This window comes from Hominiventricola sp., from assembly GCF_057604405.1.
The window spans coordinates 57,672-115,342 of the sequence record NZ_DBLYVB010000002.1 but is presented as its reverse complement, the minus strand read 5'-3'; the positions used below and the strand labels follow the sequence as shown (position 1 = coordinate 115,342).

54 protein-coding genes, 1 tRNA gene and 2 pseudogenes (2 of these 57 cut by a window edge) are annotated in these 57,671 nt (G+C 46.3%); 7 read left to right on the top strand and 50 right to left on the bottom strand.

Annotated features, from left to right (window positions below):
* Together ACZMB2_RS02650 and ACZMB2_RS02645 are read right to left on the bottom strand one after the other, a co-directional pair.
* A protein-coding gene (locus tag ACZMB2_RS02650; RefSeq protein WP_487595381.1) for a hypothetical protein crosses the window boundary here: on the bottom strand, positions 1-359 show its 5' portion. 190 nt of this gene lie to the left of the window's left edge; the window shows 359 of its 549 coding nt (coding positions 1-359); its start codon is at positions 357-359; its stop codon lies beyond the left edge, outside the window.
* Positions 360-408: 49 nt separating this feature from the next.
* Positions 409-1,167: an N-formylglutamate amidohydrolase gene (locus ACZMB2_RS02645; RefSeq protein ID WP_487595380.1), complete on the bottom strand. Its 759-nt coding sequence runs from the start codon at positions 1,165-1,167 to the stop codon at positions 409-411.
* Positions 1,168-1,352: 185 nt separating this feature from the next.
* On the opposite strand from ACZMB2_RS02645, the gene ACZMB2_RS02640 reads away from it, so the two are divergent.
* Entirely contained in the window at positions 1,353-1,535 is a 183-nt protein-coding gene (locus ACZMB2_RS02640) for a hypothetical protein (protein WP_118769784.1), read from the top strand.
* 131 nt (positions 1,536-1,666) lie between these two features.
* Positions 1,667-3,811 (top strand): peptidase domain-containing ABC transporter, encoded by a 2,145-nt coding sequence (locus tag ACZMB2_RS02635; RefSeq protein ID WP_487595379.1) that lies wholly within the window; start codon positions 1,667-1,669, stop codon positions 3,809-3,811.
* Here the strand turns inward: ACZMB2_RS02635 and ACZMB2_RS02630 are convergent.
* The 23 genes from ACZMB2_RS02630 to ACZMB2_RS02520 form a co-directional block, all read right to left on the bottom strand.
* A complete protein-coding gene (locus tag ACZMB2_RS02630; RefSeq protein WP_487595378.1) occupies positions 3,790-4,911 on the bottom strand; it encodes a nitrogenase component 1 in 1,122 nt (373 codons plus the stop codon). The genes ACZMB2_RS02635 and ACZMB2_RS02630 overlap by 22 nt on opposite strands.
* Positions 4,908-6,233 (bottom strand): nitrogenase component 1, encoded by a 1,326-nt coding sequence (locus tag ACZMB2_RS02625; RefSeq protein ID WP_487595377.1) that lies wholly within the window; start codon positions 6,231-6,233, stop codon positions 4,908-4,910. The genes ACZMB2_RS02630 and ACZMB2_RS02625 overlap by 4 nt, the downstream gene beginning before the upstream one ends.
* Positions 6,230-6,505, bottom strand: coding sequence for a TM1266 family iron-only hydrogenase system putative regulator (locus ACZMB2_RS02620; RefSeq protein WP_118769781.1), 276 nt, complete (start codon positions 6,503-6,505; stop codon positions 6,230-6,232). Before ACZMB2_RS02620 ends, ACZMB2_RS02625 begins: the two co-directional genes overlap by 4 nt.
* A 17-nt stretch (positions 6,506-6,522) precedes the next feature.
* The gene (hypE, locus tag ACZMB2_RS02615) at positions 6,523-7,530 is read right to left on the bottom strand and encodes a hydrogenase expression/formation protein HypE (RefSeq protein ID WP_487595376.1); all 1,008 of its coding nucleotides are present in this window, start codon (positions 7,528-7,530) and stop codon (positions 6,523-6,525) included.
* A gap of 59 nt (positions 7,531-7,589) precedes the next feature.
* Complete coding sequence (gene hypD / locus ACZMB2_RS02610) at positions 7,590-8,618, bottom strand: hydrogenase formation protein HypD (RefSeq protein WP_487595375.1); 1,029 nt, start codon at positions 8,616-8,618, stop codon at positions 7,590-7,592.
* Positions 8,615-8,827, bottom strand: coding sequence for a HypC/HybG/HupF family hydrogenase formation chaperone (locus ACZMB2_RS02605; RefSeq protein ID WP_487595374.1), 213 nt, complete (start codon positions 8,825-8,827; stop codon positions 8,615-8,617). Before ACZMB2_RS02605 ends, hypD begins: the two co-directional genes overlap by 4 nt.
* 2 nt (positions 8,828-8,829) lie before the next feature.
* Complete coding sequence (hypF, locus tag ACZMB2_RS02600; RefSeq protein WP_487595373.1) at positions 8,830-11,157, bottom strand: carbamoyltransferase HypF; 2,328 nt, start codon at positions 11,155-11,157, stop codon at positions 8,830-8,832.
* Between the two features lie 35 nt (positions 11,158-11,192).
* On the bottom strand, positions 11,193-12,239 hold the full coding sequence (locus tag ACZMB2_RS02595) for a nitrogenase component 1 (protein ID WP_487595372.1): 1,047 nt from the start codon (positions 12,237-12,239) through the stop codon (positions 11,193-11,195).
* Positions 12,240-12,243: 4 nt separating this feature from the next.
* Positions 12,244-13,524 carry a nitrogenase component 1 gene (locus ACZMB2_RS02590; RefSeq protein WP_487595371.1) on the bottom strand — a complete coding sequence of 427 codons (1,281 nt, stop codon included), beginning with the start codon at positions 13,522-13,524 and terminating at the stop codon, positions 12,244-12,246.
* Positions 13,521-14,282: a nucleotide-binding protein gene (locus tag ACZMB2_RS02585; RefSeq protein WP_118769774.1), complete on the bottom strand. Its 762-nt coding sequence runs from the start codon at positions 14,280-14,282 to the stop codon at positions 13,521-13,523. The genes ACZMB2_RS02590 and ACZMB2_RS02585 overlap by 4 nt, the downstream gene beginning before the upstream one ends.
* A gap of 322 nt (positions 14,283-14,604) precedes the next feature.
* The gene (gene ppdK / locus ACZMB2_RS02580) at positions 14,605-17,235 is read right to left on the bottom strand and encodes a pyruvate, phosphate dikinase (protein ID WP_487595370.1); all 2,631 of its coding nucleotides are present in this window, start codon (positions 17,233-17,235) and stop codon (positions 14,605-14,607) included.
* A gap of 289 nt (positions 17,236-17,524) precedes the next feature.
* Positions 17,525-19,186, bottom strand: a complete 1,662-nt coding sequence (locus ACZMB2_RS02575) for a diphosphate--fructose-6-phosphate 1-phosphotransferase (RefSeq protein ID WP_487595369.1) — start codon at positions 19,184-19,186, stop codon at positions 17,525-17,527.
* Between the two features lie 79 nt (positions 19,187-19,265).
* Positions 19,266-20,663: a glycine--tRNA ligase gene (locus ACZMB2_RS02570; protein WP_487595368.1), complete on the bottom strand. Its 1,398-nt coding sequence runs from the start codon at positions 20,661-20,663 to the stop codon at positions 19,266-19,268.
* 17 nt (positions 20,664-20,680) lie between these two features.
* On the bottom strand, positions 20,681-21,268 hold the full coding sequence (locus ACZMB2_RS02565; RefSeq protein ID WP_487595367.1) for a hypothetical protein: 588 nt from the start codon (positions 21,266-21,268) through the stop codon (positions 20,681-20,683).
* Between the two features lie 54 nt (positions 21,269-21,322).
* Positions 21,323-21,985, bottom strand: a complete 663-nt coding sequence (recO, locus tag ACZMB2_RS02560; protein ID WP_487595366.1) for a DNA repair protein RecO — start codon at positions 21,983-21,985, stop codon at positions 21,323-21,325.
* Complete coding sequence (locus ACZMB2_RS02555) at positions 21,921-22,082, bottom strand: hypothetical protein (protein WP_487595365.1); 162 nt, start codon at positions 22,080-22,082, stop codon at positions 21,921-21,923. The genes recO and ACZMB2_RS02555 overlap by 65 nt, the downstream gene beginning before the upstream one ends.
* 64 nt (positions 22,083-22,146) lie before the next feature.
* Positions 22,147-23,052 carry a GTPase Era gene (gene era, locus ACZMB2_RS02550; RefSeq protein WP_487595364.1) on the bottom strand — a complete coding sequence of 302 codons (906 nt, stop codon included), beginning with the start codon at positions 23,050-23,052 and terminating at the stop codon, positions 22,147-22,149.
* 32 nt (positions 23,053-23,084) lie between these two features.
* Positions 23,085-25,988 (bottom strand): insulinase family protein, encoded by a 2,904-nt coding sequence (locus ACZMB2_RS02545; protein ID WP_487595465.1) that lies wholly within the window; start codon positions 25,986-25,988, stop codon positions 23,085-23,087.
* A gap of 94 nt (positions 25,989-26,082) precedes the next feature.
* Positions 26,083-26,340, bottom strand: a complete 258-nt coding sequence (locus tag ACZMB2_RS02540) for an HPr family phosphocarrier protein (protein ID WP_487595363.1) — start codon at positions 26,338-26,340, stop codon at positions 26,083-26,085.
* A gap of 56 nt (positions 26,341-26,396) precedes the next feature.
* Positions 26,397-28,013, bottom strand: a complete 1,617-nt coding sequence (gene ptsP, locus ACZMB2_RS02535; RefSeq protein WP_487595362.1) for a phosphoenolpyruvate--protein phosphotransferase — start codon at positions 28,011-28,013, stop codon at positions 26,397-26,399.
* 24 nt (positions 28,014-28,037) lie between these two features.
* Positions 28,038-28,385, bottom strand: coding sequence for a DNA-directed RNA polymerase subunit omega (rpoZ, locus tag ACZMB2_RS02530; protein WP_487595361.1), 348 nt, complete (start codon positions 28,383-28,385; stop codon positions 28,038-28,040).
* A gap of 2 nt (positions 28,386-28,387) precedes the next feature.
* Positions 28,388-29,020 (bottom strand): guanylate kinase, encoded by a 633-nt coding sequence (gene gmk / locus ACZMB2_RS02525; RefSeq protein ID WP_487595360.1) that lies wholly within the window; start codon positions 29,018-29,020, stop codon positions 28,388-28,390.
* Positions 29,021-29,068: 48 nt separating this feature from the next.
* Positions 29,069-29,947 (bottom strand): YicC/YloC family endoribonuclease, encoded by an 879-nt coding sequence (locus ACZMB2_RS02520; RefSeq protein ID WP_487595359.1) that lies wholly within the window; start codon positions 29,945-29,947, stop codon positions 29,069-29,071.
* Between the two features lie 115 nt (positions 29,948-30,062).
* Between ACZMB2_RS02520 and ACZMB2_RS02515 the strand changes: the two genes are divergently transcribed.
* Positions 30,063-31,802, top strand: coding sequence for an Rqc2 family fibronectin-binding protein (locus tag ACZMB2_RS02515; RefSeq protein ID WP_487595358.1), 1,740 nt, complete (start codon positions 30,063-30,065; stop codon positions 31,800-31,802).
* 72 nt (positions 31,803-31,874) lie between these two features.
* Here ACZMB2_RS02515 and ACZMB2_RS02510 read toward each other — a convergent pair whose 3' ends face one another.
* The 7 genes and pseudogenes from ACZMB2_RS02510 to rsxC form a co-directional block, all read right to left on the bottom strand.
* Entirely contained in the window at positions 31,875-32,906 is a 1,032-nt protein-coding gene (locus ACZMB2_RS02510) for an FAD:protein FMN transferase (RefSeq protein WP_487595357.1), read from the bottom strand.
* 3 nt (positions 32,907-32,909) lie between these two features.
* Positions 32,910-33,698, bottom strand: coding sequence for an RnfABCDGE type electron transport complex subunit B (locus tag ACZMB2_RS02505; RefSeq protein ID WP_487595356.1), 789 nt, complete (start codon positions 33,696-33,698; stop codon positions 32,910-32,912).
* 15 nt (positions 33,699-33,713) lie between these two features.
* On the bottom strand, positions 33,714-34,286 hold the full coding sequence (locus tag ACZMB2_RS02500) for an electron transport complex protein RnfA (protein WP_487595355.1): 573 nt from the start codon (positions 34,284-34,286) through the stop codon (positions 33,714-33,716).
* Complete coding sequence (gene rsxE / locus ACZMB2_RS02495; protein WP_487595354.1) at positions 34,283-34,960, bottom strand: electron transport complex subunit RsxE; 678 nt, start codon at positions 34,958-34,960, stop codon at positions 34,283-34,285. The genes ACZMB2_RS02500 and rsxE overlap by 4 nt, the downstream gene beginning before the upstream one ends.
* Before the next feature lie 12 nt (positions 34,961-34,972).
* Entirely contained in the window at positions 34,973-35,572 is a 600-nt protein-coding gene (locus ACZMB2_RS02490) for an RnfABCDGE type electron transport complex subunit G (protein WP_487595464.1), read from the bottom strand.
* Positions 35,573-35,611: 39 nt separating this feature from the next.
* Positions 35,612-36,520, bottom strand: a pseudogene (locus ACZMB2_RS02485) (RnfABCDGE type electron transport complex subunit D); the annotation flags it as partial.
* A gap of 15 nt (positions 36,521-36,535) precedes the next feature.
* Positions 36,536-37,870 (bottom strand): electron transport complex subunit RsxC, encoded by a 1,335-nt coding sequence (gene rsxC, locus ACZMB2_RS02480; RefSeq protein WP_487595353.1) that lies wholly within the window; start codon positions 37,868-37,870, stop codon positions 36,536-36,538.
* 384 nt (positions 37,871-38,254) lie between these two features.
* On the opposite strand from rsxC, the gene ACZMB2_RS02475 reads away from it, so the two are divergent.
* Positions 38,255-38,342, top strand: a tRNA-Ser gene (locus tag ACZMB2_RS02475).
* Between the two features lie 37 nt (positions 38,343-38,379).
* Here ACZMB2_RS02475 and ACZMB2_RS02470 read toward each other — a convergent pair.
* A complete protein-coding gene (locus tag ACZMB2_RS02470; RefSeq protein WP_487595352.1) occupies positions 38,380-38,628 on the bottom strand; it encodes a kinase in 249 nt (82 codons plus the stop codon).
* Between the two features lie 17 nt (positions 38,629-38,645).
* A complete protein-coding gene (locus ACZMB2_RS02465) occupies positions 38,646-39,188 on the bottom strand; it encodes a nitroreductase family protein (RefSeq protein WP_487595351.1) in 543 nt (180 codons plus the stop codon).
* A 109-nt stretch (positions 39,189-39,297) separates the two neighbouring features.
* On the opposite strand from ACZMB2_RS02465, the gene ACZMB2_RS02460 reads away from it, so the two are divergent.
* Positions 39,298-39,957, top strand: coding sequence for an epoxyqueuosine reductase QueH (locus ACZMB2_RS02460; protein ID WP_487595350.1), 660 nt, complete (start codon positions 39,298-39,300; stop codon positions 39,955-39,957).
* Here ACZMB2_RS02460 and ACZMB2_RS02455 read toward each other — a convergent pair.
* The 5 genes and pseudogenes from ACZMB2_RS02455 to mgtE form a co-directional block, all read right to left on the bottom strand.
* Positions 39,954-40,148, bottom strand: a pseudogene (locus tag ACZMB2_RS02455) (VOC family protein); the annotation flags it as partial. The gene ACZMB2_RS02460 and the pseudogene ACZMB2_RS02455 sit on opposite strands and share 4 nt — an antisense overlap.
* A gap of 11 nt (positions 40,149-40,159) precedes the next feature.
* A complete protein-coding gene (locus ACZMB2_RS02450; RefSeq protein WP_487595349.1) occupies positions 40,160-41,065 on the bottom strand; it encodes an RluA family pseudouridine synthase in 906 nt (301 codons plus the stop codon).
* 1 nt (position 41,066) lies between these two features.
* The gene (locus ACZMB2_RS02445) at positions 41,067-41,564 is read right to left on the bottom strand and encodes a flavin reductase family protein (protein ID WP_487595348.1); all 498 of its coding nucleotides are present in this window, start codon (positions 41,562-41,564) and stop codon (positions 41,067-41,069) included.
* A gap of 17 nt (positions 41,565-41,581) precedes the next feature.
* Positions 41,582-42,586 carry a tryptophan--tRNA ligase gene (trpS, locus tag ACZMB2_RS02440; RefSeq protein ID WP_487595347.1) on the bottom strand — a complete coding sequence of 335 codons (1,005 nt, stop codon included), beginning with the start codon at positions 42,584-42,586 and terminating at the stop codon, positions 41,582-41,584.
* A gap of 20 nt (positions 42,587-42,606) precedes the next feature.
* Positions 42,607-43,956, bottom strand: a complete 1,350-nt coding sequence (gene mgtE / locus ACZMB2_RS02435; protein ID WP_487595463.1) for a magnesium transporter — start codon at positions 43,954-43,956, stop codon at positions 42,607-42,609.
* A 106-nt stretch (positions 43,957-44,062) separates the two neighbouring features.
* Here mgtE and ACZMB2_RS02430 point away from each other — a divergent pair, with 106 nt between their 5' ends.
* Positions 44,063-44,542: an S-ribosylhomocysteine lyase gene (locus tag ACZMB2_RS02430; RefSeq protein ID WP_487595346.1), complete on the top strand. Its 480-nt coding sequence runs from the start codon at positions 44,063-44,065 to the stop codon at positions 44,540-44,542.
* Positions 44,543-44,617: 75 nt separating this feature from the next.
* On the opposite strand, the gene ACZMB2_RS02425 is transcribed toward ACZMB2_RS02430, so the two are convergent.
* The 7 genes from ACZMB2_RS02425 to ACZMB2_RS02395 all read right to left on the bottom strand — a co-directional run bounded on the left by ACZMB2_RS02425 (position 44,618) and on the right by ACZMB2_RS02395 (position 51,470).
* Complete coding sequence (locus tag ACZMB2_RS02425; RefSeq protein WP_487595345.1) at positions 44,618-45,556, bottom strand: transketolase family protein; 939 nt, start codon at positions 45,554-45,556, stop codon at positions 44,618-44,620.
* A complete protein-coding gene (locus tag ACZMB2_RS02420) occupies positions 45,544-46,383 on the bottom strand; it encodes a transketolase (protein WP_487595344.1) in 840 nt (279 codons plus the stop codon). The genes ACZMB2_RS02425 and ACZMB2_RS02420 overlap by 13 nt, the downstream gene beginning before the upstream one ends.
* Before the next feature lie 126 nt (positions 46,384-46,509).
* Complete coding sequence (locus ACZMB2_RS02415; RefSeq protein ID WP_487595462.1) at positions 46,510-47,319, bottom strand: MBL fold metallo-hydrolase; 810 nt, start codon at positions 47,317-47,319, stop codon at positions 46,510-46,512.
* Positions 47,320-47,494: 175 nt separating this feature from the next.
* The gene (locus ACZMB2_RS02410) at positions 47,495-48,631 is read right to left on the bottom strand and encodes a glycerate kinase family protein (protein WP_487595343.1); all 1,137 of its coding nucleotides are present in this window, start codon (positions 48,629-48,631) and stop codon (positions 47,495-47,497) included.
* Entirely contained in the window at positions 48,631-49,596 is a 966-nt protein-coding gene (locus ACZMB2_RS02405; RefSeq protein ID WP_487595342.1) for a D-2-hydroxyacid dehydrogenase, read from the bottom strand. Before ACZMB2_RS02405 ends, ACZMB2_RS02410 begins: the two co-directional genes overlap by 1 nt.
* A gap of 132 nt (positions 49,597-49,728) precedes the next feature.
* Complete coding sequence (locus ACZMB2_RS02400; RefSeq protein ID WP_487595341.1) at positions 49,729-50,301, bottom strand: YdcF family protein; 573 nt, start codon at positions 50,299-50,301, stop codon at positions 49,729-49,731.
* Positions 50,298-51,470: an aminotransferase class I/II-fold pyridoxal phosphate-dependent enzyme gene (locus ACZMB2_RS02395; RefSeq protein WP_487595340.1), complete on the bottom strand. Its 1,173-nt coding sequence runs from the start codon at positions 51,468-51,470 to the stop codon at positions 50,298-50,300. Before ACZMB2_RS02395 ends, ACZMB2_RS02400 begins: the two co-directional genes overlap by 4 nt.
* A gap of 146 nt (positions 51,471-51,616) precedes the next feature.
* On the opposite strand from ACZMB2_RS02395, the gene ACZMB2_RS02390 reads away from it, so the two are divergent.
* On the top strand, positions 51,617-51,967 hold the full coding sequence (locus tag ACZMB2_RS02390) for a DUF1292 domain-containing protein (protein WP_487595339.1): 351 nt from the start codon (positions 51,617-51,619) through the stop codon (positions 51,965-51,967).
* 64 nt (positions 51,968-52,031) lie between these two features.
* Here ACZMB2_RS02390 and ACZMB2_RS02385 read toward each other — a convergent pair whose 3' ends face one another.
* The 4 genes from ACZMB2_RS02385 to gltX form a co-directional block, all read right to left on the bottom strand.
* Positions 52,032-53,783 (bottom strand): Na/Pi cotransporter family protein, encoded by a 1,752-nt coding sequence (locus ACZMB2_RS02385; RefSeq protein WP_487595338.1) that lies wholly within the window; start codon positions 53,781-53,783, stop codon positions 52,032-52,034.
* Positions 53,784-53,941: 158 nt separating this feature from the next.
* Complete coding sequence (locus tag ACZMB2_RS02380; RefSeq protein WP_487595337.1) at positions 53,942-54,592, bottom strand: YigZ family protein; 651 nt, start codon at positions 54,590-54,592, stop codon at positions 53,942-53,944.
* On the bottom strand, positions 54,576-56,435 hold the full coding sequence (locus ACZMB2_RS02375) for an ATP-dependent helicase (RefSeq protein WP_487595336.1): 1,860 nt from the start codon (positions 56,433-56,435) through the stop codon (positions 54,576-54,578). The genes ACZMB2_RS02380 and ACZMB2_RS02375 overlap by 17 nt, the downstream gene beginning before the upstream one ends.
* Before the next feature lie 12 nt (positions 56,436-56,447).
* Positions 56,448-57,671: the 3' portion of a glutamate--tRNA ligase gene (gltX, locus tag ACZMB2_RS02370; RefSeq protein WP_487595335.1), read on the bottom strand. 228 nt of this gene lie beyond the right edge of the window; 1,224 of the gene's 1,452 nt are visible here — the last part of the coding sequence; its start codon lies beyond the right edge, outside the window; the stop codon is at positions 56,448-56,450.

Here is a 57,671-nt window from a genome sequence, read left to right as displayed (position 1 = left end):
TCGAGTTTCAGATTCAGATTTTGTACTACATAGCGATCCCATATAGGTTTTTCTGGAAATATAGATGCAAGCATTTTGCTGGAAAAGGATGGTTCAATATTCCCTGTCGTCTCATATAAATATGTAATAATATTTGAAAATGTCGGTATTTCAGATTTTACTCGTTCAAAATACTCATAATATATGTTTCTCCAGGCTTCATTTCTCCTGATTAGATAAAAACCATTGAATGATTTCTGAAAATCCGAATCCTTAGATACATCTGTTTTCTTCACTCGATCCATAATATATTGGTATTTATCAAGTCCCAGACTCGCAGCCAGCCGATTCTGGAATACTTGATTTACATCAAAATTCATGTTCATTATCTGTTTCACCTTTTATCTTCCGAGTCCTTCGTCAGTACACTTACCTTATACATTTTCTTAAGCTTTCAAATACTCTGCCCATCCTTTCACGGGCGTCTTCGTAAAACTCTCTCTGAATTGCCGGAAGTTCTTCTTTCCCAAACTCCCGCTTCTCAATATAGGCACCATACCAGAGTTCGATCTGCAACGCCTCATACCCAAGTCCCTGCCGTCCATAATGCCTGGTAATATAACCGCCTGCATATTCCTGATTGCATTTTACCGAAAATCCCTGATCTGAACATAACTGCTCCATCTTCTTTAAAAATTCATCCGAACAGCTTGTTCCAAAACAGCTTCCCAATAAAATATCTGCTCCAAAATTCAGACCAAAACTATGTAAATCCAGCAAATACACCTTTGAAAAATGCTTCTTCTTTTCCGTCAGAAGCTGTTCCAGCCGCTGATGGTATGGCAGATAAAAGTTATCTATACGTTCTTGCATTTCCTTCTCATCCGGCAGTACCTCATACATCTCATCATCCTGGGTGGTATGGGTGTAGATAAGATTCGTCTTATAAGAATCGCCTTCTCTGATCCTGTCCCTGTTCACATCAATCACATACCGATTCACCGGGTTTATCAGGACTGTATATTGCTGTTCCCGCAGAAAATCATAAAAGTCCGGCAAATACCAGTCACTGTTTGGCAGAACTAGATCTTTCTTCAGTTTTGCTTTCATCTCCGGTGGAATCCAGATACCGCTATGCGGAATGCTGATGACTACAGGATGTTTATGTATGAATTCGTTATATATCATTGTCCGATGCTCCTCAAAGTATCCTCTATTTGAAAAAACTGCCACAGTAAATAAAATTTACAAGAATCTCACTTCTCTTTTACACCTTCCTGCTAGTGCATTTTACATGACTATATCATAATGTATTTGACGATCCAAAAGAACTACAGTTCACAAATTTCATTTATCAAAGGAGATCACAGATTATGAATACTTTTAAAGTTATGACCCAGAGTGAAATGGAAACTGTTAACGGCGGAATGTTTTTTCTCCCCAGATTATTTGCAAAAATGATGATCTATTTTATAAAAGATACTGGTAATCACGGTCGTTGTACTCCGAACAATCCCAGATACGAATACAACGATGCAACCCGCGTAGGACGGTAGTCTTTCATAAACTGCTGAAATAGCTTTTATCATTTATATCCGGATCGTCGAGAAATATAAAAATAAAAGACCAGCCCAATCTGTTTGACGCTGGTCTTTTTATTTCATAACAAATACAGGAGCGCAAAGCTATGACCCTTCACAAACAACACTATTTATGTATAAAGCAACACGATACCACTGACTGCGGTCCTGCATGTCTGGCAATCATTGCAAAACAATATGGTCTTGATCTCTCTCTGGCTAAAATCCGCTCACTGGCAGGTACTGACAGACAGGGCACTTCTCTGTTCAGTCTTGCAAAAACTGCTGAAAAACTGGGATTCAAAGCAACCGGTGTCAAAGGGGATAAAGAGGCTTTTCTGGCAGGATTTCCAACACCTGCCATTGCTCATGTAGTGGTCGATGACAATTTGCTCCATTACATCGTTGTCGAAGAAGTTAATGAACAAAAAATTATCGTTTCCGATCCTGCAAAAGGAATCATTACTTATACGCCAGAAGATTTTTTCAATATCTGGACGGGCGCCCTGCTTCTTCTTCAACCAGATAAACAGTTTCAGAAAGGTCATTTTTCTACTTCTCCCATCCAATTTTTTCTCCAGTTAGTAAGGGAACAGAAAAAGACTCTCATCCCCATATTTTTTCTGTCGTTACTGGTCACCGGCTCCGGTATAATTGGCGCTTTTTATTATCAGTATATTATAGATATCGCTGTCCACAGTAATGCTCTGCAAAAACTCAATGCTTTTACAGCTGGAATCATTTTTCTCTATCTTCTCATGCAGGGGATTTCTTTTATTCGCGGACAATTAATTATTCATTTGAGCAATCACCTGGATACCGCACTCGTATTGAAAAGCTATATCCATGCGACTAATCTTCCTATGAATTTTTTTGAATATAGAAAAACCGGGGAAATCATTTCCCGGTTTACAGATGCTGCTCTGGCAAGAGATGCCATTTCTCAGGGTGCGATTACCATTCTGATTGATCTGGTTATGGCAATTATCGGTGGAATCATGTTATATATGGAAAGCCCTGTTCTGCTCGGTATCGCATCTGTTCTGCTGATTCTCTATGCTGTAATTGCTTTCTCTTTTGCACGCCCTCTGAAAAAGCACAATGAAAAAATTATGAATGATAATTCTCTTTTTAATGCACATGTCATCGAATCCATCAATGGAGAAGAAACACTGAAAACACTCCATGCAGAATCTGATTTCGGAAAAAAAGGCACAGATTTGTTCGAAAAACTTCTATCCAGTGTTCTTCGTGGAAATACCATTTCCAATGCACAGACTACATTGACCGATACAACCGCATTCATTGGCGAAGTACTGATTCTGTGGGCAGGCACTGTTATGACAATTACAGGTACCATGACTATAGGAAAACTTATGACTTTTGTAGCATTGCTTACTTATTTTCTGACTCCTATTCAAAATATCATTAACTTCCAGCCACAGCTGCAGACTGCTTTTGTTTCCATTGAACGGCTTTTGGATATACTGGAATTGACACCGGAACCGTCTGCAGAGGAACAGAAACTTTCTGTTTCTGGAAAAGATATTGAGTTCTCAAATGTTGATTTTCGCTACGGTTCACATCAGCTTATTCTTCACAATATCAATCTGCATATCACATCCGGTGAAAAAATTGCGATTGTGGGTGAAAGCGGATGTGGAAAAACTACGCTTGTCAAACTTCTTCTACGGCTTTTTGACTTTGAAAGCGGCAATATTCGGATCGGTGAACACGATCTTCGCTCTCTTTCCGCACAGTCTCTTCGCAGCCAGATCGCTTATGTATCTCAAAACATTGTTTTCTTCAGTGGCAGTATCCGTGAAAATCTGGAAATGGGAATCGGGAAAATACAGGAAAAGGAACTTGATCAAATCTGTGAATTGTGCAGTATCAAATCCTTTATTGATTCTCTTCCTCTCCGCTATGATTCGTCTGTCGGTGAAAATGGAGATTCCCTCTCCGGCGGTCAGAAGCAGCGGCTTGCCATTGCCCGCGCACTGCTTCGACATCCTTCTGTCCTGATTCTTGATGAAGCAACCAGCCATCTGGATTCTATTGCCGAATCTGCCATTCAGAAAATGTTGAACGGACTGCCTGCCTCCATGACTGTCATTGTAATCGCCCATCGACTGAATACCATTAAAAACTGCGATCGAATTGTCGTAATGAATCACGGCACCATTGCAGAACAAGGAACACATCAGGAATTGTTAGAGCGAAAAGGAATCTACTGGAGATTATGGAAATAGATTCTTCCCGAAAATGCCACATGCGGAAGTTCATAAAAAGTGCTGTCTTTTGGGCAGATCGGACGATACAGCGGATCCGCCACAATGATTTTGGCACTTTTCAGTGCCTCTTCCATTGCTTCTTCTCCGAGCACCACTGCATCTTTCTGTCCAAGCAAAGTATCACATTCTTTTAACGGGCACAGAACACGGGCCGCACGTCCATATTGTTTTTCGATTCCTGCTGCCAGTGAGCCCATGGTGACTGGCTCTCCAATCAGCGCAATCTCCGCCTCCTGCTGCATGCGGTTCTGCAAATATACCGTCACAGAATCGGTCTTCTGCGTAACTGTATGTTCCAGTGCACGGGAAATGTCTTCCGCTAACCATTGATTCGGCGTTCCGATCACATATGGCATGTGATATTTTTCCCAAAGAACCTTCGCTGCACGCAGTCCCACTGCGGATACCACCAGATTGATATCCGCTTCTCCTGACGTCTGCAGCGTCTTAAGGTCATCTCCCATGGCCCAAGTAGACTGCACATTCCAACCATATGCCTTCAGATTTTCTTTTAATTCCTCTACCTTTTCCTGTGGTCCGAAATCCAACGGTGTCACACCCAGGAGATTGACCCTGCGCATAGAAACATCTCGTTTCTTCTGCCAATCCGGTGTTTTGACAAACCGACTGGCGATTTTTTCCAGCGCGATTCCAGCCCCATATATGTAATCATGCATCCCGTTGGTGGGTACAAAAAACGTCGGGATTCCGGTTTTCTTTTCTATGATCCGTGCAATGGCTGGAAAGTCTGTCCCATTCAAAAATGGAATCGGCGAACCTGCCAGTGCAATAAATGCCGGATGCAGTTCACTGGCAGTATACGTAATATCATTGATAAATTTCCGGTCATTTCCCATAACCGCATCGATCTCTGTGAGTCCTGAGATAAAGATCAGACTGTCCTGATCATACCAGCGGAGCTCATCATGGGTATTATAGGTGGAGTTGCATCCGGAAGGATCGTGCATCACGGTCATTCCACCCAGCTCATACAATGCGGAACAGACGCCGGACACATCTGCCGTATAGACCGGAATGATTCGATATGATTGTCTCATAGGCAGCACTCGCACCCCCATCCCTTTTGTATTACAAGTCTTTCCGTATCCTTTTCATTACGGTAAGCATCCATCATCAGCTCTGCCGTTCTCCGGATTCCGTCAAATCCATACAGTCCCTCTCCCTGCACCAGATTCACAAAATGCCGGCTGCGGCTGAAATATGCTGCCTTTTGTCCGATGGCAAGCACTTTCTCCTCTCCGCCTCTTGGCAGCACCCGCATCTTTACCTGAATCGTTGCAATCAGTTCCAGTTCCGGCGCATGCTCCTGAAGCCAGAGAAAATCCTCTTTTTCTTCCGGGCTGATGCCGTCCAGATAAATGGCTTTCACACAGAAACCATGTGTCAGAAGCAGTTTTGCCAGCCCCAGTGGTCTTGGATGATAGAGATAATCCAGGACAATCGGCATCTCCCCCATCAGATTCTTTGTCTCTGCAAGCTTTTCCTCACAGGCCGCACGCTCATGTGCCAGTTCCTCTTCCGTTAATTCCGGCAATCCGAGCATATCCGTCAGCTGCTTTAACTGGTTCTCGATCTCTTCATAGGAAAAACTGCCCGGCAGATAGAGGTGCTCACGTCCCAGACGTTTTGCCTGTGCCTCCATTCCATATTTTCCGGCCGGATAGCAGTTAAGAAACAACCGCCCCCTGCTCATTTCCAGCAGTTCCTGCCAGGTATTGCAGGCAGGCAGTTCCCGTACCCTGTACCCATATCGTTTTAACAAACGCTTGATATCGCTGCTCTCATCCAGGACAAAATCACTGCCCAATACCGAGACGGTTTTCTCATCCGCTTCACAGACCGGAAGGGGATCGTACATGGCTTTTCGAAGCTTCTGATCCGGAGTCAGACTGTGCTTCTGCATAATCGGGTCCATGTAGCAGCGGATAAAACAGATATCCGGGAAACGCTCTTCTAATTTCCTGTAAATATATTTCAGATTACTTCCAAGGAAATGATGAAGGCAAACCGTAAAAAGCAAAACAGCTTTCGGATGATCTCCCCTCTTGTTCAGCACATCGGTTACGCCCTCGATGGTCAGCTCCTCCAGATTGCTGTACAAAAGATCCTTTTCTTCCACGATTACATAGGAAAAACGGTCTGCCGCATTCATTTCCGCAGCCGTCAGTACAACACCCCGCATACAGTTCTCTGCACAGACATAGATTTGTATCGTCTCAGGAACCTGCATTCCCGTATGTACAATATTCCAGTTACCGTGTACCGGAGAATTATATTCCAGCTTTGACGCAAAGGGTTTCGGAAAGGATGCATCCTCCATCTTTATCACAGCGTCTTTTTTTTCTGTCTCCCTGATCAATCGCCTGCTCCTCCTTCTGCCGGAGTAATCACATTGGAATATGCTGTTTTGGCAGATACTCCTTTCAAACGTCCGATTTTTCCGGAGAGTGCACTGATCTTATCCTGCGGTGCATCGATGGCAATGCTGATGATGCTGATCCCTTTCGCACGATAGGGAATACCCATCCTGCCGATAATATACTGACGCGCTTCATGAAGCAGCGTGTTTAATTCTTCAATCGCATCATCCTGTTCTACAATAATAGAAATAAGTGCCACTCTGGTGTCCATGCTCCCATTCCTCCTGTTTAACAGATTCTTGGCAAAAGCTCCCCACCCGGCTGCGGAAGCAGTGTCTGTGTGCCGATCTCAGTCTCCATAACCACTTTTCCCGGTTCCTCTGCGACCACCTCGCCAATGATCGCTGCCTCTGCAGAATAGGGACATTTTCTCAGTGTTTCCACAATTCCTTCAGCTTCTTCCTTCGGTGCCATAATGACAAGCCTTCCCTCACATGCCAGATATAAAGGCTCCAAGCCAAGCATCCCGCAGACCCCCTTTACTTCCGGCTGCACCGGAACAGCTTTTGCATCCAGATGAATTCCCACGTTGCTCTGCCCTGCAATTTCATACAGAACCGTTCCTACGCCGCCTCTGGTGGCATCACGGATCACATGCAGATTATGTGTGGTGTCCATGACTGCCTTTACCGTTCCCCACAGAGGTGCACAGTCACTGGTCACATCGGCATCAATTCCAAAATCTTCCCGTTCTAACAGAATCGTACATCCGTGCCGTCCGATATCACCGGTCACAATGATGGCATCTCCCGGCTTTGCCAGTGCTCCGCCAACGGTGACTCCTTCTTCAATCTCGCCCATTCCGGTCGTGGTGATGAATACGCCGTCTACCTGACCTTTTCCTGCAACCTTCGTATCTCCCGATACAATATGTACACCTGCTTCTTTTGCCGTTTTCTCCATAGCGGCAGCGATTTCCTCCAGTTTTTCCATGGGGAATCCTTCTTCAATGACAAAGGCGCAGGTAAGATACAATGGTTTTGCCCCCATACAGGCAAGGTCGTTGACCGTTCCGCAAATGGACAGTTTGCCGATATTTCCTCCCGGGAAAAATGCCGGGGATACGATGAAGCCATCTGTCGACACCGCCATCTTGCCTGCCGGCGGAATCAGAACCGCTGCATCATCTGCCGTCAGATCATGATTTGCAAAATGTGCCTTAAATACCTGATCAATCAACTCGGATGTCTGTCTTCCACCGGCACCATGTGCCATCGTTACTGTTTTATTTTCCATGATGTTTTCCTTCTCTCTTTAAATGCTGGTAACTAACTATTCAGAGCTAACATTCGCAACTATGAATACTGATAGTATGCGGAACAGGCTCCCTCGCCCGATACCATACAGGCTCCCACCGGGTGCTGCGGTGTACAGACTTTTCCGAACACTTTACAATCGGACGGTTTGCATTTTCCCTGCAGTACATCACCACAGCGGCAGGCCGGATTGGGTTTTCCTTCTATTATCGGCACCTGATATTTGATCCGTGCATCAAACTCCTGCCACTCCTGCCTTAACTTCATGCCGGATGCAGGAATCATACCAAGGCCTCTCCATTCACTGTCACAGGCCTCCATCATCTCATCTACAAGAACCTGTGCCTCCCTGCTGCCTTCCTGTGTCACCACACGGGGATAACAGTTGACAAAAAACGGTTTTCCTTCCTGAAATTTTACCAGTGCAACCGCCAGTGCCGTCATCAGTTCTTTTGCGGTAAATCCCGCCACAACACCGCTGACCCCTTCTTCTGCCAAAGCTTCACACAGATGTGTTCCCGTAATCGCATTCACATGTCCCGGATATAAAAAGACATCTGCGCTGCCCTTTAATGCCTCATAAGCCTGGGGCATGGTTTTATTAGCCGTCAATATGGAATAATTAGAAAGTCCATCTTCTTTTGCTGATTTCACGGAAAGACATCCTGCAGGCGTCGTTGTCTCGAATCCTACAGACAAAAATGTCACCTGCTCCTCCGGATGTTCTCTTGCATATTTTTCAGCATCTGCCGGAGAATACACGATACGAATCTTCGCTCCCTGTTCCCGTGCGCCCGCAAGGCTCATCTTTGTTCCAGGGACACGCACCAGATCACCAAAAGTACAGACAGTAACTCCTTTTTCCAAAGCCAGATAAATCGCTTCGTCAATAAAACTGACCGGAGTCACACAAACCGGACATCCCGGTCCTGAAATCAGTTCCACCTGCTCCGGCAGCAATTTACGGATTCCCAGACGGAAAATCTCATGGGTATGTGTGCCGCACACTTCCATGATCCGCACATGAGGGCCATCATAAGTCTCTATCATCTCTCTGGCTGTTTTCATGATAAAAATTCCTCCATGAGCTGTTCTGTCTCGCTGTCATCCTCCTCTGTGATTTTCGCGATTGCCACACCCGCATGAACCATCACATAATCTCCCGGTTCCAGATCTTCCAGAAGTTGGGCGGAAACCTCTCTTTTTGCACCGCCTGCATCAATGACTGCCGTGCCATTACTAATTTTTACTACTTTTGCTGATAAACCTACACACATTTTTATACTCTCCCATTCTGTAATTGCTGTAACCCGTAGGCTGCCTGTCCGATGGCAATTCCTCCGTCATTTGGCGGAACCATCCGATGACGCAGCACTTCAAATCCTTCTTCCATAAGCCGCTCCTCTGTCAGACGAAGCAGCAGCCGATTCTGAAAGACACCGCCACTTAAAGCAACCTTCTGTCTGCCGCTTACATTACGTGCCTCCACACAGGCTGCTGTGATCTGCTCTGCCAGTGTCTGATGGAACAGATATGCCAGTCTCCCACTGTCTGCTCCCTGAAGCTTTGCTTCCGTGATCTGCTGTACCAGCGTTTGGGTATTCAGAATCAAACGTCCGTCCTCTTTATACAGCAGGTGATCCTGATTTCCTTTTTGTTTCTGCAGATTATACTGCTCATATGCTTCTGCTGCAAACTCCAGTGCCATCGATGCCTCACCTTCAAAACTGGACTGACGTCTGAACCCTAAGATAGCACTGACTGCATCAAAAAGCCGTCCCACACTGGTGGACACCACCGCATTTAATTTCCGGTCCGCCATGGTAAACTGTACCTTGCTCTCCTGCTCACTGCAAAGACCAAGCTTTTCCATCATTTTCCATGCCTGCTCACGGTCTTTGGTATATCCATAAATCATGGATACTGCAACCCGCCAGCCTTCCTTTGCCGAAATGTCGCCGCCGATCTGTAAAAATGGAGTAATGCTTCCAAATCTTGTAAAATTCTCATAATCTGCCAGCAGGATTTCTCCACCCCAGATCGTTCCATCCGTTCCATATCCGGTGCCGTCAAAAGCCACTCCGATAACCGGTTCCTGGCAGTCATTTTCTGTCATACAGGATAAAATATGCGCATAATGATGCTGCACCTTCAGCACCGGGTAACCAAGCTCTTCCGCCACCACAGTAGAATTGTATTTTGGATGGAGGTCACAGACTACGGCCTGTGGCGTTACTTCCAATAACGTCTGAAACCGGTGAATGGTTTCCTGCAGTGCTTTTACTGTTCTTACATCTTCCAGGTCGCCCACATAGGGAGAGGGATAAAACCGGCTGTCTACGCCGATACAGAAGGTATTTTTCAGTTCTCCTCCAACAGCAAGCACCTGCCCTTTCCAGTCCGCCGACATCATGAAGGGCAGCGGCGCATATCCCCTGGAACGCCGGATCATATATGGTTCATTTTTATAAAAATCCATCACCGTATCATCTGCCCGGATTCTGATTTTCCGATTGTGGGACAGCATGGCATCACACAAATGAGACAGTTCCGCAACCGCCTCTGCATCCTCACGGCAGATGGGCGCTCCGGATGTATTTCCACTGGTCATGACTAAAATGTCCGGCATTTCGATTCCGTCATCATACTGGAAAATCAATAACTGCACCGGTGCATACGGAAGCATCACACCAACCTTTGGATTCCCCGGTGCAATAGAGGGTGCCAGTCTGCCGCCGGTTTCTTTGTCCAACAGCAGAATCGGTTTCTGATGTCCGGTGAGAATCGCTTCCTGCTCCGGTGTCACAATACATTCCCGTTTTACCACCGCTTCATCCTTTGCCATAACTGCAAAAGGCTTGGCCGGACGTCTTTTCAATGTCCGCAGGCGCTGAACCGCTTCTTCATTCGTCGCATCGCAGCACAGATGAAAACCACCGATTCCTTTGATTGCTACAATCTTGCCATCACTGATCATCCGCCGCGTACAAGTAATGGCGTCCCGTCCCCGTTCGGGTCGGCCGATCAGATAGACTTTCGGTCCACATTCATTACAGCACACAGGCTGGGCGTCATAACGCCTCGTCTTCTCATCATCATACTCTTTTGCACAGTCCGGGCACATGGGAAATTCCTTCATACTTGTCCGTTCCCGGTCATAGGGCAGGGCATCCAGAATCGTCAGCCGCGGACCACAGCAGGTACAGTTGATAAACGGATGCAGATACCGCCGGTCTTTCGGATTGTACATTTCTTCCTTACATTCCTCGCAGATGGCAATATCTGGCGAAACAAAGATCTCCCCTTTGGTCTTTTCACTTTCAATAATGTCGAAGGTCTCAAAATGGGTCTCTGTCTCTGCAGTAACATCCTCTGTATTAATTTTTAAAATAGCCGCACGTTTTGGCGGATGTACTTCCAGGGCCTTCAGAAATCCTTCGATCTGCTCTTTTTCACCCTGGGTATATATTTCCACATAGGGGCCTTTATTACAGACCGTTCCGCGAATTCCACTGGCGGCTGCATGGCGGCTTACCGTCGGCCGAAATCCAACCCCCTGAACGATGCCATAAACCCGGATACGCCAGGTCAGTTCCTTCTTTTGCATACTCTTCTCCCATCGCAGGATCCCTGATGATTCTGTTATTCTGCTCCTGCAAGACGACCCGACACGGCAAAATGTACGGTGTCCACAAAAGTTCCGCCAAATTTTGGTGTCATCCGCTCCATACAGCGATCCGCATAAATCACATCGAAATCTCCGTCTTCTACCAGCTTTATATAATCCTCTTCATCCCGCAGGTGAAGATCTCCTTCCTTACGAAGTTCCGGCTTTACCATAAACCAGCTTGCTACCGTTACCTGGGCATCCGGTGCTTTCTTTAAGATTTCTTCACGGATCGCAGAACCAATCACCTGCTGCTGTACGATCAGTACTCTTTTTCCGGAATAATCCATCTCAGAAATCAGTTCCTCCACCAGAGGATAACCAACCTCGTAGGGAGTTCCATAAGTGCGTTCCAGATATTTCGCCGCCTCCAAAGCCGCCGGAGATACCACGATATGTTTCTCCACATTGGGAACCTTCTTCACAGCCTCCAGTCCGTCTCCCATTCCATAACAGACCGCTGTTTTTCCTTCTGCTGCAAAGCGTTCCCGGATACGGTCCGCCGCACGCAGGTCACTGATATCCTGCGGTGTCATGCCAAGAATCCCGATTCGTCCAGGAATCACTTCTTCTTTTTCACCTGCAAATACGAAAAACAGTTCCAGCCATGCTTTTTCTTCGCCTTTGTCATACAGTTCCATGCCGTCCGTATCCACGGTCATGATCGGCAGATTCACTTTTTTCTCCGTCATGCGCTTTAATGCATGGTAATCCGTTCCGATAACTGCCGGAACCGGTGTCCCGATAATAGCTGCAAACTTCGCATCCAGCTTTGTGGCTGCATCTGCAAGTTTTTCTACCAGGCGGTCATCCCGTCCAAGAATTGCATCCATATCACGGAGTCCTGCACTGAACAGGGCACTTTTACTTTCAAACCACCGGGGTTCATCAAATCCGCAGATATTTCCGGTGCAGCCACCGGCATCGCAAATCACGATAATTCCACCAAATTCATAGAACACAGACACTGCTCCGGATTGATCCGGTGCAAAAGGTGTCAGATATTTTCTCAGTCCTCTCATTGTATTACACCTCCGCCAATGCCTCAAACAGTCTGCGCACTCCTGCATAGCCAAAGGGCTGCCGTTCCTCGTTCCAACGCACGTTGGGACATCCCTTATGGTAATATCCGGCATCTTTTCCAATGGTCAGGTTGACACCGGACTGGCTTCCGTCATAATACAACATCGTTGGTTCCAGGTTGGAGAAGACTTTTGTCTCCGGGCTTAAAACTGCCAGCTGTTTCACATAGATAAAATTTTCACCGGATAAGGTTCCATAAATCTCCGGCACACGGAATCCATACCGTGCCAGTGCCAGCGCCAGTTCAAAGGGATCTCCATTCATCCATTCTCCGACAGCAAAAGATGCATCCGGATGCGTTTCCCGGAATTTTGTGATTGCCGCTTCCGCTTCTTTGCGCGGTGCTTCATCATCAAATTCCACACCCAGTGCCGCCCCAAAGGCACGATACTGGCTGGCAATTTTATCAATCTGATAAAGTCTTCTCAGCTCAATATACGGAATTTTCAACCGATCATGAAAATCCTCTGCTGCAAAACGTGCTTCCGGGTGCAGTACCAGATTAAAATTTGCTTCCGCCATAGTCTGATATTCTGCGTAATCGCTGCATCTGGAAATCTCATGAATCGTTTTCACTCCCGCACCGTGAAGTAACTCATACAACTCACAGTCATCCACCAGCGGCGAAAAATATCCCAGTAAATTTACTACATTTCCTTTTTTCTTCTTCGGCTCCAGCAGGGAATAAATGGACTGCCGAACATGCACCATGGGAGGCTTTCTGCCTTCTCTGGTCAATGCATACATATAACAGGGCTTCACCGGAATTCCTGCATATTCCTCTGCCTTATGACAGACTCGTTCCATATCCGTGCCGAGCAGCGCATCCACACAGGTAATACAGATCATTACAACAGACGGCTTCTTCTCAAGCCCTTCGCAGATCTCTGCCACCGCCTTTGGAATCTTTTTCAAATGTCTTCCCGTTACAATATCCGTCTCATCCATCAACAGGTAATAAAACCGGTCATGATACGCCCCCATGGAGCTGAGAACCGAAGTATTGCGTCCGCAGCATCCCGGAGATACAATCAGCATAATCGAATCCGGCACCGCCAGGCCTGCGCGCTTCACACCGAATCCTTCTGCTCCCGGAGAGTTAAAAGCCAGCGTCGCCGGGGAGCTGTAGATCAGATGGGTATGGGAAATCAGCTGTTTGGGAATATTCTCTTTTCCAAGTTCATTCAGCTCTTTTACCCTACAAAAATAGGCTTCCTGTTTCATGCATATTCCTCTTCTTTCCACAACAATGCAGCCAGATCAAGGAAACATTTGCTGATGTCCGAAGTCGGATCTCCCTCGATCACAGTCTTTCCCTGTTCCTCCCAGTGGATAATTTCATCACTTCTTGGCACTTCGCCCACGATCGGCACTCCGATCTTTTCTGAAAATGCCTGTACCTTTTCCTTCTCATTCTCCACATTTCTATGATTTAACACAATGCCAAATACTCGGGCATAGCTGCGGTCTTCGAAGTTTCTGACTGCGCTGGAAATATTGTTAGCCGCATACAGCGCCATTTTCTCCCCGGAGGTAACGATCAGAACCTTATCCGCATATCCCTCACGAATGGGTGCTGCAAATCCGCCGCATACCACATCACCCAGGACATCATACAAGACCACATCTGGTTTATAATGCTCAAACAGTTCCATATCTTCGAGAAGCTGAAACGTCGCAATAATTCCACGTCCCGCACAGCCAAGTCCAGGTGTTGGTCCTCCGGTCTCAATGCAGAGGATTCCTCCATAACCCTCCTTTGAAATCTGTGACAGCTCATCCGGCTCTTCATCCTCTTCCCTCATATAATTCATCACCGGACGAAGAGGCTCTCCCCCAAGTAAATTGATGGTAGAATCCGCTTTCGGATCACATCCGATCTGAATGACACGTTTTCCCATATTGGCAAATGCCGCCGCCAGATTCGAAGTTACTGTAGATTTTCCAATCCCGCCCTTTCCATATACTGCTACCTTTAACATGTTTCCCTCCTGTTATTTCGTATTGAAAACGAAGTTTTCTACGCAAAAAAACCACTTTCCCGGCAGTTTGTCAGGAAAATGGTTCAGTAAAGTCATATATCGTAACTATTCCTGCTCGGATTATCCTTGCCATCAGAGTTTTCTCACAATTCATTACTGTTATGTCTTTTTCACCAAATATTTGACAGATGGATGAATCAGATACAGTAATCTTTTTCATTATTTTATCATCCGGCATACAAATTAGTCAACACGAACTGTATAGTAAAAAACCGGGGAGCTCATGGCTCCCCGGTTCTCATCTCATTTTCACAAGATTATCTTATTTGTTTTTCTGTGCAATAGCTGCCTGTGCTGCAGCAAGGCGAGCGATCGGCACACGGAACGGTGAGCAGGAAACGTAGTCCAGACCCAGCTTGTTGCAGAACTCTACGGAAGACGGATCTCCACCGTGCTCTCCACAGATACCGCAATGCAGTGTCGGGCGAACTTTCTTACCTTTCTCAATTGCCATCTCCATCAGCTGACCAACACCGGTCTGATCCAGTCTTGCGAACGGGTCATTCTCGATGATCTTAGCGTCGAAGTATGCATCCAGGAATTTGCCTGCGTCATCACGGGAGAAGCCGTAGGTCATCTGGGTCAGGTCGTTGGTACCGAAGCAGAAGAACTCAGCCTCTTCAGCGATCTGATCAGCGGTAAGAGCAGCTCTCGGAACCTCGATCATAGTACCTACTTCGTATTCCATCTCTACACCAGCTGCTTTGATCTCTGCATCTGCAGTCTCAACAACAATATTCTTTACATATTTCAGCTCTTTGATCTCTCCTACCAACGGAATCATGATCTCCGGAACGATCTTCCAATCCGGATGTTTCTTGGATACGTTGATAGCTGCACGGATAACAGCTGCGGTCTGCATCTTGGCAATTTCCGGATAGGTAACTGCAAGACGGCATCCTCTGTGTCCAAGCATCGGGTTGAACTCATGGAGAGAATCAATGATAGCTTTGATATCCTCTACGGTCTTGCCCTTTGCATCAGCAAGTTTTTTAATATCCTCTTCCTCAGTCGGAACGAACTCATGCAGAGGCGGATCCAGGAAACGGATAGTAACCGGTTCTCCTTCCATAGCCTCATATAACTGCTCGAAGTCACCCTGCTGCAGCGGAAGAATCTTGGACAGTGCCTCTTCTCTCTCTTCTACAGTATCAGAGCAGATCATCTCACGGAATGCATCGATTCTGTCGCCCTCGAAGAACATATGCTCGGTACGGCAGAGACCAATACCTTCTGCACCCAGCTCACGAGCTTTCTTGGCATCTGCAGGCGTATCTGCATTGGTTCTTACTTTCATGGTTCTGAATTCATCAGCCCACTCCATGATACGATCGAAGTCACCAGCGATCTTAGCGTCTACAGTCGGAATTGCTCCGTCATAGATGCATCCGGTGGAACCGTCAAAGGAGATTACATCTCCCTCATGGTACTCTTTACCTGCCAGAGTGAATTTCTTATTTGCTTCATCCATAATGATATCGCCGCATCCGGATACACAGCATGCGCCCATACCACGTGCAACTACTGCTGCATGGCTGGTCATACCACCACGAACGGTCAGGATGCCCTGGGATACTTTCATACCAGTAATGTCTTCCGGAGAGGTCTCCAGACGAACCAGAACCACTTTCTCGCCTCTTGCTGCCCAGTTCTCTGCATCTTCTGCGGTGAAGACGATCTTACCACAAGCTGCTCCAGGAGCTGCTCCCAGTGCTTTTGCAATCGGGGTAGCTGCTTTCAGTGCTGCGGTATCGAAGGTTGGATGAAGAAGAGCGTCAAGGTTACGCGGCTCGATCATAGCCACTGCTTCTTCCGGTGTTCTCATACCCTCATCTACCAGATCACAAGCAATCTTCAGAGCTGCTTTTGCAGTTCTCTTACCGTTACGGGTCTGCAGCATGTACAGCTTCTTATTCTCAACAGTGAACTCCATATCCTGCATATCGCGGTAATGGGTCTCCAGAGTCTTACATACTTCCTCAAACTGAGCGAATGCCTCCGGGAACTCTTCTGCCATCTTAGCGATCGGCATCGGAGTACGAACGCCTGCAACAACGTCCTCTCCCTGTGCATTGATCAGGAACTCACCCATCAGCTTCTTCTCGCCGGTAGCCGGATCACGGGTGAAGGCAACACCAGTACCACAGTCATCACCCATGTTACCAAATGCCATCATCTGTACGTTTACAGCGGTACCCCAGGAATAGGGGATATCATTGTCACGACGATATACGTTTGCACGAGGATTGTCCCAAGAACGGAATACAGCTTTGATTGCTCCCATCAGCTGCTCCTTCGGCTCAGACGGGAAATCCTCACCGATTTTTTCCTTATATTCTGCCTTAAACTGCTCTGCCAGAGTCTTTAAGTCATCTGCAGTCAGCTCAACGTCAAAGGTAACACCCTTCTCGGCTTTCATCTTATCGATGAGCTCCTCGAAATATTTCTTGCCAACTTCCATTACTACATCAGAGTACATCTGAATAAATCTTCTGTAGCAGTCCCATGCCCAACGCGGATTGCCGGATTTCTTTGCAAGAACTTCTACTACCGTCTCATTCAGTCCCAGGTTCAGGATGGTATCCATCATACCCGGCATGGAAGCACGTGCTCCGGAACGTACGGATACGAGCAGCGGATTCTCTGCATCTCCGAATTTCTTTCCAGTAATCTCTTCCATCTTACCAATATACTCATTAATCTGTCCCTGAATTTCTTCGTTGATCTCGCGGCCGTCCTCATAATACTGAGTGCAGGCTTCCGTTGTAATCGTAAATCCCTGCGGAACCGGAAGTCCAATATTTGTCATCTCTGCCAGGTTAGCTCCTTTGCCTCCTAACAGATTTCTCATGCTGGCGTCTCCTTCTTTAAAAAGATAAACCCACTTTGCCATTACATGCCCTCCTAAAAATAGAAAATAAAAGAATAAAAGCGCAACTCCACCACCGAGTTCTTCTTTGCGCACACAAATATCATAACATATCCCTGTCAAAAGTCAACTATCATTGTGCGATTTTCACAGATTTGTGAAAGTTTTTTTCAAAATACAATGAAATATATTTTCAGAGCAATGCAGAATATACAAAAAGACAATTCCAGAAAGCTTTTCAAAAAAACAAAATGTACTATATGAAAAAAGAGCCGCCGCACTTTCGTGCAGCAGCCCTTTTCAAGAATCGTAATTATTTACCCTGCTCCAGAGCAAGAGTTCTGGTAGTGAGGTCACAAACCTCAGTCGGTCCATAGTACTGGATTGCACCCGGGAAGGTGTACTCCGTCTCTACAGCCCACTCATCTCTGTGTGCCTCGAAGTATTTGAACGGCTTTCCGTCAAGCTCAACAAGTGCTTTCTTGATAACAGGTTTGTCCTCACCATGTCTTCTCTCGATGTTCATCATCTTGGTGATCGGCATACCGCCTGCAACCCACTCTTCTGCCGGATTGGACAGATTGGAAACTTTGGAAAGATATCCGTTGAATCCGTACTGGATCAGCATGAATGCATTGTATCCAAGAGAATAGCAGTAATCAGCATCAAAGTTGGACGGGAATGCGCATCTTCCTTCATATCCGAAGAAATGAGTCTGAGTTGCATATTTTCCGGTATAAGTTCCTGCTGCTTTTCTTGCTTTCAGCTTATCTCCTACCAAAGCCGCAAACAGTTTCTCGGACTCGATGAGGGATACCTGTACGTTTCCGTGGGGATCTCTCTCCAAGAACAGCTGCTGCTGAATTGCCTGCGGAAGGATTGCAAATACAGCCATAGCCTCTTTGGAAAGTCCTTTCTCGATGAATGCGTATTTCTCAGCCCAGCTCTCCAGTGCGTTGAATGCATCTGCCTTGCTGCCTGCAAGAAGTTCGTTGATCTCGTTGATCAGTGCGGAGAACTCCGGAACGAACTCAACAACACCCTCCGGAATAACAACTACACCGAAGTTGTTGCCATTAGCTGCTCTCTTCTCTACTGCATCGGCGATGTAATCAGCGATTTCAGACAGAGACTGTTTTTTAGCCTTTACTTCCTCAGAAATGAGGCAGATGTTCGGCTGGCACTCCAGAGCGCACTCCAGAGCTACATGAGAAGCAGAACGTCCCATCACTTTTACAAAGTGCCAGTATTTTTTAGCGGAGTTACAATCTCTCTCGATGTTTCCGATGAGCTCACTGTAAGTCTTGGTTGCGGTATCGAAACCGAAGGAGATCTCAATATCCTCGTTCTTCAGGTCGCCGTCGATGGTCTTCGGGCAACCGATTACCTGTACGCCGGTCTTATGTGCTGCCATGTACTCAGCAAGTACACAAGCGTTGGTGTTGGAATCGTCTCCACCAATGATAACGATAGCAGTGATGCCATGTTTTTTGCAAACCTCTGTTGCAATCTGAAACTGCTCTTCGGTCTCCAGTTTGGTTCTTCCGGAACCGATGATATCGAATCCACCGGTATTTCTGTACTGGTTGATGTACTCATCATCAAATACGATGAAATTGTCCTCGATCAGTCCGCTGGGGCCGCCCTTGAAACCGATCAGAACGTTCTCTTTATTCGTAGCTTTCAGTGCATCGTACAGACCGCTTACAACGTTGTGTCCGCCCGGTGCCTGTCCGCCGGAAAGGATAACACCTACTACCTGCTTTTTAGCAACAGAAGTATTCTCTCCTTTTTCAAAAGTAACTTCCGGCTCACCATAGGTGTTCGGGAACAGTTCAGCGATCTTCTCCTGATCTGCTGCACTTGTAGTAGCCTCGCCTTTTTTAACAGCGATCTCGGAAATTCCATGTCTGAGCATTCCTGGAAGCTTCGGAACATACTCATATCTTGCTTTCTGAAGTGGTGAAAGATTCATAATAGTTACTCCTTTGTCATAGATTTCTCAACTAATAAACTACCATTATCAGGTAATTTCGTCAACCTTTGGTTTTAAATTAAAACTCAAATTTTTTCTCAAAATAAGCGTCCAGATCAGCGATTGCCACACGCTCCTGCTCCATGGTATCACGATCTCTGACAGTTACACAGCCATCAGTCTCGGACTCAAAATCGTAAGTTACACAGAACGGAGTTCCAATCTCGTCAAGACGACGATATCTCTTACCGATGTTTCCTCTGTCATCGAACTCGCAGTTATATTTTTTGCAAAGCTCCGTATATACCTTTTCAGCGCCCTCGTTCAGTTTCTTGGACAGCGGAAGCACACCGATCTTCACCGGAGCCAGTGCCGGATGGAAATGAAGAACCGTTCTCATATCCGGTTTTTCCTCTGTTCCGATGTTTTCCTCATCATAAGCTGCACACAGGAATGCCAGAACCACACGGTCAGCTCCCAGTGACGGCTCAATTACATACGGAATGTATTTTTCCTTGCTCTCATCATCAAAATAAGTCATATCCTGTCCGGATACGTTCTGATGCTGGGTCAGATCATAATCAGTACGGTCTGCGATTCCCCACAGCTCGCCCCATCCAAAGGGGAACAGATACTCGATATCCGTGGTTCCTTTACTATAGAAGCAAAGCTCCTCAGGAGAATGGTCACGGAGACGCATCTCATCCTCTTTGATACCAAGGGAAAGGAGCCAGTCACGGCAGAATGCCCTCCAGTACTGGAACCAATCAAGGTCAGTACCAGGTTTGCAGAAGAATTCCAGCTCCATCTGCTCGAACTCACGGGTACGGAAAGTAAAGTTACCCGGTGTGATCTCGTTACGGAAAGATTTACCGATCTGTCCGATACCAAACGGAATTTTCTTTCTGGAAGTTCTCTGTACATTCTTGAAGTTTACGAAAATACCCTGTGCAGTCTCCGGACGAAGATATACAGTATTTTTTGCATCCTCAGTAACACCCTGGAAAGTCTTGAACATCAGGTTGAACTGACGGATATCGGTAAAATCTTTCTTACCGCATTTCGGACAGCAGATATCATGTTCGTCGATATATGCTTTCATCTCTTCCTGAGACCATCCGTCTACGCCACCCTCGTGCTCGATTTTGTGCTCATCCATATAATCCTCGATCAGCTTATCTGCACGAAAACGTTCTTTACAGCTCTTACAGTCCATCAGCGGATCTGAGAAGCCGCCCAGATGTCCGGATGCAACCCAGGTCTGCGGGTTCATCAGGATCGCACAGTCAACACCTACATTGTAGGGATTCTCCTGAACGAATTTTTTCCACCATGCTTTTTTTACATTGTTTTTCAGCTCAACACCAAGGTTACCATAATCCCAGGTATTAGCCAGGCCGCCGTAGATTTCACTTCCTGGATATACAAATCCGCGGTTTTTTGCAAGTGCTACGATTTTTTCCATCGTCTTTTCCATTTGAGATACTCTCCTTATCAATATATAATGTAGGCGTATTCCGCTTCATCATCAATGGGCATCACTTCTGCCGTGTGGCTTCCAAGGATCTCCACATTGTTGCTGACATATTTTATGGGCTGTTCTGTCACTACCACGCACTCTGACTTCAAGACCAGCACCGGATCCGACGTCTTCTCTGTGACTTCCGTGGTTGTGTATTCCTGGTAATCTGCATCCTTAAAGGTCATGTCAAAAGACCGGCCTTCAGAAAGCGCATCATCAATGCTTCCCTGGAAACAATATACCTCGTTGTATTTACTGTAGCTCTCTGCATCTGCATAATTCAGCTGCAGATAGATCGTATCATTTTTCATTTCCAGACTCTTCAGCGAAATCTCTTCCCTGTCAAATCCCTGATTATATGTACTGATCTCCCTCTCGATCATGGACTGAAATTCATCAAAGCTGTAATAGTCCTTCACAAAGCTTTCCACAACCGCCTCGGTTATTTCTCCATTCTTATGTATATAAATCGAAGATACCGATGGATCAAAGGAGCTGCCGCATCCGACACTCAAAAGCGTGACCGCCAGAATGCAGATGGCTGAAAACCATTTCTTCATACACATCCCTCCTCGTTGTATCTTTTTCCGGCACACGTGAACATTCTACCTTATTCACAGGCAAGTTTCAAGTATTTCCAACGATTTGAACCGATGATCCACATAATGTTCCCTCATCCAGGTTACAATTCTGCCAAATTCTTCGCAGACATGCTCCTTTAACGTGAAAGTATACAGCTTTTCCACAGAAGATGCAATCACATACTGAAAGGCATACTTTGTAGAAGGATCCAGATCCCAGGATTCAAAGATACTCCACTCCTGCGGACACTCCCCACTGTATGCCATAGCTTTCAGTTCATATATGTACCGGATCAGCGTTCTTGGAAGCGCCGGAATCGATAAGGCCCGCAGGGACTGATATAACAGTTTCAGATAATCCATACCGTCTACATTCTCCCTGGTATAGTAATCTGCAAACTCCAGAAAATACTGTCCGTAGCAAGAACCTTCAAAATCCAGCATCAGTTCACTGAAATAATTCTGTACCGACGCCTGGGACAGTGTATAGGAAGTTCTTCCTTCATAAAGCTGAAACTGGCCAAACACAAATGGGTTCACCGCCGCCATTAACGGATTATTAAGCCTCCTGGCCCCTCTGGCAAAGGCCCGGATCTTTCCCCGTTCCTTTGTCAGAATAACCACCAGTTTATCATATTCCCCTGCCGGCACGGCAGACAGTATCATTCCTGTCACTGTGCAGTTCTGACTGCTCATGTTTCTTTCCTACCCTTCCAGCCCCGCACTGTTCTGCTTTGTAGGCCAGATATTCCCGTACATCTCCGGTGTGTGCAAATCGACTCCAATGATCCATCTTAAAGCTTCGCCTCCGCTTCCTCCATTCTGTGTACTATTAGAATTTCCGAAGCAGGTGCAGGCTATACTTCTTTCTTATCATATCCAAAATTTTTCATCAGGAAATCAGAATCTCTCCAGTCTTTCTTTACCTTGACCCAGAGACGCAAGTTTACTTTGGCATCCAACTGGCGCTCGATCTCATAGCGTGCAGCAGAGCCTATTTTCTTCAGCATGGCGCCGCCTTTTCCGATGATAATTCCTTTATGGGAATCTCTCTCGCAGACGATTGTCGCCTCAATGTCCCAGATCTTTCCATTTGGCCGCGGCTTCATCTGTTCGATAGAAACAGCAATGCCATGGGGAATTTCCTCATCAAGAAGTTTTAATGCTTTCTCCCTGATCAGTTCTGCCGTAATCTGACGCAGTGGCTGGTCGGTTACCGTATCCTCATCATAGAACATAGGACCATAAGGAAGATACTTAAAGATCACGTTTACCAGTGTATCCGTATTGGTTCCTTTCAATGCAGATACCGGCACAATCTCTGCGAAATTCAGGATCTGGCGGTAAGCATCAATAAAGGTCAGTACTTCTTCTTTTTTTACACGGTCAATTTTATTGATAACCAGAACTACCGGCACATTGGCATGGGTAAGTTGTTCTGCAATGTGTCGCTCTCCGGCTCCAATAAAAGTCGTCGGCTCTACCAGCCAGAGCACCACATCCACTTCTTTCAGTGTGCGCTCCGCAACATTGACCATGTATTCACCCAGTTTGTTCTTCGCCTTGTGAATACCTGGTGTATCCAGAAATACGATCTGTCCTTCGTCACAGGTATAAACCGTCTGAATACGGTTTCTGGTAGTCTGGGGCTTATTGGAAGTAATGGCAATCTTCTGACCGATGATCTGATTCATCAGCGTAGATTTTCCCACATTCGGTCTGCCGATCAATGTGGCAAATCCTGATTTTTTCTGTTCGCTCATTCTTTTCTTCTGTCCTTTCCTCACATCCTGGCTTACAGGCTTTTTACCTGATCAAACAGTTCTTTATCTTTTTCCAGACGGCTTTCATTTCCGATCACACAGAAGCTGCCTTCTTTCAGAAGCTCCCGGATGCCACCTGCCAATGCGCGGATGTCTTCTGGTTGTGCATCCAGCACCTGGTTTCTGACACTCTGATAATCTTCCTCGGTCATATGGGTAATCCATGCGGACATAGAACGGTTACCCTCTGCAGACGGTGTCAGCGGCGTATCCATCTCGCTGATGGCTCCGATGATATATTTGGTCATGTCCCGCTCTCCGGCCTCAAAATTCTCCACATATTCCGGTGTATGCTCAAATACTTCATTGGTCTTCTGAAGGTTCGGATCACGGTAAGATACCAGATAGCTGTCACCATAACGTCCAAATCCGCTCATGCAGCCATAGGCTCCGCCTTTGACACGCACCTGAATCCACAGATAGTCATAACTCAAGATCACCTTCAAAATTCGATATGCGCCTGTGTAATAACCAATATGTCCGGCTCTTGCCACATACTGAACAGCAGACGGAATTTTAATTCCTTCTTTAAGAGCTTCTTCTTCCTTCTTTTCGGAAATATCATATTCCGGCAGTTTTTCTGTAAAGAGCACGGCTTTCAGTGCCGGAATCTCTGCTTTCACGGCCTCCAGTCCATTTTTTCGGGAAGTACAGCTGACTACCAGATGTTCCGGACGAAGTACATATTCCATGACTGCCCTTAAATTTTTCTTAATCGTCTCTTTCTGTCCGTCAAAGTCTTTTTCCAGCGCATCGATGGTCTGGAAAAATGCCACACCACTCATACGATCATTCATTTTCGCTGATCTGGAGAATTTCGCCATGGCACGGATGGCTGCTGCGGAATGTCCTGAGGAAGTCAGATACATATGAAGTCTGGACTTTACCTGCGACAAAATCTCATGAAGACGCTTGTCATCATCAAGTTTTGTCCGACTGACGATCTCCCGGATCATGGCAAATGCAAAATCTGTATTTTCCACCAATACTTTGGTACGGATTTCAAATCTGGTATGGAATTTCTCCGGTTCACGAATATCACCATAGAGATTCACTGTAGAGCTGACTCCGCCCGTGTGGCAGTTGATCTCGTTGAACAGCTCTCCGTAGCTGTAATTCTCTGTATCCACATATCCCAGCACATGTTTCAGAAGTCCCAGATAAGGCACCAGATCATCCGGGAGCTGTTCTGCATCAAACAGGAGGTTAATATAATTAATACCTGCCGTGAACAGATTCTGGTGAAGCACGGTAACATTCTCTACAGAAAACTCTTCGTTGGTCAGCGGGAGTGTTTTTCTACGGATATCCTCCCTCTTCAGCATAGGGATCTTCTCCAGATCTTCCTGAGGGGATGGTTCATCCTGATACTGTTTCAGCTCTTTTGCAAAATCTACAATTGCCTGCTGTTTTTCTGTGGGCAGATTGCTTTTATATGCATCCAGCTTTTTCTGCAGTTCTTCTGTCTCTTTTGCCTCCAGACCTGGCACCGGTTTTAATACCAGCACAGCTCTGTGGGGATTATCCAGAAGATACTTCTGAACCAGACCTTCAAAATATCCGTTATCCAGCTGTTTTTTCAGTTTGTTGAAACGGTCAAGGGCAATCAGGTGAAGGAAGGGCTGATTTTCATCATACAGCCAGCTGTCCATCATCTGAAGTCCATACATAAGCCCCTTTGGATAACCTCCAAAATCAGCTTCCCGGTAACGGAATTCATAATAATTAATTCCTGCCTGCAGTGCCTTACGGTCAAACCCATGCTCTACAATACTGCCCAGCGTCTCACGGACTACTTTTACAAATGCATCCTGCTGCTCTTCCTTTGCCTGCTTGGCAATCACAGAGAAATAGGGCTGGGCAATACCATTCTCATAGCTACTCAGAATATCGTGACCGATTCCAGCATCCAGAAGGGCCTGTTTCAGCGGTGCCCCTGGTGCCGAAAGAAGCGCATACTCCAACACCTGAAATGCCAAATAAAGGTCTGCATCCAGAGAAGTACCAACCACAGCATTATAAGAAAGATATGCCTGATCTTCCCCTTCCTCCTCTGCTGAAACCGGGTATTCTACCGTCCGATCCTTCGGTTTCCGGAAGGGTTTCTGCAGGGTAATCTCAGAATCCACTTTCAGATAGTCATACTGGGACAGATATTTTTCATCAATCCATTCCAGCTTCTTAGTCATATCCATATTTCCATAAAGATAAATATAGCAGTTGGACGGATGATAATACTTTCTATGGAAATCCAGAAAGGCCTCATAAGTCAGGTCCGGGATGTATTTAGGATTTCCACCAGACTCATGAAAATAAGTGGTGTCTGGATAGAGCGTCGTCATAATTTCCCGATCCAGCATGTCCTCCGGTGAGGAGAAGGCGCCCTTCATCTCATTATAAACCACTCCATTAACGCTTAATGGTGCATTCACGGAGTCCATCTCATAATGCCAGCCTTCCTGACGAAAAATCTTCTCTTCTTTATAAATATTCGGGTGGAATACTGCATCCATATAAACATGCATCAGGTTCTGGAAATCCTGATCATTGCAGCTTGCCACCGGATACATGGTCTTGTCCGGATAGGTCATGGCATTCAAGAAGGTATTAAGAGATCCTTTTACCAGTTCCACAAAAGGATCTTTTACCGGAAAATCCCGTGATCCACATAGAACGGAATGTTCCATTATATGAGGCACTCCCGTGCTGTCTGACGGCGGAGTCCGAAATCCGATATTAAATACTTTATTTTCATCCGCATTTTCCAGCAATGCCACTCTTGCTCCCGTCTTTTTATGACGCAGCAGATATCCGACGGAATCAAGCTCCGGAATTTCTTCCTTGCTGAGCAGTTCATATGCGGCCAGTCTTTCCATGATGATCAATGATTTTACCTCCGGTTTTAAGTGCAGACACCCGCACAGAAAACTCCGTGCGGGTGCTCTTTCATTCAGTCGTGTTTTTCTTGTCTTACAGATTGGTTTTGAAGAACTCTTCGATTGCTGCAAAAGCTGCGTCCTCATCCTCACCCTCAACGGTTACGGTAACAACAGCACCTTTTTTAACGCCCATTCCCATGATAGCCATCAGTCTTTTAGCATCAGCTTTCTTGGTTCCGTTATCAATCATGATAACGCTCTTGTATCCTGCTGCTGCCTTTGCCAGCATTCCAGCCGGTCTTGCGTGAAGTCCTAATTCATCCTGTACAGTGTAAGTAAATGATTTCATAATCTATATTCTCCTTTTTCTATAAAAATATTAACAAAATTTATCTGCCGTAAATTCTAACATTCACGAATGCGTTTACGAAGCTCCAGAGTATATCCCGGAGAGACACTCAGCTCATCAATGCCCATTTGGATAAATCTCTGGGTCAGTTCCATATCTGCACCAAGCTCTCCACAGATGCCGCACCAAGCGCCGTATTTGTGAGCATTCTCGATAGTCAGCTGGATCAGACGCAGGATTGCTTCGTGATGCGGATCAAAGAAGCTGTCCAGGGACTGGTTCTGACGGTCAATTGCAAGCGTATACTGGCTTAAGTCGTTGGTTCCGATACTGAAGAAGTCTACATGAGGAGCCAGCAGATCACTGATCACAGCTGCTGCCGGAGTCTCGATCATAATACCGAGCTCTACCTCACCCATCGGCTTGTCCTCTCTTGCCAGTTCCAGTTTCACCTCTTCTACGATCTCCTTGATACGGGTGATCTCTTTGACAGAGATAATCATCGGGAACATGATGGACAGGGTTCCGAATGCAGATGCACGATAAAGTGCACGCAGCTGGGTACGGAAAATATCCTCTCTGGTCAGACAGATACGGATTGCACGGTATCCAAGTGCCGGATTATCCTCTTTCGGCAGGTTGAAGTAATCAATCTGTTTGTCTGCACCGATATCCATGGTACGGATAATGACTTTCTTGCCACCCATACGGGACAGAACTTTCTTATATGCCTCAAACTGCACTTCCTCGCTCGGATAATCATCGCATCCAAGATACAGGAACTCACTTCTGAACAGGCCAATACCCTCACTATCGTTCTCCAGAACAGCATCAACGTCCTGAATGCCACCGATATTAGAATACAGATGAATATGTTTTCCGCTCTGGGTTACGGTCTCTTTTCCCTTCATTTCCTGAAGAAGTGCGCGCTGCTGGTCTGCACGGCCTTTCTTCTCTCTCATTTTTGCCATGGTCTCTTCGTCCGGATCAATGTAGATCAGGCCTGCAAAGCCATCAACAACTGCCATCTTTCCGTTGTACTCCGGATTTACTTCAATATCAGTCGTCACCAGAGAAGGAATATTCATGGTTCTTGCAAGAATCGCCGTATGGGAATTTGCAGAACCCTTCTGTGTTACCAGTGCAAGAAGCTTATTCTTATCAAACTGAACAGTCTCACTGGGTGCCAGATCCTCTGCCACAATAATTACCGGCTCCGGCATTGCTTCCGGGCTTACCTGGCTTCCGTTCAGGATAGAGATCACACGCTCAGAAATGTCTTTAACATCTGCTGCACGTCCTCTCATATAATCATCATCCATGCTCAGGAACATTGCTGCAAGCTGCTCGCAGGTCATGAACACTGCATACTCTGCATTCATTTTGTCATTCTCGATGATATTCTGGATAGACTCATTGTAATCAAGATCATCCAGCAGCATCTGATGAACGTCAAAGATCATAGCCTCTTCTTCGCCTACGTCTTTGAGTGCTTTCTCGTAAAGAGCTTTCAACTGAGACATTGCTTTTGCTTTTGCTTCCTCATAGCGCGCAAGCTCAGCTGCAGTATCCGTAATCTTTTCCTGGCTTACGGTCTTCTCTGCTTTTTTGTATACAAAGATTTTGCCAATGGCAACGCCTTTGAATACGCTCTTTCCTTCTCTTACTATCATAGATTCTTCTCTCCTCCAGCCCTCTTAAATTTCATCCGTCTTCGGAGTTTCTTCCAGCTCCTCACGGGTTTCAGCAGCTTCTTCTGCTGTCACGGAAATAGTTTCTGCTGCAACGGGCTCTGCTGCGGCTTCTTCTGCTTCGTGGCTTTCCGGCTCGATCGTAACAAAACCTTTCTCAATCTCTTCTACTGCGATTGATAACGGTTTCTTGCCGCGGCTGTTCACAAAAGCTTCCTCTCCTGCAATCAGCTGTCTGGCTCTTTTTGCGGTTGCGAGAACGATGGAATACCGGCTGTTTACTACCGGAGTATCACCTTCCTCTACCTCACTGTTGATCGTTTTCATTAAGTCTGTATAAGACGGATGTAACATAATTATTCTCCTTTCGCAAAACCCTTCAGGTCCTGTCTGATTTTTTCTATTCTTTCTTTGTTATGTTCCATCTTGCGATGTTCTCCCTCGATAATACCGTGTACCTGCTCAACACATTTCTCCAGCACATCGTTGATCACCAGATAGTCATACTCTTCCATTCCCTCGGACTCCTGCACAGCTCGGGCCAGTCTCTGGGCAATCACCTCCGGTGATTCGGTTCCCCTTCCTTCCAGACGTTCTTTTAACGTCTTTGCATCCTTTGTGCTCACAAAAAGGAGAACTGCATCTGGATATTGTTCCTTGATCTTACGCGCACCCTGAATCTCAATCTCCAGAATCACGTCATGGCCCTTCGCCAGCTCTGCTTCTACATAAGCCCTTGGTGTTCCATAATAGTTATTGACATAGCAGGCATGCTCAATAAGCGCGCCCTCTGCAATCATCTGCTCAAACTGTTCCTTTGTCTTGAAGAAGTAAGCAACTCCATCCTCTTCCCCTGGTCTTGGGTCACGGGTTGTGGCAGATATGGACAGTGCATACTGTTCATATCGTGTAGTCAGCTCCTTCATAATTGTACCTTTTCCGGCTCCTGAGAATCCGGATACAATAATTAAAATTCCCTGTCTGTCCATCGGATCTCCCTGCTTTATTTTACTATGTAAATAACCCCTGCTCAATGCTTATTCTAAGTTTTGGATCTGCTCCCTTACCTTCTCTATACCAGTCTTCAGATCAATAGCACAGTCTGCCAAAGCCAGATCATTGGCCTTTGACAGCGTCGTATTCGCTTCCCGGTTCATCTCCTGTGCAATGAAGTCCAGCTTCCTTCCAATACTTCCGCCAGCCTTCAACGCATTCTTCATTGCCTCAATGTGGCTCTTCAGACGCACAATCTCTTCGTCCACACAGATCTTGTCCGCAAAAATAGTTACCTCTGTAGCAATTCGCCCCTCATCCATCTGGGTATCTGCAAGCAGTTCCAGCACTTTATTTTCCAGCTTCGTGCGGTATTCTTTGACAATCTGCGGAGAACGTTCTTCAATCATTGCTACGAGATCAAGCATCTCATCCAATTTCACCAGAAGATCGGTCTTCAGTGCTTCACCTTCCCTCACACGGGTCTCTACAAACTTCTCACAGGCTCCGCGTACCGCCTGTTCCAGCATCTGCCAGATCTCTTCCTCATCTTCCTGCTGGTCTTCCAGCGTAAGCACCTCCGGACATCTTGCCAGATCGGTAACTTTTACATTATTTTCAAGAGCAAACTCTTCCGCCATCTGCCGGAAATAATCCATGTACTGAGCGGCAACCGCCCTATTATAAGTAAGTGCTGCTCCTTTGCTGCTCAGATCTTCATAAGTGATAAACACATCAATCTTACCGCGCTGCACATACTCTTTCAGAAGAGTCCGAATCGCAGATTCAAAAAAATTCAGCTTCTTCGGCATCTTGAGCGTCACATCCAGATAGCGGTGATTAACTGTTTTCATCTCCACCGTGATCTTACGCTCTCCTTCGGACAGCTCATAGCGTCCGAAACCCGTCATACTTTTCAACATATTCATCGTCCCCAAACGAAATGCGAGGACATTCCCTCGCCATAGTAATTTTCATTATAGTTGATTTTGCCAATAGCGTCAAGTATAATAATGGGGTACGAAAAGGAGATTTATTATGGCTTTTGATGGTATTACCGTTGCCTGCATGGCACATGAATTAAATAAAAATCTTGCCGGCGGCCGCATTTCCAAGATTGCGCAGCCGGAGACAGACGAGCTTCTCTTAACAGTCAAATCCCAGGAAGGGAATTTCCGTCTGCTGCTCTCTGCTTCCGCAAGCCTGCCCCTTGTCTATCTGACTCAGAACAACAAAACAAGTCCTCTGACTGCACCGAATTTCTGTATGCTGCTCCGCAAACACATCAGCGGTGGCCGCATCATTTCCGTTACCCAGCCGTCTCTGGAACGTGTACTCCGTTTTGAGATCGAGCATCTGGATGAGATGGGCGATCTTTGCCGCAAATATCTGATTGTTGAACTTATGGGAAAATACAGCAATATTATTTTCTGCTCAGACCAGGATCAGATTATCGACAGCATTAAACACATATCTGCTCAGATCAGTTCCGTCCGTGAGGTACTCCCGGGGCGCCCGTATTTCATTCCTGAAACTCAGGAAAAGGAAAATCCTCTGACAGTTTCAGAGGAAACATTTATCAGATCAGTCAGTGCCAAAGCAGCAAAACTATCCAAGGCACTTTACACTTCTCTCACTGGATTAAGTCCTGTTGCAGCAGAGGAGATCTGTCACGAAGCATCCCTAGATTCCGACCGTCCGGCCGGAACTTTTGAGCAGGATGAACTCATTCATCTGTACCGGACTCTGAACCGTTATCTGGAACCTCTGGCTTCCGGTAATTACATGCCCTGTGTTTATTACGATGGAAAAAATCCGATTGAGTTTTCCTGTCTGCCGCTGACCCTTTATGACCACTGCCGAAAAGAATCCTATCCTTTGGTTTCCGGCATGCTGGAACACTATTATGCTGAAAAAAATACGCTGACCCGTATCCGACAGAAGTCCACGGATCTGCGCCGTATCGTACAGACTGCTCTGGAACGAAATGTCAAAAAATATGATCTCCAGACAAAGCAGCTAAAAGACACCGAAAAACGTGAAAAATACCGGATTTACGGGGAACTGATCAACACCTATGGATATGATGTTGCCCCCGGAAGTAAAAGTTTCATGGCATTGAATTACTACACCGGTGAAGAAATCACCATTCCACTGGATCCGCAGATTCCGGTACAGGAAAATGCCACTAAATATTTCGACAAATATGGCAAGCTGAAACGTACCTGTGAAGCCGTCACCAAACTTCTGGAAGAGACCGGCGCAGAGATTCAACATCTCCGCTCCATCCAGACTGCTCTGGATATCGCCCTGCAGGAAGAAGATTTAACCCAGATTCGGGAGGAACTGATCCAGTCCGGTTATATTCACAAACGTCCCGCCGGACACAAGAAAGCAAAAATCACATCCAAGCCCTTCCACTATGTATCTTCTGATGGATTCGACATATATGTAGGTAAAAACAACCTGCAGAACGATGAACTGACCTTTCAGTTTGCGAAAGGCAACGACTGGTGGTTCCATGCAAAAGGAGCTCCCGGTTCTCACGTCATTGTTCAGTCCAGCGGAAAGGAACTGCCGGATCGCACTTTCGAAGAAGCCGCACGTCTGGCTGCCTACTATTCCAGCAACCGGAATGCAGAAAAAATAGAAATTGATTATGTAGAGAAAAAACAAGTCAAAAAACCCAACGGTTCCAAACCGGGATTTGTAGTCTACTACACCAATTATTCCATGATGATTGATTCTGATATTTCAGGGATTCAGCAGATCAGCTGACATATTCTCAAAGAAAAAGAAGCCGTAGCTGTCGAATAAATTTTCATTTATTCGACAGCTGCGGCTGTTTTACTAATTGATGTTCAAAACGATCATGGTGTTATCTGTCTGAATCTCCTGACTGATTCCTTCTGTCACATACAGGATTCCATCCTTATCTTCCAGTATCATATCAAAAGCATCCGCGTGGGTCCGCCAATATTCTGCTGCTTTTTCTTCCCCCATCAGATACAGAGAAGTAGACAGCGCATCTGCCAGCATTCCATTTTCAGAGATGATGGACACAGACACAAGTCCACTGTCTGCCGGATAACCGGTTTTCGGGTTTAAAATATGAATATAGGTATTTCCATCTTCTTCAAAATACCTTTCATACCCGCCAGAAGTAATGACCGCTTTATTTTCCACCGGCAGTGCGGCCAGTAAGGATCCCTGCTGCCCATCCGGATTCTGGATTCCAATGTTCCAGTCTTTCCCATCCGGTCTGGTTCCCAGCGTCTGTACATTTCCTCCCAAAGACACCATACCGGAAGTGATCCCATATTCACGATAGATCTCCATAATCCGCGCTGAGGTATATCCCTTTGCAATACCGCCCAGATCCATCTGCTGACCAGTACCAAGCGTCACCTGATCCCCCTCTATCACAATCTGAGATGCGTCTACTTTCGTTAAAGCTTTCTGGAGCTCTGATTCAGTGGGCACATGATATTCCTGTGTTGGGAATCCCCACAGCTGCATGAGTGGATAGATGGTCACATCAAAAAGTCCATCCGTCTCCCTGTAAATCTCCATTGCCTCTGTAAGGATCGTTTTTGTATCATCAGAAAGCGTTCCGCTTCCCTTGGTATTGATTGCAGACACCTCGCTGTCCGGATTACCGGTAGATAACAGCTCATCCAACCGCTGTACTTCCTTCACGGCCGCATCTACTGCCTGCTCACTGTTCTTTCCATAAGCAGTGAAAGACATCACCGTATCCATAGCAAACAGCTGCCTGGTGCATTCTTTATTAACTGTTTCATTCCGATACTGAAGGATACAGCCGGCAATCATGCCGGCTGTTATAATCCCAAGTCCGAATAATATCGGTTTCCGATTCATAATTTACTGTCTGACAATATTCTTTGCCGGGCATTTCTCTGCGCATTTACCGCAGCCCACGCATTTATCATAATCGATATATGCCAGATTTCCTTCCACGTGAATTGCATCATGCTCGCACTGTTTTACACAGGCACCGCATCCGAGACATCCTGCAGAACATACCTTTTTCACTGCAGGTCCTCTGTCTTTGTTGGAACACTGAACCACAAATGCACGGTCTGCGCGAACAACTTCGATGAGTCCCTTCGGACAGGCCTTTGCACACATACCACAGCCTACACATTTGGAAGTATCTACCTTTGCCACACCGTTTACTACATGAATGGCATCATAGGTACAGGCTTTCACACAGGAACCATAACCCAGACATCCAAAAGTACAGGATCCGGTATTCAGGCCTGCCAAAGCAGCTGCACGGCAGTCTTCGATTCCTACGTAATTACATTTTGCAGAGGTATGATCACAATCTCCGGAACATTTTACCTGTGCGGTCTTTTTCTGGGCTGCTTCTGCCTCCACACCCATGATCGCACCGATCTTGTCTACCACATCTGCGGAGCTGACCGGGCAGGCATTGACCGGCGCTTCTCCTGCTGCAATGGCTGCTGCCACTGCATCGCAGCCTGCATAACCGCAGGCACCACAGTTATTTCCCGGGAGACACTCTCTGACTGCAATGGCTTTCTCGTCCACTGCCACATAAAATTTCTTTCCTGCAGCTACCAGTGCAATTCCGATGACAAGACCGATCACACCGATAACTACGGTCGTAATGATAATTTCCTGCATATTCTTCTCCCCCTGTTACAGACCGGCAAAGCCCATGAATGCAATCGACATCAGTGCTGCACACAGAAGCACGATCGGAGCCCCGCGAAACGGTGCCGGAATTGCTTCCTCATCCAGTCTGCCTCTGATACCTGCCAGAAGTACGATGGCAATCGTGTAACCAAGTGCTGTACCAAATCCGCACAGAACACTCTCAAGCAGGTTGTAACCATTCTGTACATTGGTCAGTGCCACACCGAGAACTGCACAGTTGGTAGTAATCAGCGGAAGATAAATTCCCAGTGCCTCATAGATCGCACGGGAGGTCTTCTTTAAGAACATTTCTACTAACTGTACCAGCGCTGCGATGACCAGAATAAACACGATAGTCTTCAGATAGTCAAGATTCAGCGGAGTCAGTACATAATCATACAGAAGGCTTGCCACTGCTGAAGCAATGGTAATAACAAAGATTACTGCGCCTCCCAGACTGGCTGATGTTTTGATCTGCCGGGATACACCCAAGAATGAGCAGATTCCAAGGAACTGGCTAAGCACTACATTGCTGACCAAAGCACTGCTCACCACAATCATAATCAAGGATGTCATGCTTTTTCCTCCTTCTTATCCGTGCAGGACTGAGAGCAGGCAGCACAGCAGCCGTCACAGCCTTCCACCACTTTATTGGCGCGGGTCTTCATACCTACCGCATTCATAATTGCAACAAGGAATGCCAATACCAGAAATGCGCCCGGAGCTTTTACAAAAATACCCACCGGATTATACATTTCCGGAGTCACCTGCATACCGAACAAAGTTCCTGCTCCTACAAGTTCTCTGACCATACCGATCAGAAGCAGGGCAATGGTGAATCCCAGGCCCATGCCGACACCGTCCATAACTGACAGGAATGGCGGGTTCTTGGATGCATATGCCTCTGCACGTCCAAGGATGATACAGTTTACAACGATCAGCGGAATATAAATTCCCAGAGCGCTGTAGATGGATGGGGTATAAGCTTCCATCAGAAGCTCTACCACTGTTACCAGAGATGCCACGATTACGATATATGCCGGAAGACGTACATCATCCGGAACGATCTTACGAACCAGCGAAATGATCAGGTTGGATACGATCAGTACCGCCATCGTGGAAAGTCCCATACCGATACCATTGGAAGCCGACGTGGTAACTGCCAATGTCGGACACATACCAAGCATCAGTACAAAGGACGGATTTTCTTTTACAACACCATTATAGATACGTTCTACCCACGGTTTCATATTCCAGACCTCCTACTTCACATTTGCTGCATAAAAATCCAATGCAGCATTAACTGCGTTAACAATAGCTCCTGAAGAGGTGGATGCACCGGAAACAGAGTTGATATCCGACTCAGATGTGGAATCTCCTGCCTTGTTCAGTGTAAACTGATCGGTCTGTACGCCATTAAACTGATCCTTGAAATCCGGTTCAGCACAAAGCATACCCATTCCGGCGGTCTCGTTCAGTTCTGTGAAGGAGATGCCATTGACCGTTCCATCTGCAGAAATTCCAACAGAGATCGTGATGTTTCCTGCATATCCGTCGCCGCTGGTCACACTGAATACATACCCCGCGGTATTGCCGGATGCATCTTTTCCTACGATGATATCATTAATATATACATTTCCATAAGAAGTACCATAGACTTCTCCGCCAAGTGCTTCCACTGCTGCGCTTAATGTATCGTCATGCTCGAAAGTCTCTGCCTCCGGACATACTTCCTGATAAGAAGCTGCGCTCGCTGCAAGCCGCTGCTCTGCGATAGTATCTGCAGTCATCTCATGCACACCACTTAAGCAGACACCTGCAATCAGGGTGATCACACAAAGAATGACTGCTGCCTTCGGGATCGGGAAACTCTTCTCTCCCTCTTCTTTCTGTTTTCTGCAGCCATAGGGAACCGGTACAGAGATCTCATCGATCAGAGGAGTCACCATATTGCCAATGACAACTGCATAGCTGACAGAGTCTGCAGAGCTTCCGAAAATCCGGAACACACCGCTCAGAACACCAATCAGAATACCATAAAGTAACTGACCGGTAGAGGTAACCGGACTTGTGACCGGATCGGTTGCCATGAAGAATGCTGCCATCATGATTCCTCCGCCTGCCAGATGTGCCAGAAGAAAATTCGGATTGAATCCCTGTCCGCCGAACAGTGCAATAAATGCAGTAAAGCTTACTAAGATTGCTGCCGGAATTTCAAAAGTAATTCCGCCCATTGCCAACAGAATGATGCCTCCAATGAACAATGCAATGGTAGAGTTACCAATGACACCACTGGTATTTCCAATAAACATCTGTATTACATTGACCGCCTCACCTGATGCCATCTGAGCCAGCGGAGTTGCAGAACTGTATCCATCTACCGCATAGTTTGCAACGATACCGCTGAAAGAAATCAACAGGAAACAACGTCCAGCCAATGCCGGGTTCATAAAGTTATGTCCAAGTCCTCCAAACAGGTTCTTTGCAACAATAATTGCAAATACAGCGCCCAGGCACGGGATATAGAGCGGAACACTTGCCGGAATACACAGTGCAAGAAGAAGTCCTGTAACAATGGCGCTGCCATCCTTCAATGTATTTTCTCTATGTGCTATGTAATCAAACACAAATTCTGCCAGCACAGCTGAAATGATGGATGCTGCAATAACCAGCAATGCCTGCATTTTAAAATGCCAGATACCCATGACGGTTGCAGGCAGAAGACACAGGATTACATCATACATGACAACACCTGTCGTCAGCTTGCTCCTTACATGTGGGCTGGAAGAAACATTGTATAATTTACTCATCTTTTTCCTCCCCCTTTACTTTCTTTTAGCCGCCATGATCTCGGCTTTTGTCTGTTTGAACAGCTGCATCAGCGGCCGTTTCGCAGGACAGATAAATGTACAGGAACCGCAGGCAATACATTCCAGACCATACAGTTTCTTCTCATAGCGTTCATAATCTTTTCTCTCGGCTGCTGCTGCCATCATCTGCGGTACCAGGCCAATCGGACAGACCTGACCACAGCGTCCGCAGCGCAAACATGCGGTCTGCTGTTTCTCTGCCTCTGCCACCGGATCTTTTTTCAGAACCGTCAGGGCATTATTGTTCTTATTAACTGCTGCGGAAAGCCACGGCATTGCAAATCCCATCATCGGACCGCCGCACAGGATCTTCTCCGGCTCCTCGCCATCCTTGAATCCGCCTGCCGCTTCCAGCATTTCTTCATATGAGGTTCCGATCTTCACCATCAGGTTGCACGGTTTGTTGACGCCGTCACCGGACACTGTGAAGCCTCTCTCCATCAAAGGTTCTGATTTAGCAACTGCACGATAAATAGCACGGACAGTTGCCACATTGTCTACTACACATCCTACATCTGCAGGAAGCATTCCAAGTTTGATATGTTTTCCTGCTACCACATCCATAATGGCGCGCTCACCACCCTGCGGATACTTCACCTGTACCGGATGAACATGGACGTTGGTTTCGCCGGCGCATGCCTTCTGAACAGCTGCGATGGCTTCCGGTTTATTTTCCTCAATCAGCACAACTCCCTCTGCATTCGGGAAGAGCTGAAGCATGATCTTCAATCCAGCAACGATCTCATCTGCGTAAGTTCTCATGAGCTGATCATCGCAAGTAATATAGGGCTCACATTCTGCGCCATTGGCAATCACATATTTGATGGCTGCCGGATCCTTCGGTGCCAGCTTTACATGGGTCGGGAATCCTGCTCCGCCAAGTCCTACAATACCAGCTGCTTTGACTTTTGCCAGAATCTCCTGGGTTGTCAGCGTAGCCGGATCAACTTCTACACCCACACCTTCGGTCAGCGTATACTCTCCATCATTGGTAACTACGATGGAAAGATCTGTCGTACCAAGTACATTTTCCCGTTTTTCAATTGCTTTTACGGTTCCTGAAACAGAACTGATAATGTTAGCCGATACAAAGCCATCCGCCTCTGCAATGATCTGGCCCGCCAGCACACTGTCTCCTTTTTGAACCAGTGGTTTTGCCGGTTTTCCAATATGCTGATTCAGATGAAAAACCAACTCTCCTTTCGGAAGCCAGGTCTGAAACGGAATATCACGTGCAAATTCTTTTCCGTCATACGGATGCACGCCGCCATGAAATGTTTTCTTATACATATGGCCTTTTCCTCCTTCTCTATCTCCACAGTTGTGATGCAGCAGACTGCCCCATCACAACTATAAAGTATGCACTGCTTAATACTCCTTATTTTACTGCAGCCGGTGCAGCAGCCGACTGTCAACTATCAGCTTCTAATAAAAAATGCTGTATCACTTTGTCAAAATTTAGACAAATGATACAGCACCAATTGCACCTCTGTTTTCTTTTTTCAACTTGTTGTCTAGCCTTCTTATATCCCTCATCAGTCAATATCTCCTATTAGAAACCTTAATTCATTCTAACACGAATTTCTGTTTATGAAAAGTTTTTTCTTCGTTTATTGTTTAACAATTGCATTCCCGTTTCTGTTATGTTAAAATATAATAGTTGAGTTTCATTTTGGAGACGTATCGAAGTGGCCATAACGAGCTTGACTCGAAATCAAGTTGTCGGGTAACCGGCACGTGGGTTCGAATCCCACCGTCTCCGCTAAAAGGCTTTCCCATTGGGGAAAGCCTTTTTCACATTAATGCCAGTCTTTCATAATCTCCAGGATTTCTTCTTCGTAATCTCCTGTCAATTCCTCCTGCTTGCCGCCATGACGGAGATTATTTTCCACGCCCCAGATATCATCATGGAATTCCCAGATATGATAAGGCACGCCGCGGTAATCAAAATCAATGCTGCCGCAGCCATCTTCCTCTGTATATTTGTAGTCCCAGCCGCGATCTTCCAGAAATGCGCGGACTTTTGCCAGTCTCTTTCTATTTTCCATCGTGTTCTTCTTTCTCTTTAGCGGAATGCCAGAAGCATGTCCACATCTTTTCTCTTCGGTGCTGCAGGTTCGTCTGCCGGATAACCAACAGGAATCAATGCGCCAACCCGGATACCTTCCGGCAGCTCCAGAAATGCTGCCACCCTCTTTTCATCATAGATTCCCATAATACAGGTACCTAATCCTTTTTCCCATGCTGCCAGACAGAATGCCTCTGCTGCCACACCTGCATCAAAACACTCCCATGCCTCTCCTCTGGTGGTGGTAAAGGAGCCATCCCGCTCGTAGCCGGAACGTCCGGAAATATAAGTAAGTGCAATCAATGCCGGAGCCTGGCTGATAATATCTCCATTATGAGCAGATCCTTCCGTGCAGTGATCTGCAATCTGCTGCTTTAACACTGGATCTTCCACACAGATATAACGGACCGTCTGGGTATTTTTCCAGCTGGGTGCAAATCTGGCAGTATCCACGATCTCCTCAATCAGTTCGTGCGGAATGCTGTCCTCTTTATATTTTCGAATGCTTCTTCTGTTTTTGATGCATGTGATTGCTTCCATCGCAAATCCTCCTCGCTTTTCATCCTGTTTTCTATTATAATGGGTTCCCTTCCTACTTGCAACTACGGTATTTACACTATATAATACCTTCCAGAAAGGAATTTTCATTATGAATAAACGAAATTACCAGCGTGAACTGGACGATCTGATAAAAGAAATCGAAACAGAAGGTCAAGTTCCCACGCTTCTTCTTCACTCCTGCTGTGCACCTTGCAGCAGCTATGTGCTGGAATATCTGTCCCAGTATTTTAAAATCACAGTTCTGTACTACAACCCGAACATTTATCCGGAAAGCGAGTACCGCTACCGTGCTGAGGAGCAGAAGCGTTTCATCAGTCTTCTTCCTGTAAAGCATCCCATTTCTTTTGTGGAAGGCGATTATATTCCAAAGGATTTCTACCAGACGGTAAAAGGTCTGGAGCACATCCGTGAAGGCGGTGAACGCTGTTTTGCCTGCTATCGGCTGCGGCTTACGGAAGCTGCCAACGCAGCAAAGGAACTGGGGCTTGACTATTTTGCAACTACCCTCACCATCAGTCCCTTAAAAAATGCCCCCAAACTAAATGAAATCGGTGAAGAACTGGCAGACACCTATCATGTCCGCTGGCTCCCCAGCGATTTCAAAAAGAAAAACGGTTATAAACGTTCCACCGAATTATCCCACGAGTATGGCATGTACCGGCAGGACTATTGTGGATGCGTCTTTTCCTATCGTGAACGTCACCCGGAGGCCGTTGCAACCAGCGACGACGCTCCGTTAAATGCCTAACGGGTCGGTACAATCTCCAACCAGTAACCATCCGGATCCTGGATGAAATAAATGCCCATGGAAGGGTTTTCAAAGCAGATACATCCCATCTCTTTGTGCTTTTCATGGGCTGCTTCATAATCATCCACGCGGAATGCCAGATGGAATTCACAGTCTCCCAGATTATATGGACGATCCATTTCTTTCAACCATGCTGTTCTTCTCATCTTTTCCATTTTGCATAATTTTTCATATCTTCTGGCAGTTCCGCGGTCAGTTTCATCTGTTCTCCCGTCACCGGATGGGTAAATTCAAGGCTCCGGGAATGCAGAAGCGGCCGTTCTGCCGAACAATCCTCCGGTGCATAGAGATAGTCACCTGCCAGTGGATGTCCGATGGCTTTCATGTGTACCCGGATCTGATGAGTACGTCCGGTCTCCAGCTGAAGACGCAGCATAGTATAGCTTCCATTGCCCGGTACTTCGCAGACAGCCACCGGTTCATAATGGGTTCTCGCCTGCTCTCCATGCTCTTGATCAATACATCGTTCAATCACAGAATCCGATACTCGCCCAATGGGAAGGTCCACCGTCCCCGGTTCCCGGATTTCACCAGACGCCACTGCCAGATAGGTTCTTTTAATCTTCCTTTCCTTCATGGCACTGTAAAGAACCGCGGCGCTGAACATATTTTTCGCAATAATCAGAAGCCCTGTGGTTCCTGCATCCAGCCGATTTACGCAACGGAACGGAAAATATTCACCCTTTTCCCGGCACCGCCACATAATGCCGTTAGCCAGGGTATTTTCATAATGGTTGATGGATGGGTGGACCGGCAGTCCCGCAGGTTTGTCAATCACCAGCAGATCTTCGTCTTCGTATACCACAGAAAAAGGCAGGCAGACAGGGACAATCCCCTCACTGCCTGCCTCTTCCGTCAGTCGAAGTTTTATCTGGTCACCTGATCGCACCGGCTCCTTTGCAAAAGGACGTTCTCCATTTTTGAAGAGTCCTTTTGTATTTTTCAGATGAGCAAGCACCTGCCGGGAACAGCCTTTGTCACGAAGCCACTCCAGAAGGCTGACGCCTGCTTCTTCCTCCGTTACCGTATAGGTCAGTGTCCGTATCATCTTAATCTACAAGCACTTTCTCGATCTCTGCAATGTACATCGTATGATAATCCTTGTTCGGATACCATTTCTCGTCGCAGCTCTTATCAATAAAGCAAGCCGGATCATAGGGCTGTGCATACAGTTTTCTGCACACCAATACCGTATTGGCTTCCTCAAAATACGGCGTTCCGTTCTCATGTGCCACATGCAGACCTGATTTTGCAATCTTGTCCTCATCGCGGCCGGAAACAGTTCCAAAATAATTCAGAGTCTTTCTGTAATCCTCTCCCAGCACAGATAATGAGAAATGATCTCCAGCGTCAATGAATTCCTTCGTATAACGCTGCGGGCGGATAAATACGTAAGCAACCGGCTTGCCCCACATAATGCCAACGCCTCCCCAGGAAGCAGTCATGGTATTGGTTTTGCCTTCTTTTTCTGCTGTGACCAGGAGCCACTCTTTTCCAATCATCTGAAATGGGTTTTTCTGAAGTTCTTCCGGTTTGATCTCTTTCATGCCAATTCTCCTCTCATTTAGCGGATACGATCGGGAAAGCCAACCTTGCGCTGTACTTTACGCAGAGTCTTGTTTGCCACATATCCTGCTTTTTCTGCATTATTTTTAATAATACTGTCGATATAACCTTTATCTTTGGAAAGCTCTGCATAGCGTTCCTGCAGCGGTTTCAGCACGCTGACCACGGACTCTCCTACCGCCAGTTTAAAATCGCCATAGCCTTTTCCGTCAAATTCTTTCACTACCTCTTCCGGTGTCTTGCCGGTGCAGGCTCCGTAAATATCAATCAGGTTTTTGATTCCAGGCTGTTCGTCGCGATAGAGAATCTGTGCCTCGGAATCCGTCACGGCACGTTTACATTTTCGAATAATGGTATCCGGGTCATCCATCAGATAAATGGACGCATTGGGGTTTTCATCAGACTTGGACATTTTCTTTGTCGGATCCTGAAGGCTCATGATCTTAGCTCCCACTTTACCGATGTATGCCTCCGGAATGGTAAATACATCTCCGTATACACCATTAAAACGCTGTGCAATATCTCTGGTCAGCTCCAGATGCTGCATCTGGTCAATTCCTACCGGAACCACATCTGCCTGATACAAAAGAATATCTGCCGCCATCAGCACAGGATAGGTAAAAAGTCCGGCATTAATATTGTCTGCATGCTTTGCCGCCTTATCCTTGAACTGGGTCATACGGTTCAGTTCACCCATATAGGTAAAGCAGTTAAGAATCCACGCCAACTCTGCATGTCCGGAAACATGGGACTGATAGTAGAGACAGTTTTTCTCCGGATCCAGTCCTGCCGCAATGTAAATCATCAGCAGATTTCTCGCTCTCTGACGAAGAGTTGCCGGATCCTGGCGAACCGTAATAGAGTGCATATCAACCACGCTGTAAAAGCACTCATACTCGTCACACAGAGTCACCCAGTTCTTCATGGCTCCCAGGTAATTGCCAAGAGTCAGGTTTCCCGTAGCCTGCATTCCGCTGAACAATACTTTTTTTTCATTTATCATAACCTTTGATCTCCTTGTTTTCATATACTCAATAAGTGGCATGCAATCTGAAAATACACGATCAGGCTGCAGGCATCCACAATAGTGGAAATAAGGGGTGCCGCCATAATGGCAGGATCCAGATGCAGAAGTTGAGCCAGGATCGGCAGAGTACAGCCAATAGTCTTTGCCAGAATGATAGTCAGCATCAGGCTCACCACAACCGTCACACACACCAGTGTCTCTCCCGGATACTGGAGCATCAGGCGAACAAAATTGAGTCCCGCCAGGATGATGCCCACTACTACCGCTACCCGGATTTCCTTCCAGATTACCTTCAGAATATCCATGGGTTTCACATCTCCAATGGTCATAGCACGGATAATAGTCGTACTGGACTGGCTTCCTGCATTTCCTCCGGTTCCTGTCAGCATGGGTACAAAGCTTACCAGCAATGGCAGAGCTGCAAAAGCTGCTTCATAGTAAGTCAGAATGCTGCCTGTAATCATCGAACTTAACATGAGTACTGTCAGCCAGACAATCCTGTTTTTCGCCAATTCAAAGATTCCCGTCTTCAGATAAGGCTTATCGCTGGGAAGCATCGCTGCCATCTTCTCAATATCCTCAGTGGCCTCTTCTTCCATGACATCCACAATATCATCAACCGTAACAATTCCTACCAGACGATCCTCGTGGTCTACCACCGGGAGACAAATAAGATCATATTTATTAAAAAGTTCCACTACCTCTTCCTGATCTTCCGTCGTCACTGTCTTGATGATATTTTCATCCATAATATCCTGGATCTTGGTCTCATAGGGATTCATGAGCAGATCCTTGATCGTAACAACACCTTCCAGTCTTCGCTGGCCGTCTGTCACAAAGCAGGTATAAATGGTCTCCTTATCAACACCATGAGCGCGAATATAGGCAAATGCCTGCTCTACATTCATGTATTTTTTTAAACCGATGTATTCTGCCGTCATAATGCTTCCGGCACTGTTCTCCGGATATTGCAGAAACTGATTGATCAGTTTTCTCGTCTCCGGAGTTGCTGCCCGCATCACTCTCTTTACCACCGTTGCCGGCAATTCTTCCAACATGTCAACAGCATCATCCACGAACAGATCTTCCACAATCTTACTAACTTCCGCATCATTAATACTGTTAATGATATGTTCCTGTACATCCGGTTCCAGAAATGCAAACACATCCGCTGCCTGATCTTTAGGCAGCATACGGAAAATGAGCATTCCCTGATTGCGATCCAGTTCTTCCATGAATTCTGCAATATCCGCTTCATTCATCTCCGCCAGACGAGAACGCAGCAAGCGGTATTTGTGTTCCTCCACAAATTGAAATAATTCATCCAGATTATATTGATCCATCAGCTGCGCCCTCCTTGTGCCTTTGCACGATATTTCAATTTTATCTTTCTTCCTTGCCTTTGTCAACAAACTTTGCTATGATGAGAGAAACTACAAGGAGGCCGTAATTATGGAAAAAATTGCAAGCTTTACTATAGACCATATCCGCCTAATTCCGGGTGTCTATGTATCGCGTAAAGACTCTGTCGGTGACTCTGTCATCACTACTTTTGACCTGCGTATGACCAGTCCCAATGATGAACCGGTCATGAATACCGCAGAGGTGCATACCATTGAGCATCTGGGTGCAACCTTTTTAAGAAATCATCCGCTCTATGGTTCCAAGACCATTTACTTTGGACCCATGGGATGCCGGACCGGATTCTATCTTCTGCTGGCCGGTGACTATGAATCCAGTGACATTGTAAATCTGATGATTGAAATGTATGAATTTATCCGTGATTTTGAGGGAGACGTGCCCGGAGCCAGTCCGAAAGACTGTGGCAATTATCTGGACATGAACCTGCCCATGGCAAAATATCTTGCCAGAAAATATCTGGACGAGGTGCTCTACGACATTTCCCAGGAACGTCTGGTATATCCAGATTAAATTCAATTTTACTCAGCAAAAAACCCAGAGACAGAATGCCGTCTCTGGGTTTTCTTATTTCTTATTAGTCAAATCTTACAGCCAAGCTTTTACTTTCTCGTAAATACTCTTTGCGTCCAGACCATATTTCTCGATCAGGACTTTTGCCGGACCAGATTCTCCGAACTGATCCATCATACCGATGCGAAGCATCTTGGTCGGTGCCTCCTCAGCCAGAACTTCTGCAACTGCTCCACCAAGTCCTCCAATGATGGAGTGCTCCTCAACAGTTACAACCTTTCCGGTCTTCTTTGCTGATGCTACTACCAGCTCTCTGTCGATCGGTTTGATGGTATGGATGTCAATTACCTCTGCGGAGATTCCGTCTGCCTCAAGAAGCTTTGCAGCTTCAAGGCTCTCGTTTACCTCAAGTCCGGTAGCAATGATGGTTACATCTTTACCTTCCTTCATGGTAATTCCTTTTCCAATCTCAAACTTGTAAGTTGCCTCGTCGTTGATTACCGGAACAGCCAGACGGCCAAATCTTAAATAAACCGGTCCTTCGTACTCAGCTGCTGCTTTTACTGCAGCTCTTGCTTCTACATCGTCAGCCGGGCAGATGATAGTCATTCCCGGGATCGTACGCATGATAGCAATATCCTCATTACACTGATGGGTAGCTCCGTCCTCACCTACAGAGATTCCTGCATGAGTAGCTCCGATCTTTACATTCAGATGCGGATATCCGATAGAGTTACGAACCTGCTCAAATGCTCTTCCTGCTGCGAACATTGCGAAAGAAGAAGCGAAAACAACTTTTCCGCAAGTAGCAAGTCCTGCTGCTACTCCCATCATATTTCCCTCTGCGATACCACAGTCAATGTGACGCTCCGGGAATGCTTTTTTAAATATAGCAGTCTTGGTAGCTCCTGCAAGGTCTGCATCAAGTACAACCACATTCGGATTCTGTGCGCCAAGCTCTGCCAGAGCGTTACCGTAGCTTTCTCTTGTTGCGATCTTCTTTACTTCTGACATAATGCTTCACCTACTTTCTCCAAATCTGCCATTGCTACTGCATACTGCTCATCGTTCGGAGCAGTTCCGTGCCAAGATGCCTGGTTCTCCATGAAGGATACGCCCTTACCTTTTACAGTTTTTGCAATAATAGCGGTCGGCTGTCCTTTTACAGTCTTCGCTTCCTCAAAAGCAGCTCTTAACTGATCCATATCATTTCCGTCTGCAACATTGATTACATGGAAATTAAATGCCTCGAATTTTTTGTCGATCGGATACGGAGAGTTTACATCTTCGATTTTTCCATCGATCTGAAGACCATTGTTATCAACGATCACTACCAGGTTGTCCAGGTGACGATGTCCAGCCAACATGGAAGCCTCCCATACCTGGCCTTCCTGAATCTCGCCATCACCCAGTAAGGTGTATACACGATAGGATTTGTTATCCAGTTTTCCGGCGATTGCCATACCTACTGCTGCGGAGATTCCCTGTCCCAGAGATCCTGAAGACATATCAATGCCCGGAAGATCCTGCATGCACGGATGTCCCTGAAGGCGGCTGTCTACATGACGAAGGGTAAGCAGCTCTTCAACCGGGAAGTATCCTCTCTGTGCCATTGCACTGTAATATCCAGGAGCCGTATGTCCTTTGGAAAGTACGAAACGGTCTCTGTCCGGATCAGTCGGATTCTTCGGATCAATGTTCATCTCCTCAAAATAGAGATATGTAAAAATGTCTGCTGCAGATAAAGATCCGCCCGGATGTCCTGCTTTTGCGCTGTGCACTGCAGTTACGATTCCTTTGCGGACTTCATTTGCAATTTTTTTCAGTTCTAGAGTCTGCATAGTTATCTCCTTTTCTGCTCATAATAATTCAGTTACTATACTACCATATTTTCCGCTTTTTTCAAGTCTTTCTTTTTGAGAACAACAAAAGGAAGCCCCCTTTCGGGTGCTTCCTCCTGCTCATAGCTATAAAAGGATTCTATCCAGATCATCAGGAACAATCAGATTACCATGATAATACTGCTGTCCCTCTTCCGTATACAGTTTTCTTCTGTCCGCAAGATTTTTATCTTCCGTATGATACAGAATCAGATTTTTTGCTCTTAATTCTTCCGCATGCTCACAGGCTTCTTTTACTGTCGTATGATGTTTCTCATAAGGCTTATAAATGTCTCTGTCTCTGTACAGGCAGAACGCCTCATGGAGAAGCCAGTCCGCATCGACTGCATATTCGTGCTCATGCTCCTGATAAGGTTCATCACCGAGGAAGGTGAATTTCTTTCCGTTCATCAGCCGCATAGTAAAGCCGAACTGTTTTGCTTTTGTAGAATGAATATCAAAAAAGGTGAGCTCGTAACCCATGACTTTTCTGACTTCCTGGTCTTCTACCGGATTGATGAAGATTCTCTCTCCGATCATCTTGAAAAATTTGTCCTGTACCGTCAGTTTAGTGATCGTCAGAATAATATCTTTCAGATCGGCATGGCAGTAAATATTGAGATTTCCTTCATACTGGCCTTTTTTCATTTTCGTGGCAATCATGCGGATCAGCCAGATCAGACCAAGCAGATGATCTGTGTGTTCATGGCTCATAAAAATTTCGTGAATGGACTCCATTGGAATATTGGCTTTTTCCAGCTGGGTCATAATTCCATTTCCACCGCCTGTATCTACCAGAAAATACTCTTCGCCGCGTTTGATGGCAAAACAGGTATTAAAGCATCTGGTAACTGTCGCATTACCGGTTCCAAGCAGGATTAATGTTTCTTCTTTCATCTGTATCTTTCCTCGTTTATCGTTATTACTGTTCACTCGTGCCTCGTTCCAGTAACGATTTCGCAGGCTCATTGGAAGTTTTGCTTCGCAAAAAGAGCCTGCTCACTCCTGAATCAAGTTCTTACGCAGCCTGACAGCAAGTGTCCGGCTGCTGTGTGAACTGTAATCTATCGTTTTATTTTACGGCCGCCACCAGACGGATAATCTGTTCGGTTGTACGGATCATATTCTGCTTTGCCGTTTCAGGCTCCATGGCCTCATCCAGCGTCACCACCTTACGCAGAATCGGGAAATAAGCATCAATGCCGTTTTCATTGCAGGCTTCTGCTCCTTCCACTACCGCACCGGCCAGCGCGATGACTTTCGCACCGCATTTTTTGGCGAGCCGTGCAATTCCCACCGGGGCTTTTCCCATAGCCGTCTGATGATCCAGTCTGCCCTCTCCGGTAAATACCAGATCAGCGCCTTCCATGGCTTTTTCCATGCCGACTGCATCCAGTACCAGTTCAATACCCGGCAGCAGTTCTGCTCCGAGGAAGCTCAAAAAGGCAAATCCAAGACCTCCGGCTGCTCCTGCACCTTCCATGAGGGCACAGTCCGTACCCATGCTTTTTTTAGTCACTTCTGCATAGGAACCCATTGCTTCATCAAGGCCTTCCCGCATCTCTTCTGTTACACCTTTCTGGGGACCATAGATGTAGGTGGCGCCGTTTTCTCCACAAAGCGGATTGGTGACATCGCAGGCAACCCGGAAATGACATTCTTTCAGTTCCGGCAGCACATTTGCCGTACGGATCTCTACTACTTTACCCAGTGCATCCGCGCCGATGCCGGCAGGCTCTCCGTCCTCATCCAGAAATTCATATCCAAGAGCAGTCAGCATACCGATACCGCCATCATTGGTAGCACTTCCGCCAATACCGATAATGAATTTACGGCATCCGCGTTCAATGGCATCTTTGATCATCTCACCGACACCATAGGTGGTAGCTTCCAGCGGCCGTTTGTCTTTGCCCACCAGAATAATTCCTGCAGCGGCAGCCATCTCCATGATGGCTGTCCCTGTTTTCTGAATCATTCCATAAGCCGCAGTGACCGGAGTCTCCAGCGGTCCATGAACCTGAACCTTCACCAGATCTCCACCCATGCCTTCTACCAGTGCCTCCGTTGTGCCTTCTCCACCGTCCGCAAGCGGTTTCACCGTTACTTCCGTATCCGGCAGCACATTCAGGATGCCCTGCTCAATGGCACGTCCTGCTTCCATAGAGCTCAAGCTTCCCTTTAGGGAATCAATTGCAATTACTACTTTCATTATTTGTTAACCACGTTTACCGGAGCTCCGTCCAGTACAGATTTGATATTTTCTGCGGTGGTGTTCATGATACGTTTTCTCGCATCCTGAGTAGCCCAGGAAATATGCGGGGTAATGATGCAGTTCTTCGCTTTCAGCAGTACATTGTCTGCTTTGATCGGTTCTGTAGATACAACGTCAACTGCTGCGGCGGATACTTTTCCGCTCTCCAGTGCCTCATACAGATCCTGCTCAACTACCAGCGGACCACGGCTGTTGTTGATGATAACAACGCCATCTTTCATCTTAGCGATGTTGTCTTTATTAATGATTCCCTCGGTAGACGGGAACAGCGGGCAGTGCAGGAAAATGAAATCAGATTTTGCAAGCAGCTCATCCAGCTCTACATACTCTGCAACAGCTTTTCCAGCCTCGCTCTGAAATGCATCGTAAGCGATGACATTTACGTTCATTGCTTTCAGAATTTTAGCGGTATTTACACCGATCCGGCCAAGGCCAATGATACCTGCGGTTTTTCCGGATACCTCGATCATCGGATAATGCCAGTAGCACCAGTCAACATTGCTTGCCCACTCGCCGTTGTGTACGGAATCGTTGTGATGTCCGATGTGAGAGCAAACCTCCATCAGAAGAGATACAGCAAACTGACTTACGTTATCAGTTCCATATACCGGTACATTCTGAACCGGAATTCCTTTGGATTTTGCATACTCATAATCTACTACGTTGTAACCGGTTGCCAGAACTGCGATGGTTTTGATGTTCGGGCATTTATCAATAGTCTCTTTGCTGATCGGGGTTTTGTTGATAACAACAACCTCTGCATCGCCGATACGTTCTGCGATAAGCGGAGACTCTACGTAGGAAGTTCTGTCATATACAGTAACCTCACCAAGTGCTTCCAGCGGTGCCCAGCTGATATCTCCAGGATTCTCGGTATAACCGTCAAGTACTACAATTTTCATGATTGTTTCTCTCCTTTTAAAATAATAAGATTCTCGGTGGTTTTTTGATGATCTTATTATAGTAAATTTTTCTCCTTATAGTAATGGTACTCTGTCTACTTTTTCAGAGAGAAACTTGTTACCGGTAACATATTATCTCTGTAAATGTTCCAGAAATATGTCATGGAACTGGCTTCCGCAGTGTTCCACTTCTTTTAATACCAGGTCAATAGATGCTTCCCTTTTGTACCAATTTTCCCGGCTGACGCCTTTGGTGACCGTAGGAATCATGAGAATCCGCGCCTCCGGGAAGCATACCTCATAGTATAGTTTTGCCCGTCTGGCATGGTATGCCTGACAACAGACCAGCGCCGTTTTCACAGAAAGTCCGGCTGCATCGGTCACTTTCCGGGAATAAATGGCATTCTCATAGGTAAAGGTTGCCTGATCTTCCTTCCAGATAGCTTCCTCCGAAACGCCTTCCTTCCGCAGAATCGCATGCAGATACTCCCACTCCGTCTCATAATTGCCCGGTCCGTCAAAATGACCTGTATTTTTTCCGAATCGCCCAGATGGCAGAATCATGGGTGCATACTGTTCTTTCCAAAGCTGTGCTGCACGGATGGCAAGCACGCCTTCCGAAGAACCCGGAATAAAAATGATGTCCGCTTTCTCCGGAGCATCTTCTGTAAAAACAAATTCGGTATAAGTATCTACAAAACTCATGCCTCTAGAATTCCGCTCTTTTGAATAGACTGAATCGCTTCTTCAATCACTTCCACCGGATGAACCAGCGCCATCCGCACGTAACCCTCTCCAAGATCTCCAAAGGCAGTTCCTGGCGTCACTATCACACCTGTCTGTTCCATCAGGTCTAACACGAATTTTTCACTACTGGTATAGTTTTCCGGAATAGGAGCCCATACAAACATGGTCCCCTGTCCATCCGGCACCTTCCAGCCAATCTTTGTAAGGCCACGGCATAATGCATAATTTCTCTCTTCATAAAGTCTGCACTGCTCTTTCACGCTGTCCTGGGGTCCTTTTAAAGCTGCCACTGCCGCTTTCTGGATCGGAAGGAAAATACCGTAATCAATCTGAGAACGAACCTTGCGGAACGCCTCGATGATTTCTTTATTTCCAATGGCAAAGGAAATCCGCATACCGGTCATGTTATAGGATTTGGAAAGGGAATAGAATTCAATTCCCACCTCCATGGCACCAGGATAAGACAGGAATGATTTTCCCTCTTTTCCGCCAAATACGATATCGGAGTAAGCATTGTCGTGAAGGATCATGACATTATATTTCTTGGCAAAGGCAATCGCCTTCTCATAAAATTCATCATCTGCCACAGAGCATACCGGATTAGCCGGATAGGAAATGATCATGAATTTTGCTTTTCTGGCCGTCTCTTCCGGGATATCGTCAAAATTAGGGATGAAATTATTTTCCTTATATAAAGGATAAGTCTCAATCTTTGCTCCCATAAGCTCCGGGCCAATTCCAAATACCGGGTATCCTGGATTTGGCACCAGCATCACATCACCCGGATCGCACATTACTAGGCCGATATGTGCCATTCCTTCCTGGGATCCGTACATACTCATGATCTGATTCTTCTCGATCTCTACGCCAAATCGATGATGATAGAAATCTTTTACCGCTTCTAACATCTCCGACCGGTCTGCCAGCGCGTATTTATAATTTTCCGGATCTTTGCAGGCTTCCTGCATCGCTTTCATAATATGTGCCGGCGGCTGAAAGTCCGGCGTTCCTACTGAAAAATTATAGACTTTGCGTCCTGCTTTCAGCAGCTCTTCTTTTTTTGTATTCAGTACAGAAAAAATGCCCTCTTCAATACTCTGGGCTCTGTTTGAAAATACCAGTTTCATCTTGTCACTCCTCCTTGAAGTCATCTTTTTATTTTAAAGGAATCCTCCGCAAAGTCAAGTACACCACTTGCAAATTTTTCATAGTTCTGATACATTGATAGAGTATATCTATACATGATAATTATGAAAGAAATGAGGGTTTACAAATGTCTAATACCTGTGATGAAACAAAATGCAACGGCGACTGCTCTTCCTGCGGCGGTGACGGCGTAACTGTAACTCTGACTTTGGATGATGACAGCACTGTAGAATGTGCCATCGTTGGAATCTTTGATGCCGGTGAGAAAGAATATATCGCCCTTCTTCCGTTGGATGAGAACGGTCAGAATGAGGACGGAGAAGTTTATCTGTACCGTTACACCAAGGATGCAGCAGGCAATCCAAAGCTTGACAACATCGAGACCGACGAAGAGTACGAGATCGCATCCGATGCGTTCGACGAGCTGTTGGATTCCATGGAGTACGATGAACTGGTAACCGAAGATCAGTTAAACTAATTTCCCCACAGTAAAAAAGATCATCCACCGCAAATATGGTGGATGATCTTTTTTATTACAGCTTCTATGCCAGCTGATATTTCTTTTTATAATTTTCATACTCTGCATGATATTCCGACTCCGGAAGCATGGTTTCCAGATCGTGAATTGTCAGAGACTTTTTATCCTTCTGGGACAGGTAGTTAGCAATTCTTAAACATCTTAGACTGATTCGTTCATAGCTGTTCAGAATATCCGTCAGTACCATCCCCACTTCCATAGAACATTTGTTCTTGATCAATCTGGACATATGACGCTCTTTCACCTTGCCGGACAGATCCAGCAGCAGGTGACGGCATGCATAGACATCCAGCATCGTCTCTCCTTTTTCATGGAACATCTCAATCGTCTTGTCAACCAGCTCGGTTTCCAGCTCCTGAAGCATGGAAAGCTCATCCAGCGCCATCTCCGAAAATGCATTTTCTTTGGCATCCAGTCCCCGGTAAGCAATCCCAATATTGCAGACCTGGTCACTGATGGTCTCAATATCACTGACCGTATAAAGAAGAACGGAAAGCTTCTGACTCTCTGCCTCATTGATTCCCTTGTGGGACAGAGCCAGAAGATAGTTGGAAATCTGGTTCTCATAGCCATCCACCAGTTCCTCGCTGTCCTTCATCTCAATAACCGTCTCCGGCTGATAATTTTTTATCAGCGTCTCAGACATTCCCAGAGATCTTCTCACCTCCTGAAACATGGTCAGAGCTGCTGTCTCACTGATCTCCAGTGCATACCCCGGTACTTCCAGAAAACGTTCGTCCAGAATGGTGAGTTTTCCGGAATTTTTGCTTTTCTCGTCGTCAGTAACCGGAATCACAACGTATGCCAGTTTTACCAGCATCTGGTTAAACGGAAGCAGGACCAGTGTTACCGTCACATTGAAGATGGTATGGATCATGGCTATTCCCACCGGTGCTGCATTTTCACCAAGGAACGCAAAATGCACAAACAGATTCAATGTATAGAAGACGGTCAGAAACAACACCGTACCAATCATATTGAACATCAGATGGATCGTTGCCGCACGTTTTGCATTTTTCTTTGCTCCGATGGCAGACAACATGGCAGTCACACAGGTACCGATATTCTGTCCCATGATAATCGGAAGTGCTGTGCTATAAGGAACTGCTCCAGTCATACACAGTGCCTGCAGGATACCAACAGAAGCACTGGAGCTCTGGATCACCGCAGTCAGCACGGCACCTGCAAGAACTCCCAGCACTGGGTTGGAGAAAATCAAAAGAATGTTGGTAAACTCCGGTACGTCTGCCAACGGTTTTACTGCACCGGACATAGTTTCCATACCATACATCAAAATAGTAAAGCCAATCAGGATATTTCCGATATCCTTTTTCTTCTCCCGTTTGGAAAACATGATCATGGCCATGCCGGTCACACCCAGTATCGGGGAGAAGGTGGATGGTTTTAACAGCTGCATAAAGAAACTGTCACTCTCGATTCCTGCCAGTGACAGGATCCAGGAAGTCACTGTCGTACCGATATTGGCACCCATAATGACACCGACTGCCCGGGAAAGTGTCATGATTCCACTGTTTACAAAACCAACTACCATAACTGTGGTAGCGGAAGAACTCTGAATCACGCCAGTGACCACAATACCAAGAAGCACTGCCTTGATCAGATTGGACGTCAGATTTTCCAGAATTTTCTCCAGCTTTCCACCGGATGCAGATTCCAGTCCCTGGCCCATCAGTTCCATTCCAAACAGGAACATTGCCAGACCCCCGAAAAGGGTCAGCACATTAAATACACTCATACCTCTATCCTCCATAGATTTACACGTAACGTAAAAGAAGGATTGTACTATCACAATCCTTCTGGCTTGACTATATCAGTGTTTTTCCCCCTGTGTCAACGCTTTACACAGCTTTCAGCGAGATTTTACGCAGGCCTTATTTTGATTTTACATAGATTTTACATAACTGTAAATTTCCCGTTAATTTCCGCAAAATAGACAGGATCTGACTCCTCCATCTGCGCAGTGGCGCTGGTGGCTTCCGTGATGGCTTTTTTGACCTCCTGTATCCGCGAAGACTCCACCAGAACCGTAAACACCACCTTGTCCGTGTAATCCGCAGACAGGATCGGGATCTCTTTTTGTCCAAACAAATATTGGAGTTTTCCCACTCCATTATAATCCGTAGTCACAGACAACTTCACACCCAGATATTTCGTAATAACGGTACTGTTTTTCAGACCTTCCTGCACTGCTCCGGAATAGGCTCTCACCAGTCCGCCTGTGCCAAGAAGAGTTCCGCCAAAATAACGGGTTACTACCACTGCCACATCTGTAAGACCCGCCCCAGTCAGCACATCCATCATAGGTTTTCCTGCCGTCTGGGACGGTTCCCCGTCATCACTGCATCTCTTGAATTCCTGCCGTTCACCCAGGATGAATGCCCAGCAGTTGTGTCTGGCATCCCAGTATTTCTTCCGCATTTCCTCTACGAACTGATTGGCTTCTTCCTCTGTCTTTACCGGACGAACCGTGGCGATAAAACGGGACTTTTTCTCCACCAGCTCTCCTTCTCCGCCTTCATATACGGTCTTATACTGCTCTGTCATCTTTCATCTCCTCCACAAACCTTGATACGGTCAGCTCATGACTGAACTGCTTCTTCGCCCAGCAGATGGTCAGCTCCTTCTTTGCCCTGGTCATGGCTACGTAAAACATCCGCCGTTCTTCCTCCAGATCCGCATCCAGTACTGCCTTTTTATAAGGCGTGATGCCTTCCGCCGCATCCAGAATAAAAACCTTATCATACTCCAGCCCTTTGCTGCTGTGCATAGTGGCCAGGTGGACACCTTCTTTTACTTCCTGCTGCCGCTTCCGCATCTCATCCATTTCTTTTTTATAGCGTTCCATGTATGCAAACCATTCATCGTAAGTCTTATAAGCACGGGCGCTCTCCTGAAGTTCATTTAACACCTCCATAAGATCTTCCGCATTCATCCGGCGAAATTCTGCATACTCTTTCAGATACTCCTCATATCCCATCACATGCCGGATGTAATTGATGGCCGCAAAAGGTCCCATCCTGCCCAACATCTTCAGATCATACTGAAGCCGTTCAATCTTATCACAGACATAGGGTTTGTCCTTATAATAGTCCATCATATACTCCCAACAGATGATCTCATCATTCAAACACTCCCGGTTCATGTACCGTTTGGGCCGGTTGAGTACCGGCAGTAAATCCTTTCGAAGCTTCGAGCCACAGGCCAGCCGGATATAACAGAACAGATTTTTCGCAATCCAGTGTTCAAAAAGATTTGGCACCTGATCTCTTACCCGGAATGGCACATTGAATTCCATGAATTTCTGTATGAGAAGCCTTGGCTGGGTGTTGGTACGGTAAAGCACCGCCATCTGCTGCCAGGCACCGCCATTTTTCTTATACTCCTGCATTTCTTTCAACAGATACAGACATTCCTGCTGCTGATCTTCAAAGGCGAGGATTCGCACACCCGGTCCCTCTCCTCCTCTGGCCGTAATCTCTTTTGCAAACCGGGACTGATTTTTCCGAATGACCCGGCCTGCTGCATTGACAATCTGTCTGGTAGAACGGAAATTATCATTTAACAATACACGACCCGCTGTCGGAAAGTCCTTCTGGAAGTTCAGCATAATCTCCGGTTTCGCACCCCGGAAGCGATAGATGGACTGGTCATCATCTCCCACGATAAAGAGATTATTTTCCGGCTGTGCCAGAAGCCGCAAAATATCATACTGCAGGCGGTTGATGTCCTGAAACTCATCTACCAAAATGTACCGGAATTTCTTCTGCCACGCTTCCAGAATGTCCGGCCGTTTCGTTAAAAGCTCCCAGGTATAGCTGAGCATATCATCAAAATCAATCAGTCTCGCATTCCGCTTCCGCTGCTCATAGGATGCAAAGATTTTCCGAAAAATATCTTCCGCACAGTTTTTGGAAAAATAGTGCTCCAGCGCAATCCGTTCATTCTTGATCAGGCTGATTTCGCCCAGCACGCCGGAGATAAATTCATTTTCATCATCGATCTCCAGCTTCAGCCGGTCCACGATTTCCTTCATATACTGATATCTGGTCTCTTCCCTTAAAATATTAGCCGCTGTAAATCCATAAGACAGCTTTAAAATATTGAAAAATACTGCATGAAAAGTGCCAAACAACACATTTCCATAACCCTGCGGCTTTTCCTCAGACTGTTCCATCAGGCGCAAAAAGCGCTCCTTCATTTCCATGGCAGCTGCCTTGGTGAAGGTAATCACCAGAATGGAGGAGGGGGAAATATGACAGTCCTGCACCAGGTACTGGACTCTTTTTGTTACAACGGTAGTTTTTCCCGAACCGGGACCTGCCAGAACGAGCAGCGGTCCGTCCTGATGACGGATCGCTTCGCTCTGTGATTTTGTAAAAGAACTCATACAGACTCGCTTTTAGCTTAATTTCTCAATTGCTTTCTCAATACGTGCAATGCTCTCTTCTTTGCCAAGGATCTCCAGAATCTCAGTTGCACCGCAAGGGGTCATCTGTTTTCCGGAAGCAGCGGTACGGATCGGCCACATGACATAACCGTTTTTGTAGCCTTTCTCCTTCACGAATGCACACAGCATCTCATACAGAGCATCGTTGCTGTAGTCTTCCTGTGCTTTCAGAAGTGGAAGCACTTCTTTTAATACCTGAAGAGAGGACTCAGCAGTGGTCTTCATCTTCTTGTGGGTATACATTGCCACATCATATTCCGGTACTTCCTCAAAGAAATCAATCAGCTCCTTGATATCCGGGAAGATCTCGATACGGGTCTTCACCATCTGGGCAATCTTCTTAAAGTCATAATCCTTCGTAATGACTTCTTTCATATACGGAAGTGCTCTCTCATAGAACGGCTCAAAGTCCATCTTCTTAATGTACTCGCCGTTCATCCATTTCAGTTTGCCGTAGTCAAAGACTGCCGGGGATTTGCTGATGTGATGATAATCAAATTTCTCAATCAGTTCCTGAAGGGACATAATCTCCTGATTATCCTCCGGAGACCATCCAAGCAGTGCAACAAAGTTTACCACTGCCTCGGTCAGGAATCCCTGCTCAATCAGATCTTCATAGGAAGAATGTCCGCAGCGCTTGCTCAGCTTCTTGTGGTTCTCATCGGTAATCAGCGGGCAGTGTACGTATACCGGTACTTCCCAGCCAAATGCATCATAAAGACGATTGTATTTTGGTGAGGAGGACAGATACTCATTTCCTCTGACTACGTGAGTGATACCCATAAGATGATCATCTACTACGTTTGCAAAATTGTAGGTCGGATATCCATCGGACTTGATCAGAATCATATCATCCAGCTCGGAGTTATCCACGGTGATATCTCCGTAAATCTCGTCATGGAAAGTAGTCGTTCCGGTCTGCGGGTTATTCTGGCGGATAACGTAGGGAACCCCTGCTTTTAACTTCTCCTCTACCTCTTCTTTGGACAGATGCAGACAGTGTTTGTCATAGATCATGATCTCCTTGCCTGCCATTTCCTGTTTCAGGCTCTCCAGGCGCTCCTTATCACAGAAGCAGTAATAAGCTTCCCCTTTATCGATCAGTTTCTTTGCATACTCCATATAAATTCCGGATTTTACACGCTCACTCTGTACATAGGGGCCAACACCGCCATC

Bases quoted from the DNA above. Each gene is read 5' to 3' on its own strand.
- ACZMB2_RS02645 (WP_487595380.1), bottom strand. From the start codon at position 1,167: ATGATATATAACGAATTCATACATAAACATCCTGTAGTCATCAGCATT.
- ACZMB2_RS02640 (WP_118769784.1), top strand. From the start codon at position 1,353: ATGAATACTTTTAAAGTTATGACCCAGAGTGAAATGGAAACTGTTAAC.
- ACZMB2_RS02635 (WP_487595379.1), top strand. From the start codon at position 1,667: ATGACCCTTCACAAACAACACTATTTATGTATAAAGCAACACGATACC.
- ACZMB2_RS02630 (WP_487595378.1), bottom strand. From the start codon at position 4,911: ATGAGACAATCATATCGAATCATTCCGGTCTATACGGCAGATGTGTCC.
- ACZMB2_RS02620 (WP_118769781.1), bottom strand. From the start codon at position 6,505: ATGGACACCAGAGTGGCACTTATTTCTATTATTGTAGAACAGGATGAT.
- hypE (WP_487595376.1), bottom strand. From the start codon at position 7,530: ATGGAAAATAAAACAGTAACGATGGCACATGGTGCCGGTGGAAGACAG.
- hypD (WP_487595375.1), bottom strand. From the start codon at position 8,618: ATGAAAACAGCCAGAGAGATGATAGAGACTTATGATGGCCCTCATGTG.
- ACZMB2_RS02605 (WP_487595374.1), bottom strand. From the start codon at position 8,827: ATGTGTGTAGGTTTATCAGCAAAAGTAGTAAAAATTAGTAATGGCACG.
- hypF (WP_487595373.1), bottom strand. From the start codon at position 11,157: ATGCAAAAGAAGGAACTGACCTGGCGTATCCGGGTTTATGGCATCGTT.
- ACZMB2_RS02595 (WP_487595372.1), bottom strand. From the start codon at position 12,239: ATGAGAGGACTGAGAAAATATCTGACACCTTTTGCACCGGATCAATCC.
- ACZMB2_RS02590 (WP_487595371.1), bottom strand. From the start codon at position 13,524: ATGAAACAGGAAGCCTATTTTTGTAGGGTAAAAGAGCTGAATGAACTT.
- ACZMB2_RS02585 (WP_118769774.1), bottom strand. From the start codon at position 14,282: ATGTTAAAGGTAGCAGTATATGGAAAGGGCGGGATTGGAAAATCTACA.
- ppdK (WP_487595370.1), bottom strand. From the start codon at position 17,235: ATGGCAAAGTGGGTTTATCTTTTTAAAGAAGGAGACGCCAGCATGAGA.
- ACZMB2_RS02575 (WP_487595369.1), bottom strand. From the start codon at position 19,186: ATGAATCTTTCACCACTTCAGAAAGCAAGATATGAGTATGTTCCGAAG.
- ACZMB2_RS02570 (WP_487595368.1), bottom strand. From the start codon at position 20,663: ATGGAAAAGACGATGGAAAAAATCGTAGCACTTGCAAAAAACCGCGGA.
- ACZMB2_RS02565 (WP_487595367.1), bottom strand. From the start codon at position 21,268: ATGAAGAAATGGTTTTCAGCCATCTGCATTCTGGCGGTCACGCTTTTG.
- recO (WP_487595366.1), bottom strand. From the start codon at position 21,985: ATGAGCAGTCAGAACTGCACAGTGACAGGAATGATACTGTCTGCCGTG.
- ACZMB2_RS02555 (WP_487595365.1), bottom strand. From the start codon at position 22,082: ATGGATCATTGGAGTCGATTTGCACACACCGGAGATGTACGGGAATAT.
- era (WP_487595364.1), bottom strand. From the start codon at position 23,052: ATGAGCGAACAGAAAAAATCAGGATTTGCCACATTGATCGGCAGACCG.
- ACZMB2_RS02545 (WP_487595465.1), bottom strand. From the start codon at position 25,988: ATGGAAAGACTGGCCGCATATGAACTGCTCAGCAAGGAAGAAATTCCG.
- ACZMB2_RS02540 (WP_487595363.1), bottom strand. From the start codon at position 26,340: ATGAAATCATTTACTTACACTGTACAGGATGAATTAGGACTTCACGCA.
- ptsP (WP_487595362.1), bottom strand. From the start codon at position 28,013: ATGATAGTAAGAGAAGGAAAGAGCGTATTCAAAGGCGTTGCCATTGGC.
- rpoZ (WP_487595361.1), bottom strand. From the start codon at position 28,385: ATGTTACATCCGTCTTATACAGACTTAATGAAAACGATCAACAGTGAG.
- gmk (WP_487595360.1), bottom strand. From the start codon at position 29,020: ATGGACAGACAGGGAATTTTAATTATTGTATCCGGATTCTCAGGAGCC.
- ACZMB2_RS02520 (WP_487595359.1), bottom strand. From the start codon at position 29,947: ATGTTGAAAAGTATGACGGGTTTCGGACGCTATGAGCTGTCCGAAGGA.
- ACZMB2_RS02515 (WP_487595358.1), top strand. From the start codon at position 30,063: ATGGCTTTTGATGGTATTACCGTTGCCTGCATGGCACATGAATTAAAT.
- ACZMB2_RS02510 (WP_487595357.1), bottom strand. From the start codon at position 32,906: ATGAATCGGAAACCGATATTATTCGGACTTGGGATTATAACAGCCGGC.
- ACZMB2_RS02505 (WP_487595356.1), bottom strand. From the start codon at position 33,698: ATGCAGGAAATTATCATTACGACCGTAGTTATCGGTGTGATCGGTCTT.
- ACZMB2_RS02500 (WP_487595355.1), bottom strand. From the start codon at position 34,286: ATGACATCCTTGATTATGATTGTGGTGAGCAGTGCTTTGGTCAGCAAT.
- rsxE (WP_487595354.1), bottom strand. From the start codon at position 34,960: ATGAAACCGTGGGTAGAACGTATCTATAATGGTGTTGTAAAAGAAAAT.
- rsxC (WP_487595353.1), bottom strand. From the start codon at position 37,870: ATGTATAAGAAAACATTTCATGGCGGCGTGCATCCGTATGACGGAAAA.
- ACZMB2_RS02470 (WP_487595352.1), bottom strand. From the start codon at position 38,628: ATGGAAAATAGAAAGAGACTGGCAAAAGTCCGCGCATTTCTGGAAGAT.
- ACZMB2_RS02465 (WP_487595351.1), bottom strand. From the start codon at position 39,188: ATGGAAGCAATCACATGCATCAAAAACAGAAGAAGCATTCGAAAATAT.
- ACZMB2_RS02460 (WP_487595350.1), top strand. From the start codon at position 39,298: ATGAATAAACGAAATTACCAGCGTGAACTGGACGATCTGATAAAAGAA.
- ACZMB2_RS02450 (WP_487595349.1), bottom strand. From the start codon at position 41,065: ATGATACGGACACTGACCTATACGGTAACGGAGGAAGAAGCAGGCGTC.
- ACZMB2_RS02445 (WP_487595348.1), bottom strand. From the start codon at position 41,564: ATGAAAGAGATCAAACCGGAAGAACTTCAGAAAAACCCATTTCAGATG.
- trpS (WP_487595347.1), bottom strand. From the start codon at position 42,586: ATGATAAATGAAAAAAAAGTATTGTTCAGCGGAATGCAGGCTACGGGA.
- ACZMB2_RS02430 (WP_487595346.1), top strand. From the start codon at position 44,063: ATGGAAAAAATTGCAAGCTTTACTATAGACCATATCCGCCTAATTCCG.
- ACZMB2_RS02425 (WP_487595345.1), bottom strand. From the start codon at position 45,556: ATGTCAGAAGTAAAGAAGATCGCAACAAGAGAAAGCTACGGTAACGCT.
- ACZMB2_RS02420 (WP_487595344.1), bottom strand. From the start codon at position 46,383: ATGCAGACTCTAGAACTGAAAAAAATTGCAAATGAAGTCCGCAAAGGA.
- ACZMB2_RS02415 (WP_487595462.1), bottom strand. From the start codon at position 47,319: ATGAAAGAAGAAACATTAATCCTGCTTGGAACCGGTAATGCGACAGTT.
- ACZMB2_RS02410 (WP_487595343.1), bottom strand. From the start codon at position 48,631: ATGAAAGTAGTAATTGCAATTGATTCCCTAAAGGGAAGCTTGAGCTCT.
- ACZMB2_RS02405 (WP_487595342.1), bottom strand. From the start codon at position 49,596: ATGAAAATTGTAGTACTTGACGGTTATACCGAGAATCCTGGAGATATC.
- ACZMB2_RS02400 (WP_487595341.1), bottom strand. From the start codon at position 50,301: ATGAGTTTTGTAGATACTTATACCGAATTTGTTTTTACAGAAGATGCT.
- ACZMB2_RS02395 (WP_487595340.1), bottom strand. From the start codon at position 51,470: ATGAAACTGGTATTTTCAAACAGAGCCCAGAGTATTGAAGAGGGCATT.
- ACZMB2_RS02390 (WP_487595339.1), top strand. From the start codon at position 51,617: ATGTCTAATACCTGTGATGAAACAAAATGCAACGGCGACTGCTCTTCC.
- ACZMB2_RS02385 (WP_487595338.1), bottom strand. From the start codon at position 53,783: ATGAGTGTATTTAATGTGCTGACCCTTTTCGGGGGTCTGGCAATGTTC.
- ACZMB2_RS02380 (WP_487595337.1), bottom strand. From the start codon at position 54,592: ATGACAGAGCAGTATAAGACCGTATATGAAGGCGGAGAAGGAGAGCTG.
- ACZMB2_RS02375 (WP_487595336.1), bottom strand. From the start codon at position 56,435: ATGAGTTCTTTTACAAAATCACAGAGCGAAGCGATCCGTCATCAGGAC.